General features: G+C 45.6%; 67 protein-coding genes (1 of these 67 only partly in view). 21 read left to right on the plus strand and 46 right to left on the minus strand.

Annotated features, from left to right (window positions below; translation table 11 throughout):
* Positions 1-310, plus strand: a 310-nt coding sequence (locus ACK8OT_RS14610; protein WP_410197265.1) for an integrase core domain-containing protein, incomplete at its 5' end; no start/stop codon positions are given.
* A 3-nt stretch (positions 311-313) separates the two neighbouring features.
* Here the strand turns inward: ACK8OT_RS14610 and ACK8OT_RS14615 are convergent.
* The 3 genes from ACK8OT_RS14615 to ACK8OT_RS14625 all read right to left on the minus strand — a co-directional run bounded on the left by ACK8OT_RS14615 (position 314) and on the right by ACK8OT_RS14625 (position 2,720).
* Positions 314-532 carry a hypothetical protein gene (locus ACK8OT_RS14615; protein ID WP_410197266.1) on the minus strand — a complete coding sequence of 73 codons (219 nt, stop codon included), beginning with the start codon at positions 530-532 and terminating at the stop codon, positions 314-316.
* 179 nt (positions 533-711) lie between these two features.
* A complete protein-coding gene (locus tag ACK8OT_RS14620; RefSeq protein ID WP_410197267.1) occupies positions 712-1,335 on the minus strand; it encodes a single-stranded DNA-binding protein in 624 nt (207 codons plus the stop codon).
* A 14-nt stretch (positions 1,336-1,349) separates the two neighbouring features.
* The gene (locus ACK8OT_RS14625) at positions 1,350-2,720 is read right to left on the minus strand and encodes an MFS transporter (protein ID WP_410197268.1); all 1,371 of its coding nucleotides are present in this window, start codon (positions 2,718-2,720) and stop codon (positions 1,350-1,352) included.
* Between the two features lie 311 nt (positions 2,721-3,031).
* On the opposite strand from ACK8OT_RS14625, the gene ACK8OT_RS14630 reads away from it, so the two are divergent.
* From ACK8OT_RS14630 to bfr (ACK8OT_RS14660), 7 genes are all read left to right on the plus strand, one after another.
* Positions 3,032-3,670 carry a LuxR C-terminal-related transcriptional regulator gene (locus ACK8OT_RS14630; RefSeq protein WP_410197269.1) on the plus strand — a complete coding sequence of 213 codons (639 nt, stop codon included), beginning with the start codon at positions 3,032-3,034 and terminating at the stop codon, positions 3,668-3,670.
* Positions 3,671-3,821: 151 nt separating this feature from the next.
* Positions 3,822-6,644, plus strand: a complete 2,823-nt coding sequence (gene uvrA, locus ACK8OT_RS14635) for an excinuclease ABC subunit UvrA (protein ID WP_410197270.1) — start codon at positions 3,822-3,824, stop codon at positions 6,642-6,644.
* 22 nt (positions 6,645-6,666) lie between these two features.
* Positions 6,667-8,406, plus strand: a complete 1,740-nt coding sequence (locus ACK8OT_RS14640) for a PglL family O-oligosaccharyltransferase (RefSeq protein WP_410197271.1) — start codon at positions 6,667-6,669, stop codon at positions 8,404-8,406.
* 85 nt (positions 8,407-8,491) lie between these two features.
* Positions 8,492-9,142 carry a lytic transglycosylase domain-containing protein gene (locus ACK8OT_RS14645; RefSeq protein WP_410197272.1) on the plus strand — a complete coding sequence of 217 codons (651 nt, stop codon included), beginning with the start codon at positions 8,492-8,494 and terminating at the stop codon, positions 9,140-9,142.
* A 238-nt stretch (positions 9,143-9,380) separates the two neighbouring features.
* Positions 9,381-10,412, plus strand: a complete 1,032-nt coding sequence (gene dapD, locus ACK8OT_RS14650) for a 2,3,4,5-tetrahydropyridine-2,6-dicarboxylate N-succinyltransferase (protein WP_410197273.1) — start codon at positions 9,381-9,383, stop codon at positions 10,410-10,412.
* 201 nt (positions 10,413-10,613) lie between these two features.
* Complete coding sequence (gene bfr / locus ACK8OT_RS14655; RefSeq protein WP_410197274.1) at positions 10,614-11,084, plus strand: bacterioferritin; 471 nt, start codon at positions 10,614-10,616, stop codon at positions 11,082-11,084.
* A gap of 1 nt (position 11,085) precedes the next feature.
* On the plus strand, positions 11,086-11,568 hold the full coding sequence (bfr, locus tag ACK8OT_RS14660; RefSeq protein WP_410197275.1) for a bacterioferritin: 483 nt from the start codon (positions 11,086-11,088) through the stop codon (positions 11,566-11,568).
* 67 nt (positions 11,569-11,635) lie between these two features.
* Here the strand turns inward: bfr (ACK8OT_RS14660) and rplQ are convergent, their stop codons facing one another.
* The 29 genes from rplQ to ACK8OT_RS14805 form a co-directional block, all read right to left on the minus strand.
* Entirely contained in the window at positions 11,636-12,028 is a 393-nt protein-coding gene (gene rplQ / locus ACK8OT_RS14665; protein WP_233072185.1) for a 50S ribosomal protein L17, read from the minus strand.
* A 42-nt stretch (positions 12,029-12,070) separates the two neighbouring features.
* Positions 12,071-13,057, minus strand: a complete 987-nt coding sequence (locus ACK8OT_RS14670) for a DNA-directed RNA polymerase subunit alpha (protein WP_410197276.1) — start codon at positions 13,055-13,057, stop codon at positions 12,071-12,073.
* Between the two features lie 24 nt (positions 13,058-13,081).
* Positions 13,082-13,702 (minus strand): 30S ribosomal protein S4, encoded by a 621-nt coding sequence (gene rpsD, locus ACK8OT_RS14675; protein WP_233072183.1) that lies wholly within the window; start codon positions 13,700-13,702, stop codon positions 13,082-13,084.
* A gap of 28 nt (positions 13,703-13,730) precedes the next feature.
* Complete coding sequence (gene rpsK / locus ACK8OT_RS14680) at positions 13,731-14,120, minus strand: 30S ribosomal protein S11 (RefSeq protein WP_232800687.1); 390 nt, start codon at positions 14,118-14,120, stop codon at positions 13,731-13,733.
* Positions 14,121-14,130: 10 nt separating this feature from the next.
* Positions 14,131-14,487: a 30S ribosomal protein S13 gene (gene rpsM, locus ACK8OT_RS14685; RefSeq protein ID WP_410197277.1), complete on the minus strand. Its 357-nt coding sequence runs from the start codon at positions 14,485-14,487 to the stop codon at positions 14,131-14,133.
* 139 nt (positions 14,488-14,626) lie between these two features.
* Positions 14,627-14,740 carry a 50S ribosomal protein L36 gene (gene rpmJ, locus ACK8OT_RS14690; protein ID WP_232800689.1) on the minus strand — a complete coding sequence of 38 codons (114 nt, stop codon included), beginning with the start codon at positions 14,738-14,740 and terminating at the stop codon, positions 14,627-14,629.
* A 43-nt stretch (positions 14,741-14,783) separates the two neighbouring features.
* Positions 14,784-16,109: a preprotein translocase subunit SecY gene (gene secY, locus ACK8OT_RS14695; RefSeq protein WP_233072181.1), complete on the minus strand. Its 1,326-nt coding sequence runs from the start codon at positions 16,107-16,109 to the stop codon at positions 14,784-14,786.
* Between the two features lie 6 nt (positions 16,110-16,115).
* Positions 16,116-16,550, minus strand: a complete 435-nt coding sequence (gene rplO / locus ACK8OT_RS14700) for a 50S ribosomal protein L15 (RefSeq protein ID WP_410197278.1) — start codon at positions 16,548-16,550, stop codon at positions 16,116-16,118.
* A 3-nt stretch (positions 16,551-16,553) separates the two neighbouring features.
* Positions 16,554-16,733, minus strand: a complete 180-nt coding sequence (gene rpmD / locus ACK8OT_RS14705; protein WP_410197279.1) for a 50S ribosomal protein L30 — start codon at positions 16,731-16,733, stop codon at positions 16,554-16,556.
* 6 nt (positions 16,734-16,739) lie between these two features.
* The gene (gene rpsE / locus ACK8OT_RS14710; RefSeq protein ID WP_410197280.1) at positions 16,740-17,240 is read right to left on the minus strand and encodes a 30S ribosomal protein S5; all 501 of its coding nucleotides are present in this window, start codon (positions 17,238-17,240) and stop codon (positions 16,740-16,742) included.
* Positions 17,241-17,250: 10 nt separating this feature from the next.
* Complete coding sequence (gene rplR / locus ACK8OT_RS14715) at positions 17,251-17,601, minus strand: 50S ribosomal protein L18 (RefSeq protein WP_233072178.1); 351 nt, start codon at positions 17,599-17,601, stop codon at positions 17,251-17,253.
* 9 nt (positions 17,602-17,610) lie between these two features.
* Positions 17,611-18,144 (minus strand): 50S ribosomal protein L6, encoded by a 534-nt coding sequence (gene rplF / locus ACK8OT_RS14720; RefSeq protein ID WP_410197281.1) that lies wholly within the window; start codon positions 18,142-18,144, stop codon positions 17,611-17,613.
* A 9-nt stretch (positions 18,145-18,153) separates the two neighbouring features.
* Positions 18,154-18,546, minus strand: coding sequence for a 30S ribosomal protein S8 (gene rpsH / locus ACK8OT_RS14725; protein WP_233072176.1), 393 nt, complete (start codon positions 18,544-18,546; stop codon positions 18,154-18,156).
* A gap of 25 nt (positions 18,547-18,571) precedes the next feature.
* The gene (gene rpsN, locus ACK8OT_RS14730; protein ID WP_410197282.1) at positions 18,572-18,877 is read right to left on the minus strand and encodes a 30S ribosomal protein S14; all 306 of its coding nucleotides are present in this window, start codon (positions 18,875-18,877) and stop codon (positions 18,572-18,574) included.
* 11 nt (positions 18,878-18,888) lie between these two features.
* Entirely contained in the window at positions 18,889-19,428 is a 540-nt protein-coding gene (gene rplE / locus ACK8OT_RS14735) for a 50S ribosomal protein L5 (protein ID WP_233072174.1), read from the minus strand.
* 12 nt (positions 19,429-19,440) lie between these two features.
* Positions 19,441-19,755: a 50S ribosomal protein L24 gene (gene rplX / locus ACK8OT_RS14740; protein ID WP_410197283.1), complete on the minus strand. Its 315-nt coding sequence runs from the start codon at positions 19,753-19,755 to the stop codon at positions 19,441-19,443.
* Between the two features lie 16 nt (positions 19,756-19,771).
* Positions 19,772-20,140: a 50S ribosomal protein L14 gene (gene rplN / locus ACK8OT_RS14745; RefSeq protein ID WP_232800700.1), complete on the minus strand. Its 369-nt coding sequence runs from the start codon at positions 20,138-20,140 to the stop codon at positions 19,772-19,774.
* Between the two features lie 166 nt (positions 20,141-20,306).
* The gene (rpsQ, locus tag ACK8OT_RS14750; protein WP_410197284.1) at positions 20,307-20,555 is read right to left on the minus strand and encodes a 30S ribosomal protein S17; all 249 of its coding nucleotides are present in this window, start codon (positions 20,553-20,555) and stop codon (positions 20,307-20,309) included.
* Positions 20,555-20,746 carry a 50S ribosomal protein L29 gene (gene rpmC / locus ACK8OT_RS14755; protein WP_233072171.1) on the minus strand — a complete coding sequence of 64 codons (192 nt, stop codon included), beginning with the start codon at positions 20,744-20,746 and terminating at the stop codon, positions 20,555-20,557. The genes rpsQ and rpmC overlap by 1 nt, the downstream gene beginning before the upstream one ends.
* Positions 20,746-21,156: a 50S ribosomal protein L16 gene (gene rplP / locus ACK8OT_RS14760; RefSeq protein WP_410197285.1), complete on the minus strand. Its 411-nt coding sequence runs from the start codon at positions 21,154-21,156 to the stop codon at positions 20,746-20,748. The genes rpmC and rplP overlap by 1 nt, the downstream gene beginning before the upstream one ends.
* A gap of 12 nt (positions 21,157-21,168) precedes the next feature.
* Complete coding sequence (gene rpsC / locus ACK8OT_RS14765) at positions 21,169-21,858, minus strand: 30S ribosomal protein S3 (protein ID WP_233072169.1); 690 nt, start codon at positions 21,856-21,858, stop codon at positions 21,169-21,171.
* A 3-nt stretch (positions 21,859-21,861) separates the two neighbouring features.
* On the minus strand, positions 21,862-22,197 hold the full coding sequence (gene rplV / locus ACK8OT_RS14770) for a 50S ribosomal protein L22 (RefSeq protein WP_233072224.1): 336 nt from the start codon (positions 22,195-22,197) through the stop codon (positions 21,862-21,864).
* 10 nt (positions 22,198-22,207) lie between these two features.
* Positions 22,208-22,486 carry a 30S ribosomal protein S19 gene (gene rpsS, locus ACK8OT_RS14775; protein WP_233072168.1) on the minus strand — a complete coding sequence of 93 codons (279 nt, stop codon included), beginning with the start codon at positions 22,484-22,486 and terminating at the stop codon, positions 22,208-22,210.
* 15 nt (positions 22,487-22,501) lie between these two features.
* A complete protein-coding gene (gene rplB, locus ACK8OT_RS14780) occupies positions 22,502-23,329 on the minus strand; it encodes a 50S ribosomal protein L2 (RefSeq protein WP_410197286.1) in 828 nt (275 codons plus the stop codon).
* A gap of 14 nt (positions 23,330-23,343) precedes the next feature.
* The gene (rplW, locus tag ACK8OT_RS14785; RefSeq protein WP_410197287.1) at positions 23,344-23,643 is read right to left on the minus strand and encodes a 50S ribosomal protein L23; all 300 of its coding nucleotides are present in this window, start codon (positions 23,641-23,643) and stop codon (positions 23,344-23,346) included.
* Positions 23,640-24,245, minus strand: a complete 606-nt coding sequence (gene rplD / locus ACK8OT_RS14790; RefSeq protein WP_410197288.1) for a 50S ribosomal protein L4 — start codon at positions 24,243-24,245, stop codon at positions 23,640-23,642. Before rplD ends, rplW begins: the two co-directional genes overlap by 4 nt.
* Positions 24,246-24,257: 12 nt before the next feature.
* A complete protein-coding gene (gene rplC, locus ACK8OT_RS14795) occupies positions 24,258-24,896 on the minus strand; it encodes a 50S ribosomal protein L3 (protein ID WP_410197289.1) in 639 nt (212 codons plus the stop codon).
* A gap of 23 nt (positions 24,897-24,919) precedes the next feature.
* Positions 24,920-25,231, minus strand: a complete 312-nt coding sequence (rpsJ, locus tag ACK8OT_RS14800) for a 30S ribosomal protein S10 (protein ID WP_119909477.1) — start codon at positions 25,229-25,231, stop codon at positions 24,920-24,922.
* 220 nt (positions 25,232-25,451) lie between these two features.
* Positions 25,452-27,038 (minus strand): GGDEF domain-containing protein, encoded by a 1,587-nt coding sequence (locus tag ACK8OT_RS14805; RefSeq protein WP_410197290.1) that lies wholly within the window; start codon positions 27,036-27,038, stop codon positions 25,452-25,454.
* A 338-nt stretch (positions 27,039-27,376) separates the two neighbouring features.
* Here ACK8OT_RS14805 and ACK8OT_RS14810 point away from each other — a divergent pair, with 338 nt between their 5' ends.
* Entirely contained in the window at positions 27,377-29,518 is a 2,142-nt protein-coding gene (locus ACK8OT_RS14810) for a tRNA(Met) cytidine acetyltransferase TmcA (RefSeq protein ID WP_410197291.1), read from the plus strand.
* Between the two features lie 15 nt (positions 29,519-29,533).
* Here the strand turns inward: ACK8OT_RS14810 and ACK8OT_RS14815 are convergent, their stop codons facing one another.
* From ACK8OT_RS14815 to aroE, 4 genes are all read right to left on the minus strand, one after another.
* The gene (locus ACK8OT_RS14815) at positions 29,534-30,781 is read right to left on the minus strand and encodes a succinylglutamate desuccinylase/aspartoacylase family protein (protein WP_410197292.1); all 1,248 of its coding nucleotides are present in this window, start codon (positions 30,779-30,781) and stop codon (positions 29,534-29,536) included.
* Between the two features lie 100 nt (positions 30,782-30,881).
* Positions 30,882-31,613 carry a 4-hydroxy-tetrahydrodipicolinate reductase gene (dapB, locus tag ACK8OT_RS14820; protein WP_410197293.1) on the minus strand — a complete coding sequence of 244 codons (732 nt, stop codon included), beginning with the start codon at positions 31,611-31,613 and terminating at the stop codon, positions 30,882-30,884.
* Positions 31,614-31,743: 130 nt separating this feature from the next.
* Positions 31,744-32,004 (minus strand): DUF1488 family protein, encoded by a 261-nt coding sequence (locus ACK8OT_RS14825; protein WP_410197294.1) that lies wholly within the window; start codon positions 32,002-32,004, stop codon positions 31,744-31,746.
* Positions 32,005-32,011: 7 nt separating this feature from the next.
* Entirely contained in the window at positions 32,012-32,830 is an 819-nt protein-coding gene (aroE, locus tag ACK8OT_RS14830) for a shikimate dehydrogenase (RefSeq protein WP_410197295.1), read from the minus strand.
* A gap of 105 nt (positions 32,831-32,935) precedes the next feature.
* Between aroE and ACK8OT_RS14835 the strand changes: the two genes are divergently transcribed.
* Entirely contained in the window at positions 32,936-33,364 is a 429-nt protein-coding gene (locus ACK8OT_RS14835) for a group II truncated hemoglobin (RefSeq protein ID WP_410197296.1), read from the plus strand.
* A 7-nt stretch (positions 33,365-33,371) separates the two neighbouring features.
* Here the strand turns inward: ACK8OT_RS14835 and hemF are convergent, their stop codons facing one another.
* The 5 genes from hemF to ACK8OT_RS14860 all read right to left on the minus strand — a co-directional run bounded on the left by hemF (position 33,372) and on the right by ACK8OT_RS14860 (position 37,716).
* On the minus strand, positions 33,372-34,277 hold the full coding sequence (gene hemF / locus ACK8OT_RS14840; RefSeq protein WP_410197297.1) for an oxygen-dependent coproporphyrinogen oxidase: 906 nt from the start codon (positions 34,275-34,277) through the stop codon (positions 33,372-33,374).
* A gap of 74 nt (positions 34,278-34,351) precedes the next feature.
* A complete protein-coding gene (locus tag ACK8OT_RS14845) occupies positions 34,352-34,906 on the minus strand; it encodes a DNA topoisomerase family protein (protein WP_410197298.1) in 555 nt (184 codons plus the stop codon).
* A gap of 149 nt (positions 34,907-35,055) precedes the next feature.
* The gene (locus ACK8OT_RS14850; RefSeq protein ID WP_410197299.1) at positions 35,056-35,529 is read right to left on the minus strand and encodes a DUF494 family protein; all 474 of its coding nucleotides are present in this window, start codon (positions 35,527-35,529) and stop codon (positions 35,056-35,058) included.
* 2 nt (positions 35,530-35,531) lie between these two features.
* On the minus strand, positions 35,532-36,662 hold the full coding sequence (gene dprA, locus ACK8OT_RS14855; protein ID WP_486348280.1) for a DNA-processing protein DprA: 1,131 nt from the start codon (positions 36,660-36,662) through the stop codon (positions 35,532-35,534).
* Positions 36,625-37,716: a LysM peptidoglycan-binding domain-containing protein gene (locus ACK8OT_RS14860; protein WP_410197301.1), complete on the minus strand. Its 1,092-nt coding sequence runs from the start codon at positions 37,714-37,716 to the stop codon at positions 36,625-36,627. Before ACK8OT_RS14860 ends, dprA begins: the two co-directional genes overlap by 38 nt.
* Positions 37,717-37,818: 102 nt before the next feature.
* On the opposite strand from ACK8OT_RS14860, the gene def reads away from it, so the two are divergent.
* The 7 genes from def (at position 37,819) to ACK8OT_RS14895 (ending at position 44,620) form a co-directional block, all read left to right on the plus strand.
* Complete coding sequence (def, locus tag ACK8OT_RS14865; RefSeq protein WP_410197302.1) at positions 37,819-38,319, plus strand: peptide deformylase; 501 nt, start codon at positions 37,819-37,821, stop codon at positions 38,317-38,319.
* A gap of 85 nt (positions 38,320-38,404) precedes the next feature.
* Complete coding sequence (fmt, locus tag ACK8OT_RS14870) at positions 38,405-39,352, plus strand: methionyl-tRNA formyltransferase (RefSeq protein WP_410197303.1); 948 nt, start codon at positions 38,405-38,407, stop codon at positions 39,350-39,352.
* A complete protein-coding gene (rsmB, locus tag ACK8OT_RS14875; RefSeq protein ID WP_410197304.1) occupies positions 39,342-40,643 on the plus strand; it encodes a 16S rRNA (cytosine(967)-C(5))-methyltransferase RsmB in 1,302 nt (433 codons plus the stop codon). Before fmt ends, rsmB begins: the two co-directional genes overlap by 11 nt.
* Positions 40,644-40,695: 52 nt before the next feature.
* Positions 40,696-42,072, plus strand: a complete 1,377-nt coding sequence (gene trkA / locus ACK8OT_RS14880) for a Trk system potassium transporter TrkA (protein ID WP_410197305.1) — start codon at positions 40,696-40,698, stop codon at positions 42,070-42,072.
* Positions 42,073-42,087: 15 nt separating this feature from the next.
* On the plus strand, positions 42,088-43,533 hold the full coding sequence (locus tag ACK8OT_RS14885; protein WP_410197306.1) for a TrkH family potassium uptake protein: 1,446 nt from the start codon (positions 42,088-42,090) through the stop codon (positions 43,531-43,533).
* A gap of 2 nt (positions 43,534-43,535) precedes the next feature.
* Complete coding sequence (locus ACK8OT_RS14890) at positions 43,536-44,261, plus strand: glycerophosphodiester phosphodiesterase family protein (RefSeq protein WP_410197307.1); 726 nt, start codon at positions 43,536-43,538, stop codon at positions 44,259-44,261.
* 137 nt (positions 44,262-44,398) lie between these two features.
* Positions 44,399-44,620: a hypothetical protein gene (locus tag ACK8OT_RS14895; RefSeq protein ID WP_410197308.1), complete on the plus strand. Its 222-nt coding sequence runs from the start codon at positions 44,399-44,401 to the stop codon at positions 44,618-44,620.
* On the opposite strand, the gene rmuC is transcribed toward ACK8OT_RS14895, so the two are convergent.
* The 3 genes from rmuC to ACK8OT_RS14910 are packed head-to-tail and all read right to left on the minus strand — an operon-like array spanning position 44,606 to position 46,594.
* Positions 44,606-45,976, minus strand: a complete 1,371-nt coding sequence (gene rmuC, locus ACK8OT_RS14900) for a DNA recombination protein RmuC (RefSeq protein ID WP_410197309.1) — start codon at positions 45,974-45,976, stop codon at positions 44,606-44,608. The genes ACK8OT_RS14895 and rmuC overlap by 15 nt on opposite strands.
* Complete coding sequence (locus tag ACK8OT_RS14905; protein ID WP_410197310.1) at positions 45,976-46,209, minus strand: hypothetical protein; 234 nt, start codon at positions 46,207-46,209, stop codon at positions 45,976-45,978. The genes rmuC and ACK8OT_RS14905 overlap by 1 nt, the downstream gene beginning before the upstream one ends.
* The gene (locus ACK8OT_RS14910; RefSeq protein ID WP_410197311.1) at positions 46,199-46,594 is read right to left on the minus strand and encodes a SirB2 family protein; all 396 of its coding nucleotides are present in this window, start codon (positions 46,592-46,594) and stop codon (positions 46,199-46,201) included. The genes ACK8OT_RS14905 and ACK8OT_RS14910 overlap by 11 nt, the downstream gene beginning before the upstream one ends.
* A gap of 166 nt (positions 46,595-46,760) precedes the next feature.
* Between ACK8OT_RS14910 and ACK8OT_RS14915 the strand changes: the two genes are divergently transcribed.
* The 3 genes from ACK8OT_RS14915 to ACK8OT_RS14925 all read left to right on the plus strand — a co-directional run bounded on the left by ACK8OT_RS14915 (position 46,761) and on the right by ACK8OT_RS14925 (position 49,238).
* On the plus strand, positions 46,761-46,970 hold the full coding sequence (locus ACK8OT_RS14915) for a hypothetical protein (protein WP_410197312.1): 210 nt from the start codon (positions 46,761-46,763) through the stop codon (positions 46,968-46,970).
* Between the two features lie 437 nt (positions 46,971-47,407).
* Positions 47,408-48,472, plus strand: a complete 1,065-nt coding sequence (locus ACK8OT_RS14920; protein WP_410197313.1) for a sensor histidine kinase — start codon at positions 47,408-47,410, stop codon at positions 48,470-48,472.
* The gene (locus tag ACK8OT_RS14925; RefSeq protein ID WP_410197314.1) at positions 48,462-49,238 is read left to right on the plus strand and encodes a LytR/AlgR family response regulator transcription factor; all 777 of its coding nucleotides are present in this window, start codon (positions 48,462-48,464) and stop codon (positions 49,236-49,238) included. Before ACK8OT_RS14920 ends, ACK8OT_RS14925 begins: the two co-directional genes overlap by 11 nt.
* Before the next feature lie 14 nt (positions 49,239-49,252).
* Here the strand turns inward: ACK8OT_RS14925 and ACK8OT_RS14930 are convergent, their stop codons facing one another.
* Positions 49,253-50,173, minus strand: a complete 921-nt coding sequence (locus tag ACK8OT_RS14930; protein ID WP_410197315.1) for a LysR family transcriptional regulator — start codon at positions 50,171-50,173, stop codon at positions 49,253-49,255.
* A 119-nt stretch (positions 50,174-50,292) separates the two neighbouring features.
* Between ACK8OT_RS14930 and ACK8OT_RS14935 the strand changes: the two genes are divergently transcribed.
* A complete protein-coding gene (locus ACK8OT_RS14935) occupies positions 50,293-54,858 on the plus strand; it encodes an ATP-binding protein (protein ID WP_410197316.1) in 4,566 nt (1,521 codons plus the stop codon).
* 96 nt (positions 54,859-54,954) lie between these two features.
* Here the strand turns inward: ACK8OT_RS14935 and ACK8OT_RS14940 are convergent, their stop codons facing one another.
* On the minus strand, positions 54,955-55,908 hold the 3' portion of the coding sequence (locus ACK8OT_RS14940; RefSeq protein ID WP_410197317.1) for an ABC1 kinase family protein. Its footprint extends 360 nt past the window's final position; 954 of the gene's 1,314 nt are visible here — the last part of the coding sequence; its start codon lies off the right edge, out of view; the stop codon is at positions 54,955-54,957.

Below are 55,908 nucleotides of genomic sequence, written 5' to 3' on the forward strand. Positions count from 1 at the left end.
TCAGGGCTGCCATTATACCAGTAAAACTTATCGTCAATTGCTTTGGCGGTTTGGTATAAAGCAAAGCTTAAGTCGCCGAGGTAATTGCCACGACAACGCCCCCACTGAACGTTTTTTCAGAAGTTTTAAAACCGAGTGGATGCCAAGGTCAGGTTATCAGTCATTTGCAGCAGGTGTTGAAGCGATTAACAGTTACATTAGCGGTTATTTCAATCGGTACAGGCCTCACCAGTTTAACAAGGGGCTATCGCCACAAAAGGCTGAAGCAGAATACTTCAAAACTTATAACGAGGTGGCCAGTTTTAGTTGACCACTACAACTCGGCATATAAATCCCGCCCCTCTTCCTCTTCCCATTTAAGAAACCACTTCAAATCTGAAAGACGATTTCTAATGGTATTAGCAACCATTGATGAACGTAACTTTGTCGTTACCCAAAGCGTCCCCAGAAAGTGTGGCATGCCATCACTACCCATGAGTATCGGGTAACGTTCACCATCCCCCAAAATCAAAATCTCAATTTTGTATTCCATATGAAACCCATTCCATTAACCTACCTATTCTTACGCTTTAATTATACATAAACCATAGAGCTTTGTGTGACATAAGCAACAAAAGTGACAGGAATAAAAAAACCCAGCAAAAATGCTGGGTTAATTAGTATTTCCCTAATTAAAAGTGCTTATTCTTACACTTTTAATTTATACGGGAGCTAGAACGGAATATCGTCATCAAAATCCATTGGTGGCTCATTATAAGTCGGCTGTGAGGCCGGTTTTTGTGGCGCGGCTTGCGGCGCAGGAGCTTGATTGTAGCCACCTTGCTGCGGTGCTTGCGACGCTGGCGCCATATTAGGCTGCTGAGGCTGACCCCAACTTTGCTGTCCACCTTGATTTGGTTGACCGCCGTAGCCGCCTTGTTGACTTGCTGCTGGCTGTCCACCTTGTTGGCCATAGCCACCTTGAGCACCTTGCTGACCACCTTGACGGCCGCCTAACATTTGCATCACGCCGCTGTAGCCTTGTACAACCACTTCCGTGGTGTAACGATCTTGACCTTGTTGGTCTTGCCACTTACGGGTTTGCAATTGGCCTTCAACATAAACCTGCGAGCCTTTACGTAGGTATTCGCCCGCTACTTCAGCTAGCTTGCCAAATAGAGACACACGATGCCATTCGGTTTTTTCACGCTGCTCACCGGTCGCCTTGTCGCGCCATGATTCAGATGTCGCGATAGTAATGTTAGCCACCGCACCACCATTAGGTAAGTAGCGAACTTCAGGATCTTGACCTAAGTTGCCAACCAAAATAACTTTGTTCACTCCACGAGTGGCCATAATCTCAACTCCCGTTAATTTCCACTATTAATCAGCGCGTGGGCCTGATTAAGTTCAAACTCTGTATGCTTTACTTTTAGATAGACTGCATGTTCATCGGCAACCACCACGGCTTCTAATACGCCTCGTAACTTTGCCAATTCTTGCGCCAACGTTTCGCCTCGTTGGCTATCGGTTAGATCAACCGAAATCACATGATTACGAATCTGGCTAGGGTTACTCATACCCAATGCAATAACCATCCAGCATACCATTAAACCTGCGATAAGGATAAACAAACCTTGATCGCCAAAATTATTATATGCATAACCACCTATCACACCGCCGATAAACGCACCTAAGAATTGGCTAGTTGAATAAATTCCCATTGCGGTGCCCTTGGCTCCGGCTGGCGCCAACATAGATATAAACGCAGGTAACGAGGCTTCTAAAAAGTTAAACGCGGTGAAGTATAAAAACACGGCGAGTAAGATCAACCACAGCGGACTTTGCTGTAAAGCTAACAATAAAAGGCTCACCGCCATTAACCCGATGGCAAAGATAAACAGCTGTTTATTTTTTTGCTTTCTAGCTCCAACAATCAGCATAGGCACGATAAAAACGAAAGAGAGAATCAGTGCGGGAAAATACAACATCCAATGTTGCTCAACCGCCATACCAGCCGCGACTAACTTGAGAGGCAAGACGACAAACATCGCGGTCAGAGTAAGGTGTAAAATGAAGATACCCGCATCTAAACGTAATAACTCCGGTTTAGCCAGCAAGCTTTTAAGCAGTCTTGGCATCGCAACAGTATCACCTGGTGGGGCTTTATGTACGACGTTGGGCACCATGAATTTCACGATGACGATACCAAGCAATGCCATAACAGCCGTAAAATAAAACAAACCAGACAAACCAATGAATTGCGTTACTATAGGCCCAACTACCATGGCCACAGCAAAGGCGAGCCCAATAGAAACGCCTATGGTAGCCATGACCTTAGAGCGCTGCTCTTCGCGACTAGAATCCGCAGCTAAAGCCAAAATAGCACTGGCAATGGCTCCTAATCCCTGAATAGCACGCCCCAACGCCACGCCATAGACCGAATCAGACCAAGCAGCAATCAAACTACCTAGCGCAAAAATGAATAAGCCGATAACGATAACAGGTTTACGGCCAATGCGATCAGAGAGCATACCCATGGGGATCTGAAATAAGGCTTGAGTTAAGCCATAAGCACCAATGGCTAAGCCAACCCACAAAGGAGAGTAACCATCAAGTGATTGGCCATAATATGCAAACACCGGCATGATCATAAATAGACCGAGCATTCTAAGTCCAAATACCATGGCTAGACTGATAGAAGCTCGCTTTTCAGTTGCATTTAATGCGGTCTGATTCATCAAAACGTTTTGGCTAAGTTAAAAGGAAGCGGGATGATAGCACGGGATGCTAACATGAGAAAAAACAAAATCGAACATCAGACACCAGTCAAAATAGTGAAACAAGTTGCACATTAACAATAAATATTCACCAAAAAATTGTTAAAAAAAATTATTTTATGTAATCTAATTGGTTACAAACAAGCCTAATGACAAAGCGCAGTTGGGTATTGACAGCTGATATGACAGGGCTAATACTTTTTTCATGCTTCACTTAATTTTGATAGATGTATTAGTCTAGTCGCGCTGAAAAGCTATCAGGGAAAGACGTTATGAACAAAAAACAGCATTTATATCTAATCTCAGAAGACTCAATTGAGTCTGCTGCCCTGGTTCATTTTCTAAAGTTAAAACTGGCTGTAGAGGTTGAATTGGTAAGCCGTCCTGAGCAATTAAGCATTGCTCAAGAGGTTGATACCCAATTCTTCCTACTTGCTAATTTGCACTACATTTCGGGCGCAAATGAGCAAGACTGGCACCATGAGATAAATCAATGGACCACTAACACCAGCATTATTCTTTTCAATACTGACCCAGAGTTAGAAACACAACTACTTCAGGCATGGCCGTTGTGCGTGGGCATTTTCCACAAATCAGCAGATCAAGAACAGCTTATCAAAGGCATTAAATGCGTCTTTGCTGGCGAATATTGGTTTAGCCGATCTACCATGACATCACAGCTCGCGACGTTACGTACCCGACTTCACCGTCAGTACCAACCCTACGCAAAACTGACTAGCCGAGAAGTAGAAATTTTGAAACAGGTGATGACGGGAGCATCTAATATGCAGATCGCCGATAACTTGTTTCTTAGCGAGCACACGGTTAAGTCTCATTTGTACAATGTGTTCAAAAAATTGAAAGTTAAGAATCGACTACAAGCAGTGAGCTGGGCTAGAGAGTATATTTAACCGCCAATTCAAATCATAATTTAAAAGCCAGCAAGGATGCTGGCTTTTTTAATTATTACTGCCCACCAAGTAAAATGCACCAACAACTGTCTATTCATACAGTTAACACTGTGCGATACTTAGGGTTTGATTTTGTTTACAGAGTGGCAACATGGAAAACATCGAAGTCAGAGGCGCACGTACTCATAACCTAAAAGACATCAACCTGACAATACCGAGAGATAAGTTAGTGGTCATCACCGGACTCTCTGGCTCGGGTAAGTCTTCCTTAGCATTTGACACCTTATATGCCGAAGGCCAACGCCGTTATGTCGAGTCTTTATCAGCCTATGCGCGCCAGTTTTTATCTTTAATGGAAAAACCGGATGTTGACCATATTGAAGGCTTGTCTCCCGCTATCTCGATTGAACAAAAATCAACATCACACAACCCGCGCTCTACCGTTGGCACCATTACCGAAATCTACGACTACTTACGCTTATTATTTGCCCGAGTGGGTGAGCCTCGCTGTCCAACCCATGGCATCGCGCTGAATGCACAAACCATTAGCCAAATGGTCGACAAGGTGCTCGAATTACCCGAAGGTAGCAAGCTTATGCTACTTGCCCCCGTAGTCAAGGAGCGCAAGGGCGAGCACGTTAAAACCTTACAAGGGTTAGCGGCGCAGGGCTTTATTCGAGCGCGAATTGATGGTGAAGTCTGCGATTTATCGGATCCCCCTACCCTAGATTTACACAAAAAGCACACCATAGAAGTCGTCATTGACCGCTTTAAGGTGCGTGATGATATGCAGCTGCGTTTAGCTGAGTCGTTTGAAACGGCACTGGGGTTATCTGAAGGCACCGCCATTATCGGTTGGATGGACGAAGCAGAGCGTGAAGAGATGGTCTTCTCCGCTAATTTTGCCTGCCCGCAATGTGGCTATAGTATGCAAGAGCTAGAGCCGAGGATCTTTTCTTTCAATAATCCTGCAGGCGCTTGTGGTACTTGTGATGGCTTAGGGGTGGAGCAGTTTTTTGATAGTGAGCGTATACTAACCGAACCCAAAAAAAGTCTAGCCAATGGTGCTATCAAGGGCTGGGATAAAAAAAACTTCTACTATTTTCAAATGCTCACCTCCCTTGCCGAGCATTATAATTTCGATGTAAACACTCCTTTTTGCGAACTCGCCCCAGCGGCGCAACAAGCTGTACTCAACGGCAGCGGCAACCAAAATATAGAATTTAAATACATGAACGATCGCGGCGATGTGGTAGTGCGTAAGCACCCATTTGAAGGCGTGATCCCCAACATGCAACGCCGCTACAAAGACACCGAATCCAACGCAGTTAGAGAAGAACTGGCCAAGTATCTCAATAGCCAGCCTTGTCCTAGCTGCCATGGCAGTCGGCTACGCGAAGAAGCGCGCAATGTGTTTGTTAAAGATACTAACCTACCGCAAGTTGCAAGTATGTCGATTGGCGATGCTGCCAGCTTCTTTAGCCAACTTAACTTTAGCGGTCAACGCGGCCAAATTGCCGATAAGATCCTAAAAGAAATCATTGAGCGCTTAAGTTTTCTGGTTAATGTCGGCCTGAATTACCTCAGTCTTGAGCGCAGCGCCGAAACATTATCGGGTGGTGAAGCGCAGCGGATCCGCCTAGCCAGTCAAATTGGTGCAGGCTTGGTTGGCGTAATGTATGTGCTAGACGAGCCCTCCATCGGCCTCCATCAACGAGATAACGAACGACTGCTAGCGACATTAAATCACTTACGCGATCTAGGTAACACGGTGATCGTCGTCGAGCACGATGAGGATGCTATTCGCACCGCCGACTACATTATCGATATTGGCCCAGGGGCAGGTGTGCACGGCGGCCAAATTGTGGCTCAAGGAAGCTATCAACAAATTTTAGCAAGTGAAGGCTCACTTACCGCTGATTACCTTAGCGGCCGTAAATCTATCCCCGTACCCGTGACAAGAACGCCTTTAACTAAGAAATGGGTCAAGCTTAAAGGGGCCAGTGGCAATAATTTAAAAAACGTCGACCTAGCTATCCCCGTTGGCGTAATGACTTGTGTGACCGGTGTGTCGGGCTCGGGTAAATCAACCTTGATCAACGATACCTTTTACCGTATCGCGCAAAAAGAACTGAACAATGCCAGTTTGGCCACCCCTGCCCCTTACAAAAGCATCAGTGGTCTACAGCATTTGGATAAGGTGGTCGATATCGACCAAAGCCCAATTGGCCGCACCCCGCGCTCAAACCCTGCCACCTATACCGGTATTTTCACCGGCATTCGCGATTTGTTTGCAGGCACCCAAGAAGCACGCAGCCGAGGCTATAAACCGGGACGTTTTAGTTTCAATGTCAAAGGCGGCCGCTGTGAAGCGTGTCAAGGTGACGGGGTGATCAAGGTAGAAATGCACTTCTTGCCCGATGTCTACGTACCATGTGATGTTTGCGCAGGTAAACGCTATAACCGCGAAACCTTAGAAGTGAAGTATAAAGGTAAAAACATCAATGAAGTATTGGACATGACGGTCGAAGACGCCTTAGCCTTTTTTGCAGCGGTACCTGCAATACAGCGTAAATTGCAAACCTTACTGGATGTTGGCCTTAGTTATATATGCCTTGGTCAAGCAGCAACTACGCTATCAGGTGGTGAAGCACAAAGGGTGAAGCTAGCCAAAGAGCTATCAAAACGCAGCACGGGCAAAACCTTGTATATCCTAGATGAGCCCACCACTGGGCTACACTTCCACGACATCAAACATCTGCTGGAGGTTTTAAATAAACTTAGGGATCAAGGTAATACCATCGTTATTATAGAACATAACCTAGATGTGATTAAAACTGCTGACTGGATCGTAGATTTAGGCCCTGAAGGTGGCAGCGGCGGCGGCGAAATATTAGTCTGCGGCAGACCTGAAGATATCAGCCAAGAACAACGCAGCCACACGGCGCGCTTTTTAGCCCCGTTACTAAACTAATATTTGGATAAACGAACCCACAATGGAACCAAGCAACACAAAGTTAAACCTCATCTTTACTTGGGTATTTGCGCTGTTTTGCCTTGTGGGAATGCACTATTTCCAGCATAACCAAGGCGGAGCTGGGCTTGATTTACCCATTAACCCAGTGGGATGGTCTTTCATCTCCATTTTAATCGGCATTGGCTTATGGCAAATAACCCTAACCCAACAGATCCGCTATAACTCGCTAACGATTGCAGGTTTAATTGCCTTTGCCTTGTTATTAGCGCCCATCTTTTATCCCAATGCAGAGTTTGCTGAGGCAAGCTACCCAAGATTGCTCGGATTTCTTGGCGGGATCCTCTTACTGTTTGCAATGCAACAACTCAAGCTACGCGATAAGCAATGGTACAAACTGTTATTGTTTGTAGTAATCGCGGGCTTTATCCAGTGCATTTACAGTCTAGTGCAAATGTATGTTTTAAAGGCCGGTAACCCGTTTGGTTATAATGTTAATTATGGCCGCCCCTACGGCATTTTCCAGCAGCCTAATGTACTGGCAAGCTTTACTGCAACAACCTTAGTTCTCGCGGCTTACTTGTTTGCCGCTTGGCGGCCGAAGCAGCATGCTACGTTGCTTAGCGGCTTTCTCACTTTACATTGCTTTTTAGCTGCTTGGGTGATTTATATCAGTGTATCTCGCACTGGTTACCTAGGCGGAGCCATTGCCTTGGCATTAATTTCCCCCTGGCTTTGGCAACAATCTAAAAAGCGCTGCGCCATTATCTTTGCCATTATTGGCTTAGGCATTAGCATGCATTTTATCGTCGCTGATGGCGCCGTTTCTCGAGATCAAGCCCAGCTAACCGATGCTGGATACAGATCCCTCCAATACGAACAAAGCTGGCATATGATGCAAGATAAGCCGCTATTAGGCTGGGGATACGGTAGCTTTGAGACCAGTTTTTTAACTGATCGCGCCGAGCGAATTGTTAACGAAGGGGTGCCCTTTGTCCTAGAAAACCTCACTCATCCTCATAACGAAATTATGTATTGGGGGGTCGAGGGCGGCATTGTACCAGTATTAGGTTTAATCCTCTTAGCCGTCGCCTTTATTGCCTTGTTGACAAGGTTTAACTGGCGCAGCGCCCTGGCATTACTGGCTTTAGTGTTGCCACTGACCTTGCATAGCCAAACCGAATACCCTTTCTATCATGCGGTGGCGACTTGGTTTAGCTATATAGTTTTGATCGCTTTTATTAGTCACTTAGCTAATAACGACAAAATCCTCCAATTTAGACCCACATTGTTAGTCAAGACGAATGCGGTGTTGATACCCGTGTTCACCTGTACCTTTATGATCACCGCGGTACACACTAATTATTTGGTGACCAAATTTGAGCGTACTGGCCGCACGGATATCGACCTATTGATGCAGGTCGTCAATCCATTGGCACTGAACACACGCTTTGAGTTTAATATATTCACCTTGCGCATGTTTGTCGGCGAACGATTGGATAAACCCGAAGAGCTTAAAGCCTATGTTGATTGGGCAACAGAATTTGTAAAGCATACTCCGCGAGCTAACATTTACTATAATCTAGCTCTTGCCAACAAGTTATTAGGCCACGACGACCAAGCCGAGCAAATATTAGCTCATGCTCAGTGGTTGTACCCCAGCAATGAGTTACTGAAAAATGATCTTCAAGAAGTCGTGCGGGATGTTGAAAAAGCCCCATCAGAACTCACCGAGACACTGAATGAACTAGCTGAACAATAGATTGGAATGTATTATGCAGGGAAATTATTCAATAGTTACGATAATAGCTAATCGTATTTAGCGACGAAGAACATGGACTAGTGATATGAAGCAATTAACAACCATACAACATAGCTTAACCCGCTTTTGGTTATTAATGGCTTTGCTTTGGTCTTCATCTAGCTATTGTGATGTCTATATGTGGGTAGACAGCAACGGCACTACCCACTTTGCTCAGAAAAAACTCAATAGTAATTACAAATTGCTGATGCGTACTCCAAAGCAAACCAAACCGGCTAGCTTTGGTAATTGGACCGACGCCCCCGCGAAAAGGGTAAAAATATACCGAGTAAACCAAAAGCTGCGACAGCATTACCACCCGACCATCGTTGATATTGCAACGCGCTATCAACTTGAACCTGCACTATTGCATGCGGTAATTAGCGCCGAGTCTGGTTATAACCCCCAAGCTGTATCTCGTGCGGGTGCCATAGGTATCATGCAGCTGATGCCTGGTACGGCAAAGATGCTTGGTGTTAGTAACAGTTATGATGTGCTACAAAACATGGAAGCCGGCGCCAAATACCTACGCATGATGCTAGATACCTTTAATAACAAAAAGCTCGCCTTAGCCGCTTATAATGCAGGACCTGGCGCGGTGAAAAAATATAACAACGCCATACCGCCTTATAAAGAAACCCAAAACTACGTCAAGAAAGTGATGGGATACTATGAACGTTATCGTCGAGAGATGTAGTTCAGCTCTTTCTTTTTAAGGCTGCCTAAGCTCAATAACTTGCTGTAACAGACAGCAATCTCGTATATAGCATCAAAACCTCAGCTTTAGCGCTAGACTTCTAGGCATTAGTTAAAGCTAAATAGCTAAAACACTTCAATTGTGGCTATGAGATCATTATTATGTAGCCATCTAAATAAACCCCTCTTGTTTTGCAGCCCAGCTTTGCAATCCCTAACACTACGGAGAAGTATTGAACATGGCGAGTTTTTCATTAGCGTTTGGCAGCGCAACCAAAAATAACAGCGGTAAAATCATTGAAGCATTTTTCCCAAACCCGATCTTAAGCCCTTCAAATGAACTTGTTGAAGCACTTGGCAGCATTGTTAACTACCAAGGTGGTAATGAAGTATTTGAAATTAGCAGCGAGCAATGTGCTACGCTTGCTGTAGCCTTTGGCAATGCCGCTGATGCAAAAAATGAAAAATTTGCTCAGTTAGCAGCATCTAGTCAGCAACCTCTGGTTCTAGTGATCTTAGCGACGGATGAAAAGCCAACCTCAGTAGCTGAAGGCTTCTTGAAATTACAATTGCTATCACATCGTCTAGTAAAACCACACGGCTTGGTGTTAGATGGTATTTTTGGTTTATTACACAACATTGCGTGGACCAATGAAGGGCCGATTGACCTACCTGAGTTGGCTGAACGTCAAATTGAAGCTCGCCTTGCGGGTCGTACGTTAAGTGTTAACTGTGTGGATAAGTTCCCGAAAATGACTGACTACGTCGTACCAACCGGCGTTCGCATTGCTCACACCGCTCGTGTACGCCTTGGAGCCCATATCGGCGAAGGCACGACAGTAATGCATGAAGGCTTTGTAAACTTTAATGCCGGTACCGAAGCTGTCAGCATGGTAGAAGGCCGTATATCTGCAGGTGTCGTTGTAGGCAACGGCAGCGACGTGGGCGGCGGAGCATCAATTATGGGTACATTAAGTGGCGGCGGTAATGTGGTTGTCTCCATGGGTGAGAACTGCTTGTTAGGTGCCAATGCTGGCTTAGGTTTCCCACTTGGCGATCGCTGTACCCTAGAGTCAGGCCTATATGTCACCGCAGGTACTAAAGTCACCATGCTTGATGCCGACGGCAAAGAAGTTGAAGTGGTTAAAGCGCGTGACCTAAGTGGCAAGAGTGACTTACTGTTCCGCCGTAACTCGGTCAGCGGTAGAATTGAATGCCTGACTAACAAATCTGCAGTTGAGCTAAACTCAGAATTACACAGCAATAACTAAGCACTGGCCTGATCTAGACGCTAGTCACAGTACATAGCCTGTTTCTGCAGGCTGTGTACAATAGCCAAAAGAAATAAAAAACACTCTCATTATCAATACCATCCATTTGTTTTTTAAAGCATTTTCTCCTCGATTAATTGCAAATCAGGATTTTTGTACCAAACTTAATTGATCTAAATCAATTGTTGATTGGAGAAAAATATGAAAGGCAATGATCGCGTGCTCGGGGAATTGAATAAAATCCTAACCTTAGAGCTGACATCCATTAACCAGTATTTCTTACACGCTCGAATGTTTAAAAATTGGGGCCTAGAGGAGCTGGATGAGAAAGACTACAAAAAATCCATCAAGGATATGAAACAAGCAGATGATTTAATCGAACGTATCCTTTTTTTAGAAGGCCTGCCAAACCTACAACAGCTAGGTAAATTACGCATAGGTGAGCACACCGAAGAAATGCTTGAATGCGATATGTCATTCCAACATGAACAGGTAAACGCGTTACGAACTGCCATAGAAATCTGTGAATTAGAGCAAGACTATATTAGCCGCGAACTGCTTGAAGATATTCTGGAGTATGAAGAAGAGCATATCGACTGGATTGAGTCGCAACAATTCCTGATCAAAGCCACTGGCATCGCAAACTATCAACAATCTATGATGGAGGATTAAGATGTTAGGTAAGCAAATCGTTATCGATCACTTAAATAGACAGCTGACCTTAGAATTAACATCTATGGATCAGTACTTAGCACACTCTAAGATGTATGAAGACTGGGGCATCAAAAAGTTACATGAAAAACTGGCCCACGAATATGAAGAAGAGCTAGAACACGCGCAAAAGATAATTGAAAGGATCTTATTTTTAGAAGGAACACCCGATACAGCATCACGGCATCCGATCCATGTGGGTGATAATGTTGAAGCTATGTTGAAAAACGACTTAGCAGCCGAGTATACGGTAGCGAAGAGTTTACGTGAAATTATTGGGGTCTGCGAGAAAGAGCAAGACTATGTGACTCGAGACATGTTAACCGAGTTACTTGATGACACCGAAATGGATCATATCTACTGGCTTGAACAGCATCTTGGCCTAATCAACAAGATCGGCATTCAAAATTATATTCAATCGCAAATGTCGGGCGAGCCAAGTTGATAACTGTATTGAGGTTTTCAAATATTTGACAGGGATAAAAAAAAGGCCGGGAGAACCCGGCCTTTTTTTATTCTTCTACTGCGTCTTCTGCAGCTTCAACAACTGGGCGTTCTACTAGCTCGATGTATGCCATAGGAGCATTATCACCAGCACGGAAACCACATTTTAGGATACGAGTGTAACCGCCAGGGCGTGACTCGTAACGTGGACCCAATTCATTGAATAATTTACCTACAACGCTGTTATCGCGTGTGCGGGCAAATGCTAAACGGCGATTAGCTACGCTATCTTGTTTAGCTAGTGTAATTAAAGGTTCAATTACACGACGAAGTTCTTTAGCTTTAGGCAAAGTTGTTTTGATAACTTCGTGAGTTACCAATGAACTTGCCATGTTACGAAACATAGCCTGACGATGACTGCTGTTTCGGTTAAGTTGACGTCCACTCTTACGATGGCGCATAACCTAATCCTTATAACTAATACGTTAACTCAGTTAACCTGATTATTCGTCAGCAATACTTGCTGGCGGCCAATTTTCCAAACGCATACCTAGTGACAAACCACGAGATGCCAATACGTCCTTGATTTCAGTCAGCGACTTCTTACCAAGGTTTGGTGTCTTAAGTAGTTCTACTTCAGTGCGTTGGACCAGATCACCGATGTAATGGATCGATTCTGCTTTCAAACAGTTAGCAGAACGGACCGTTAGTTCTAGATCATCTACAGGACGAAGCAGGATTGGATCGAACTCTGGCTTCTCTTCTTTCTCTTCCGGCTCAGTTACATCACGAAGATCTACAAATGCATCTAGCTGTTCAGCAAGAATAGTAGCAGAGCGACGGATCGCTTCTTCAGGATCTAAAGTACCGTTAGTTTCCATATCGATGACAAGTTTGTCCAAGTCGGTACGCTGTTCTACACGAGCTGCTTCAACGCTGTAAGCAATACGCTCAACAGGGCTGTACGCAGCATCAACAAGTAGACGACCGATTGGACGTTCTTCATCTTCAGAATGGACGCGAGTTGAAGCTGGAACGTAACCACGACCACGTTGTACTCGAATGCGCATGCTGATATCAGCATTGCTAGTCAAAGTACAGATAACATGTTCTGGGTTAACAATCTCTACATCACCATCATGGGTGATGTCTCCCGCTAGTACAGGGCCTTCACCAGACTTTGTAAGCGTTAGCAGTGCTTCATCTTTGCCTTCCAGTTTAACTGCAAGACCTTTAAGATTAAGTAGGATCTCAAGAACATCTTCTTGAACGCCTTCCTTAGTACTGTATTCATGCATTACACCGTCGATCTCAACTTCAGTCACAGCACAACCAGGCATAGATGAAAGTAGAATGCGACGTAGAGCGTTACCTAAAGTATGGCCGAAACCACGCTCTAAAGGCTCGAGTGTAACTCGTGCACGATTAGAGGTAACCTGCTCGATGTCAACTAGTCTAGGTTTAAGAAATTCAGTTACAGAACCCTGCATTATGTCCTCTCTTAGCAGTTAACTTTACTTAGAGTAAAGTTCGACGATCAGCTGTTCATTAATGTCCGCAGACAAATCAGAACGTTCTGGGTAGCGCTTAAAAGTGCCTTCCATCTTGTTAGCGTCAACTTCTACCCAAGTAGGTAGTTCACGCTGTTGAGCGATTTCTAGAGCAGCTTTAATACGAGCTTGGCTCTTAGCTTTTTCGCGAACGCTGATAACGTCGTTTGGTTTAACGTTGTATGATGGAATGTTTACCACTTTACCGTTAACTAGGATAGCTTTGTGGCTAACTAGCTGACGAGACTCGGCGCGAGTAGCACCTAGACCGAAACGGTAAACAACGTTATCTAGACGACTTTCAAGAAGTTGTAACAGGTTTGAACCTGTAGCACCTTTAAGACGTGCTGCTTCTTTGTAGTAGTTACGGAATTGCTTTTCTAGAACACCGTACATACGACGAACTTTTTGCTTTTCACGTAATTGTAAACCGTAGTCAGATAGACGAGGTTTACGTGCACCATGTACACCAGGTGCGTTATCAATTTTACACTTAGAGTCGATTGCTCGAACACCAGACTTTAAAAATAGGTCGGTGCCTTCACGACGGCTAAGCTTGAGCTTAGGCCCAATATATCTTGCCATTTTCTTTCTCCAACAGGTCTAAAAAACGTTATACGCGACGTTTCTTAGGTGGACGACAACCGTTGTGTGGAATCGGAGTTACATCAGTAATGTTAGTGATGCGGAAACCCGCAGCATTTAACGCACGGATTGAAGACTCACGACCCGGACCGGGACCTTTTACAAAAACTTCAACGTTTTTAAGTCCATACTCTTTAGCAGCTTCAGCAGCGCGCTCAGAAGCGACCTGCGCAGCAAATGGAGTTGACTTACGTGAACCACGGAAGCCAGAACCACCTGCAGTAGCCCAAGAAAGAGCATTACCTTGACGATCGGTGATGGTAACGATTGTGTTGTTGAAAGATGCATGGATGTGAGCCATGCCGTCAGCAACCTGCTTTTTGACGCGCTTACGTGCGCGAGTTGGAGCTTTAGCCATTACTTAACCCCTACTTCTTAATCGGTTTACGTGGGCCTTTACGAGTACGAGCATTCGTTTTAGAACGCTGTCCACGTACAGGCAAGCTGCGACGGTGGCGAAGACCACGGTAACATCCAAGGTCCATTAGACGCTTGATGCTCATGGAAATTTCACGGCGTAAGTCACCCTCAACGGTGAACTTAGCTACTTCAGTACGAAGAGACTCAATTTGAGCTTCGTCTAATTCCTTGATCTTAACACTTTCAGCAATACCCGCGCCTGCACAGATTTGTTGTGCACGAGTTTTACCGATGCCGTAGATTGCAGTTAAGGCAATTACAGCATGTTTTTGATCAGGAATGTTAATGCCAGCGATACGGGCCACTATGCACTCCTAGTAATATTAAAGGCCATCTGCGAAAAGCCCGGTAGGATACTCAACAGATGACGAAATTGCAAGCAAAAAACAGCTCTGATGGTCATTTAACCATCAGGCTGCAATTCATCTCGATGAAATCTCTGACTTAGCCTTGGCGTTGTTTGTGCTTAGGCTCACTGCAGATTACTCGAACAACGCCGTGGCGTTTAATAACCTTACAGTTACGACAGATTTTCTTAACGGATGCACGAACTTTCATTGCATAACTCCGTAAACAGATAGCTTACCCTAAAAGTTCGGTCTTAGCGACCATAACCTTTAAGATTTGCCTTTTTCAGGACGGATTCATATTGATGAGACATCAAATGAGTCTGAACCTGAGCCATAAAATCCATGATTACTACAACAATAATTAACAACGATGTACCACCGAAGTAAAATTGTGTGTTCATTGTAATCATCATGAACTCGGGAACCAAACAGACGAAGGTTATATATAAAGCGCCAGCTAATGTCAAGCGCGTCATAACTTTGTCTATATAGCGCGAAGTTTGTTCTCCGGGACGTATACCTGGAATAAAGGCACCGCTCTTCTTCAAATTATCAGCTGTCTCGCGTGGGTTAAACACAAGTGCAGTGTAGAAGAAGCAGAAGAAGATAATAGCTGCGGCATACAACATAGCATGCAGCGGTTGACCGGGTTGTAACGCTAGCGATACCTCACCTAACCAACTAAAACCTTCAGTTTGTCCAAACCATTGTGCAATGGTACCTGGGAACAAGATTACACTTGAAGCGAAAATAGCAGGAATTACACCGGCCATGTTTAACTTCAGTGGTAAGTGCGTGCTTTGAGCAGCAAATACCTTTCTTCCCTGTTGGCGCTTAGCGTAGTTAACAACGATACGACGTTGACCACGTTCAACAAACACAACAAAGTAGGTTACTGCAAATACAATTGCGGCTAGCAAGAATAGCAGTAACAAGTGTAATTCACCTTGACGGGCTTGCTCTGCCGTCTGGCCAATGGCTGACGGAAGACCTGCAACGATACCTACAAAAATAAGAATTGAGATACCATTACCAATACCACGCTCAGTGATTTGTTCACCTAGCCACATTAGGAACATGGTTCCTGTAACTAAGCTAATAACAGCTGTCAAATAGAAGCTCATGCCTGGATTGACTACCAAGCCAGGGATCATATTTGGCAGACCTGTTGCAATACCAATTGCTTGGAACGTACCGAGTACCAATGTACCGTAACGGGTATATTGGCTAATCTTGCGTCGACCCGACTCACCTTCTTTTTTCAATTCAGCGAGCGGTGGGTGTACAACTGTTAATAGCTGAACAATGATCGATGCCGAAATGTACGGCATGATACCTAACGCAAGAATAGATGCGCGTTCAAGTGCACCACCAGAGAACATGTTAAACATTTCAATGATGGTGCCTTTTTGTTGCTGCATCAACTCAGCGAGGACAGCGGCGTCAATACCAGGAATTGGAATAAAGGAACCTGCACGAAACACCAATATGGCACCTAGTACAAATAACAAGCGCGTTTTAAGCTCACTTAATCCGCCTTGAGAGCCCTTTCCTTCTAACCCTGGTTTCTTAGCCATTTAATCTTATTCCTCGATTTTTCCGCCGGCAGCTTCGATTGCAGCACGCGCGCCTTTAGTTGCCTTAAGGCCTTGTACTGTTACTTGGCGAGAAACCTCACCAGAAAGTACAATTTTCGCGAACTGAATGTTGTCTGCAATAATACCGGCTTTTTTCAGAGTTTCTAGAGAAACTACGTCACCTTCAACTTTCGCCAATTCACTTAGGCGAATTTCAGCACTTACTAGACCCTTACGAGAAGTAAAGCCGAATTTTGGAAGACGTTGTTTCAAAGGCATTTGACCGCCTTCAAAACCTGGACGAACAGAACCGCCAGAACGAGACTTCTGACCTTTATGTCCGCGGCCACAGGTTTTACCTAGACCAGAACCGATACCACGACCTACACGTTTTGCAGTTGGCTTAGCGCCTGCTGCTGGAGATAGAGTATTAAGTTTCATCAATTAATCCTCCACTTTAACCATGTAGTAAACTGTATTAACCATACCGCGAACAGAAGGAGTATCTTCTAGCTCAACAGTGTGACCAATGCGGCGTAGACCTAGACCCGTTAGCGTAGCTTTATGCTTCGGTAAACGGCCGATCGCGCTTTTAGTTTGTGTTACTTTAATCGTCTTAGCCATGGTCAATTACCCTAAAATCTGGTCAACAGTCAGACCACGCTTAGCAGCAACTTGCTCAGGAGCACTCATGCTCTCAAGCGCGTCGATAGTAGCGCGAACGATGTTGATTGGGTTAGTAGAACCGTAAGCTTTAGCAAGTACGTTTTGTACACCTACTACTTCTAGTACTGCACGCATCGCACCACCGGCGATGATACCTGTACCTTCAGACGCTGGCTGCATGTAAACTTTTGAGCCAGAGTGACGACCCTTAATAGGGTGCTGAAGTGTAGAGCCATTAAGCTGTACAGTCGTTAGATTACGGCGCGCTTTTTCCATTGCTTTTTGGATAGCTGCTGGCACTTCACGTGCTTTACCATAACCAAAACCTACACGACCATTACCATCACCAACTACGGTTAGTGCGGTAAAGCTAAAGATGCGACCACCTTTAACTACTTTAGAAACACGGTTAACTGCAATAAGTTTTTCATTCAGTTCACCGGCTTGAGATTGTTCTTTTGCCATGATCCGCCCCTTAGAACTGAAGACCAGCTTCACGTGCCGCTTCAGCTAATGCTGCAATGCGACCGTGATATTGAAAACCGCTACGATCGAAAGATACTTTAGAAACACCTTTCTCTGTAGCACGCTCAGCAACCAACTTACCGATTAGCTTAGCAGCTTCAACATTACCGCCGTGTTTAACTTGACTAGCAACGTCTTTTTCAACTGTTGATGCAGTTGCAATAACTTTTGCTTCTGGCGAAATCACCTGCGCGTATGTGTGGCGCGGAGTACGGTGGATCACCAGGCGAGTTGCTCCCAACTCTTGCAATTTCTTACGCGTGCGAGTTGCACGACGTAGACGAGATGCTTTCTTATCCATAGTGTTACCTTACTTCTTCTTAGCCTCTTTACGACGCACGTTTTCGTCAGCATAACGAACACCTTTACCTTTGTAAGGCTCTGGTGGACGGTAACCACGAATATCGGCGGCAACTTGTCCAATCAACTGCTTATCGATACCTTTCAGTACGATTTCAGTATTTGTTGGACACTCAGCAGTGATACCTTCAGGTAGAATGTGCTCAACTGGGTGAGAGAAACCTAAAGTAAGGTTTACTGATTTACCCTGAACAGCAGCACGGTAACCAACACCGTTTAGTAGAAGTTTACGCTCGAAACCTTTCGAAACACCTTCTACCATGCTGTTAACAAGAGCACGTGCTGTACCAGCTTGAGCGCTAGCACCCACTACGCCGTCAGTCCAAGTAAAAACTAGCTGACCTTCTTCTTGTTTAACAACTACAGCATTGTTGATAACACGGCTTAGTGAACCGTTGTTACCTTTAACTGTGATTTCCTGGCCGTCAATCTTCACTTCTACACCAGCAGGAATAGCAACAGGCGATTTAGCAACGCGAGACATATCTACTCCTTAAGCTACGTAACAGATGATTTCACCGCCGATACCCGCTTTACGCGCTGCACGGTCAGTCATCACACCTTGTGAAGTTGAAACAACTGCGATACCGAGGCCGTCAAGAACTTTAGGAAGTTCTGAAGAGCTCTTATAGATACGCAGACCTGGACGACTAACACGTTTAATGCTGTCGATAACTTTTTTACCTTGGAAGTACTTAAGAGTCACTTCCAATTCTGGTTTAGCTTCACCAACTACAGCAAAATCAGCGATGTAACCTTCTTCTTTAAGCACTTTGGCAATCGCCACTTTTTGCTTAGAAGACGGCATTTTCACTGCAACTTTGTTGGCCGCTTGACCGTTGCGAATGCGTGTTAGCATATCAGCAATAGGATCTTGCATGCTCATATTTGCTTACTCCGTGATATGTGGATTACCAACTAGCCTTTTTAAGGCCAGGAACTTCACCGCGCATCATGTGTTCACGCAGCTTAATACGGCTTAGACCGAATTTACGCAGGTAACCATGTGGGCGACCAGTAACGTTACAGCGGTTACGCTGACGACTCTTACTGGAATCACGAGGTAGCGTTTGTAGCTTAAGCACAGCTGCCCAACGGTCTTCGTCAGATGTATTCACATCAGCGATAGCCGCTTTTAGTGCAGCACGTTTTTCAGCGTACTTGCTAACCAGTTTTTCACGCTTTACTTCACGTGCTTTCATGGATTGTTTAGCCATAACCCTACACCTTATTTACGGAATGGGAAGTTGAATGCAGCTAACAGTGCACGACCTTCTTCATCTGAAGCAGCAGTAGTAGTGATAGTAATATCAAGACCACGTACTTTATCGACTTTATCGTAATCGATTTCAGGGAAGATGATTTGCTCACGTACACCCATGCTGTAGTTACCACGGCCGTCGAATGACTTAGGATTCAAGCCGCGGAAGTCACGTACACGTGGTAGCGAAATGCTAACCAAGCGTTCGAAAAATTCCCACATCCGTTCTCCGCGTAAGGTCACTTTACAACCAATAGGGTAGCCCTCACGGATCTTGAAGCCCGCAACAGATTTGCGTGCTTTGGTGATAAGTGGCTTTTGACCAGAAATTGCAGCCATATCAGCAGCTGCGTTCTCTAGTGCTTTTTTGTCAGCCAGAGCTTCACCAACACCCATATTCAGGGTGATCTTTTCAATCCGAGGGACTTGCATGACAGATTTGTAACCGAACTTCTTCTGAAGATCAGACGCTACTGTCTCTTTGTAAAAATCATGCAGTTTCGCCATCGTAAACTCCAATTACTTCACAGTTTCATTATTAGATTTGAAGAAACGCACTTTTTTGCCATCTTCAATTCTAAAACCAACACGGTCAGCTTTACCCGTAGTAGGGTTAAGTACCGCAACATTTGAAGCATCAATTGCTGCTTCTTTCTCAACGATGCCACCGGCTACGCCCAATTGTGGGTTTGGCTTGGTGTGCTTCTTGATAATATTTACGCCTTCAACGAACACTTTGCCGTTAGGTAGAACTTTGGTAACTTTACCAGTTTTACCTTTATCTTTACCGGCTAGTACGATTACTTCGTCGTCACGAATAATTTTTGCTGCCATTATTGACTCCGCCTTTTTACAGTACTTCAGGTGCCAGAGACACAATTTTCATAAATTGCTCTGAACGAAGTTCACGAGTCACAGGCCCAAAGATACGTGTACCAATTGGTTGTTTGTTTGCGTTTAGGATTACCGCAGCATTGCGGTCAAAACGAATCAAAGAACCATCAGGACGACGTACACCTTTTCTGGTACGCACTACCACAGCATTGTAAACATCACCTTTTTTAACTTTACCGCGAGGAATTGCTTCCTTAACAGTAACTTTAATGATGTCGCCAATCGCTGCATAACGGCGGTGCGAGCCACCAAGGACCTTAATACACATTACGCTACGTGCGCCTGAGTTATCAGCCACGTCAAGCATACTTTGCATCTGGATCATTTCAGTGCTCCGCTATTATTACAACAAGATTCCAGCCTAATCTGAAATCATGGGCTACCTTCCCTTCTAGAGGGCGGCGCATTATAACACCACATTCTGGAAAAAGGTAGTATAAATAAAAAACGGCTCCAATTAAGGAGCCGCTTCCTTTGAAAAGGCTTAAAAATTAAGCTTTTCCAATTACTTCAACCAATGTCCAAGACTTAGTCTTAGATAGTGGACGACATTCGCGAATAGACACGTAATCGCCAACAACACATTGATTGTTTTCATCATGTACGTGTAGCTTAGTAGTACGCTTGATGAACTTACCGTAGATCGGATGTTTCACTTTACGCTCAATCGCTACTGTGATGGACTTGTCCATCTTGTCACTGATGACTTTACCTTGCAAAGTACGGATATTTTCGCTCATTACGCATCTGCCTTCTGAGTTAGCACAGTTTTCACGCGCGCGATATTACGGCGTACTTCTTTTTGCAAGTGAGTTTGAGCCAATTGGCCAGTGCTCGCTTGCATGCGTAGGTTGAACTGCTCGCGTAATAGGCTTAACAGCTCAGCATTCAGCTCTTCAACGCTCTTATCTTTAAGTTCGCTTGCTTTCATTACATCACCGTTCTAGTTACGAAAGTAGTACTGATTGGTAGCTTAGCAGCTGCTAGTGCAAATGCTTCGCGTGCAATCTCTTCTGAAACACCTTCCATTTCGTAAAGGACTTTACCAGGTTGAATTTGAGCAACCCAATATTCTACGTTACCTTTACCTTTACCCATACGAACCTCAAGAGGTTTTTCTGTAATAGGCTTATCAGGGAATACGCGGATCCAGATTTTACCTTGACGCTTAACCGCACGAGTCATCGCACGACGTGCCGCTTCGATCTGACGCGCAGTCAAACGACCACGGCCAGTTGCTTTAAGACCAAATTGGCCGAAGCTAACGTCTTGTCCTTTAGCTAGACCACGGTTACGACCCGTGTGCTGCTTACGGAATTTAGTACGTTTTGGTTGCAACATTTCTGAATCTCCTTACTTACCACGGCCTTTGCGTTTAGGCTTGGCAGGTGCTTCTGGTTCATTACCTAATGGTAGTGCACCTAGAACTTCACCTTTAAAGATCCAAACCTTAACACCAATGATACCGTAAGTAGTTAAAGCTTCAGACGTCGAGTAATCGATGTCTGCACGTAGTGTATGTAGAGGTACACGACCTTCACGATACCACTCAGTACGTGCGATTTCTGCACCACCAAGACGACCACTTACTTCAACTTTGATACCTTTAGCACCAAGACGCATTGCATTTTGAACTGCACGCTTCATAGCGCGACGGAACATAACACGACGCTCTAGCTGAGAAGAGATGCTGTCAGCAACTAGCTTGGCATCTAATTCAGGCTTACGAACTTCTGAAATGTTGATTTGCGCAGGAACGCCAGCCATTTTAGCTACGCGGTTACGCAATTTTTCTACGTCTTCGCCTTTCTTACCGATTACAACGCCTGGACGAGCAGTGTGAATAGTCACACGGATGCTCTTAGCTGGACGCTCAATAGTAATTTTAGAAACAGACGCGTTTTTCAGTTCTTTAGTAAGGAACTGACGCACTTCGAAATCGCCGTATAGGTTAGCAGCGAAATCTTTTTCGGCATACCAGGTAGAGCTAAAAGGCTTAGTGATACCTAGGCGAATACCGTTAGGATGTACTTTCTGACCCATTACTTATCCCCTGTCCGATACCACAATGGTGATGTGGCTTGAACGCTTAAGAATGCGATCAGCACGGCCTTTAGCACGAGGCATAATACGCTTCATGGTCGGACCTTCATCAACAAAAATTTTGGCAACTTTTAGTTCATCAATATCAGCGCCTTCATTGTGCTCAGCGTTAGCAATAGCAGAATCAAGTACTTTCTTAACTAAATCAGCAGCTTTTTTGTCGCTGAAAGTTAGAATGTTAAGCGCTGTTTCAACTGGTAGACCACGGATCTGGTCAGCAACTAGACGTGCTTTTTGCGCCGAAGTACGAGCAAATTTATGTTTAGCGATAGCTTCCATCATCTACTCCTTACTTCTTCTTCGCTTTCTTATCAGCGATATGACCGCGATAAGTACGAGTTGGTGCAAACTCACCCAATTTTTGGCCGATCATTTCATCGGTTACGAAAACTGGTACGTGCTGACGACCATTATGGACAGCGATGGTCAAACCAATCATATCTGGAATGATCATTGAACGACGGGACCAAGTCTTAACAGGCTTTTTGTCACCGCTTTCCAACGCTTTCTCTACCTTCTTCAACAAGTGTAGGTCGATAAATGGACCTTTCTTGAGAGAACGTGGCATGGCGTATTCCTCTAATTATTTCTTATTACGACGACGAACAATGTACTTATCAGTACGTTTATTCGAACGAGTCTTGTAGCCCTTGGTTGGTACACCCCATGGAGACACAGGATGACGACCACCAGAAGTACGACCTTCACCACCACCGTGTGGGTGATCAACTGGGTTCATTACCACACCACGTACTGTTGGGCGAATACCGCGCCAGCGGCTTGCACCAGCTTTACCTAGACGGCGTAGCATGTGCTCTGCGTTACCTACTTCACCAATTGTTGCGCGACAATCAGATGGAACTTTACGCATTTCGCCAGAGCGAAGACGTAGCGTTACATAATCACCGTCACGTGCAACGATTTGTACGTATGCACCAGCTGAACGAGCTAATTGAGCACCTTTACCAGGCTTCATTTCCACAGCGTGAACGGTAGAGCCCACTGGGATATTACGCATTGGTAATGCGTTACCTGCTTTGATTGGTGCTTCGATACCAGATAGTAGTGCATCGCCAGCTTGAACACCTTTAGGTGCAAGGATGTAGCGACGCTCACCGTCTGCATAAAGTACTAATGCGATATTCGCAGTACGGTTTGGATCATATTCCAAACGCTCAACTTTTGCAGGGATGCCATCTTTATTACGTTTAAAGTCGATTACACGATAGTGTTGCTTATGACCACCACCGATGTGACGAACTGTAATACGACCGCCGTTGTTACGACCACCAGACTTAGACTTAGTCTCAACTAGTGGCGCGTATGGCTTGCCTTTGTACAGGTCGGCGTTAACCACTTTAACAACGTGGCGACGACCTGGAGATGTAGGCTTACATTTTACAATAGCCATTGATAAAGTTCCTCTTACTCAGCGCCAGCGAAATCGATTTCAGCACCGTCTGCCAGAGTCACGTAAGCCTTCTTCCAGTCAGAACGACGGCCTACACGTTGACCATGACGCTTGGTTTTACCCTTAACAACAAGAGTGCTAACGCCAGTCACTTCAACTTCAAACAGTTTTTCAACTGCTGCTTTGATTTCTGCTTTAGTTGCATCTTTTGCAACTTTAAATACAACAGTGTTGTCAAGTTCAGCAGAACGAGTGCTCTTTTCAGAGATGTGTGGAGCACTCAGAACTTTCAGTAAACGCTCTTCACTGATCATGCTAAAGTCTCCTCAATCTTCTTAACTGCAGCAGCAGTAACAAGCACTTTGTCAAAGCCGATTAGGCTAACAGGGTCGATACCAGCAGCATCACGTACGTCAACTTTGTATAAGTTGCGTGCAGCTAGGAACAAGTTCTCATCAACTTCTTCAGTTACGATTAGAACGTCGTTTAGCTCAAGCTCTTTCAGCTTAGCTACTAGCTCTTTAGTCTTAGGTGTTTCAACACCGAAGTTCTCTACTACCACTAGACGATCTTGGCGAACAAGTTCAGACAGGATGCTTTGTACAGCACCACGGTACATCTTCTTGTTAACTTTTTGGCTGTGGTCCTGTGGACGAGCAGCAAAAGTTACACCACCAGAACGCCAGATTGGGCTCGCTTGGCTACCAGAACGTGCGCGACCAGTACCCTTTTGACGCCAAGGTTTTTTACCCGTACCAACGATCTCTGCACGAGATTTTTGTTTACGCGAACCTTGACGAGCACCTGCAGCGTATGCAACGACAACTTGATGAATCAAAGCTTCGTTGAACTCACGTCCGAAGGTAGTTTCGGAAACTTCAAGAGCGCTTTGAGCGTCTTTCAATACCAATTCCATTACTATCTCCTGTTACGCTTTTACGGCAGGTTTGATGATGACGTCAGCGTTGATTGCACCAGGTACCGCACCTTTTACAAGGATAAGGTTACGCTCAGCGTCAACACGAACAACTTCTAGGTTTTGAGTCGTTACACGAACAGCACCCATGTGACCAGCCATTTTCTTGCCTTTGAATACACGACCAGGAGTTTGACATTGGCCAATAGAACCTGGTGCACGATGGGCAAGAGAGTTACCGTGAGTCGCATCTTGAGTACGGAAGTTCCAACGCTTGATAGCGCCTTGGAAACCTTTACCTTTAGATTGACCAGTAACGTCTACTTTATTTACTTCGTTGAATCTCTCAACGTTTAGCTCAGCACCCACTTGGATGTCTGCGCCTTCATTGTTTGCAAGACGGAATTCCCACAAACCGCGACCCGCTTCAACACCAGCTTTTGCGAAAATGCCTGCTTGAGGCTTGTTTACGCGACTTGCTTTTTTGGTGCCGGTGGTCACTTGAATTGCGCTGTAACCGTCAGTCTCTAGGCCTTTAACCTGAGTCACGCGGTTAGCAGTACATTCGATTACCGTAACTGGAATAGAAACGCCATCTTCAGTGAAGATGCGAGTCATACCAACTTTACGACCAACTAGACCGATTGTCATTGTTATAACCTCTTTCTCTTCCGTTAGCCTAGGCTGATTTGAACGTCAACACCAGCGGCTAGGTCTAGCCTCATTAGTGCGTCAACAGTCTTATCAGTTGGCTCTACGATATCAATCAAGCGCTTGTGCGTACGAATCTCGTACTGATCACGCGCATCTTTGTTTACGTGCGGAGAAACCAGTACAGTAAAGCGCTCTTTACGAGTAGGCAGTGGAATCGGACCACGAACCTGAGCACCCGTGCGCTTTGCAGTTTCAACGATTTCCGCTGTAGAGTTATCGATCAGTCTGTGATCAAACGCTTTCAGGCGGATACGGATTCTTTGGTTCTGCATGGACCAAGGCTCCAATAGTTAAAAACATAAAAAAAACACCACCAATCGACTTTTATAGAAAGTGACTAGTGAAGCTTAAACCATTAGCCACCCAAATCGGGGGCTCTGTGTGGCCAGTCATGCTGGCAGGGAGCAGTTGCTCCACTTACTCTATTAGCAAGTGGAGCGCATTATACAGGTATTGGTAGTAGATGCAAATGTTCTGTTCGATTTTTACGGCTTAATTTAGTTTGGCGTTGACACTGTAATCCGCTTCCACAGATACGTTACGGCCGGTTTGCTTGGCTTGGTATAGTGCTTGGTCGGCAATACAGATCAAATTCTTAAATGGCATGCCATTGACGGGTTTAATACAAACATGCCCAAGACTGATGGTTACTCTGTCATTAATACCGCTTGCGGGATGGACAATGTTTAATTGCTCAACCTTCTTACGGCACAATTCAGCCAATACCCGAGTTTGCTCTGGTGTGATCCCTGGACATAACAGCACTAATTCTTCACCACCATAGCGTGCTACCAAATCTTTGTTGCGATTAACGCAGCCACGTAACGATTCAGAAATTCGCTGCAAACAAACATCGCCTTCTGGATGACCAAAGCGGTCGTTATATTGCTTGAAAAAGTCGACGTCGATTAGAATTAAGGAAATCGTAGTCTGTTCACGAAGCCCATTAATCCACTCCGTTTCTAAACGTTCATCAAAGGCGCGTCGATTTGCCAATCCCGTTAACGAATCAATGGCAGAAACTAACTGTAGTGCACTGTTCGCATCGGCTAAGGCGCGATAAGCTTGAGCCAGTTCATTAGTACGCTCACGCACCCGCACTTCTAACTCTTTATTAAGTAACATAACCTGCTCTTCAGCCTGCTTACGCATGATCATCTGAGCTAAGGTTGCCGCCAGCAAAATCAACACTTCTTTTTGATAGTCAGGTAACGATTGATGACGAATAAAATTGTCACAGGCGATCCAGCCGATGGTTTCATCACCATGCCACAATGCAATCATGGCATTCCAACCCACCCCTATTTCTTTCGTATCATGCAAGATCGGGGTGTCATACCACACACTCAAATAATCTTTGCGGGTTAAGGCTTCTTGCACAAATGGTACATTCGGGATGTTATTTTGAAAGTAGCTTTCATCAACGACTTGGCCTTTTTCATTGGTACCGTAAGTACCAAAATACATGTCGCGCTCTTTGTCCATGATGAACACCGCCATGCGATCTATGCCTAGGCGAGTAATGCCCGCTTCAACCGTGTAACGATACAACTCATCTAATGAATACAGTTTTGATAACTCTATTGTTACCTCATGCAGCTCTTTTAAGCGCTGTGAAAAGGCAGCCGCCTGCTCCCGTGCCCGCAGCAAAGCTAATTCTCGGCGTTTTAATTCCTGTTGCAGGGCTAAATTCGCCTGACCCAGCCGATAATTATCTAGCCCTAGGCTTAAGGCATCCAGTAATTGTTTACTGACTTGCCCCTGTTGCGGCTTAGTCGCTTCAACCAGCAAAATCCCAACCGGGCCTGCTTCATTGAAAAGCGGATAAAAACCTTCAACACAAACACCGTCGTTTAACACGGAATAACAAGTGCGAAGTGGAATATCATGCTCTTTAAAAAGTGACACCGGAGTAGCATGAAAAGTTATGTTATCTTTACCCTCGCCGCGGCCAACTAAATACAAGCTTTGGTCGTCAACCAACACCAAGCTGCAACGCTGGTAAAAAGCCAGCAGCTGCTTAAAGCTAGCATGACAAAATGCTTCAAACCCAGCGGTTTGTAGCTCCGGTTGCGTCATCAAGTGTTCCATAAGGCTAGAAATAACATCCCAATAAAATAGTGAAGCCGCTGTAAATCAGCGATTTAAGCTATATTATCAAAACCGACTGATTGACGTAATTAATCAAAACTGAAATGAGATACACATCAATAAATAGACATCAAAACATCATCAGGTGATAGATTTGCTTGCTGTATTGGCAATGTTCGGGCGTATTCCCGTGACTCGCTAGCTACCGTCGTACCTTCACTTCATGGTATAACTTGGCAACTTTGCGCCTTAGTCTTCACCATAGACACGCCAATACACCCAAATAAAATAGACGCTAGGTTGCTTGCTCAACCTCTGGATTTGATGTGACCCTAAAGCCCATTTATCAACAACTCAAACAATTCGCTAGCACCAGTCAACATCGTTATCTGTTGGTCCTGAGTGGCGAACAAGCTTGGGCTTGGCAGCAGGTTATTGACTTACTAGAGCCCAACGCCCTCATCGTTGGTCAACTGCAACCGGATCACAGCGCTAGCCTAGCTCAAACCAAGCTTGATTATACTCTTTGCCAAGCTAAGCAAGCTTCCCATTATTTGGGCCAAACTCGCCAGCAAGTGATTTACGATGCTTTTCAAGGATTCTCTGCTGATGCCGTTGGTGCCGTCAGTGGCACCTTAATTGGTGGGGGTATCATGGTGCTGATCGTCCCGCCGATACAAGATTGGCCGACTTTTAATGATCCGGATTATTTGCGCTTTTTATCGGCAGATGCACCCATACCAACTGAAAGCCTTTTTCTTCGTCGTTGGCGTGACCTGCTAAAACAACATCCCGCGGTTACCGTCATCGAGCAACATCAGCCATTACCTAAGCTGAAGCTAACTCAGCCAATGGCGATTAGCCATACGCCCTGTATTGCCCCATGTTTAAGTCACGATCAAGCGCAAGCCGTTAATGCCATTATGCGTGTAAAGCAAGGCCGCAGCCATCGACCTCTCATTATCAGTGCCGATCGCGGCCGCGGTAAATCAGCCTCATTAGGTATCGCTGCCGCGCAGCTAATGGCGCCGACCAACAAAATAAGCATCATAGTAACAGCGCCCACCCTGCCCCACACTCGCACTACTTTTGAACTGCTAAAGCAATTACAGCCTGAGGCCAAACATAGCAGCAATCAAGTCTTGCTTGGCGAGAGCCACTTCAGCTTCTATGCGCCCGATCAACTGCTGAATCAATTACCCCAAGCGGATCTACTGTTGGTTGATGAAGCTGCCGCCTTGCCTTTACCTCTATTGAAACAACTCGACCAGCACTATCCCCGAGTGGTGTATGCCACGACGTTACATGGTTACGAAGGCTCCGGCAGAGGATTTAGCTTAAAATTCCTGCCTTATTTGCAGCAACACAATGCCAGTGTGCATCAGCAGCACCTCAGTCAGCCGATTCGTTGGGCCAGCCAAGACCCACTAGAAGCCTTTATCTTTGACGCCTTGCTGTTAGATGCTCAGTTACCCGTGGCAGATGGTCAATTACCATCTGCCGACAAGGCAACCATGGAAATCGTATCGGCGGCAGAGCTGTGCCTAAATGAAACCCAACTGCGAGAAGTGTTTGCTTTATTAGTCTCTGCTCACTACCAAACCAAACCTTCAGATCTCAGAGCGATATTAGATAACCCTGAGCTAACCATTGCATTACTTAAACAAAATGAAACCCTACTCGGGGCGGCGCTGATTAGTCGTGAGGGGCAATTGAGCCAACCATTAGCAGAGCAAGTTTACCTAGGTCAACGCCGACCTCAAGGCCACTTGTTACCCCAAGTGCTGCTTTATCAGGCAGGCTTTAGCCACATCCACGGTGATAAGTTTGCTCGAGTCATGCGCATTGCTATTCACCCCCAATGGCAACAATTGGGCTTGGGAACGGTATTTTATCAATATTTGAAACAGTGGGCACAACAGCAACATTTTGATTGGCTAGGCACCAGCTTTGGCCTCACCACGGAATTAGGTCGTTTCTGGCATCGCCAAGGCATGCATTTTGTACATTTAGGGCTAAGTCAAGACAGTGCCAGTGGCTGCTTCAGTGCCGTGATGTTGCAACCGTTAACTAGTCATAAAGAGCTTGAACTAAATCATTTTCGTTCATTATTTTGCCTACAACTTGAATGCCATTTAACAGGCCGATTACAGCACTTAAGTGCTGATATTGCTGGCTTTCTAATTGCAACTCTACCCAAGAAACCCGCTCCACCCCACCTGCTACAGCAAATTACAGATTTTGCTCAGCACCCTCGCCCATTTGAAGCCTGCTTACCTAGCCTCAAGCTATGGTTGCTGCAACACACTGACAGCTCAAGGTTACCTGCATTGCATCAAGCCATATTAGTTGAGAGCATTCTGCAACAGCAGCTGTGGCCACAGGTAATTAAAAACAACGGGCTGACGGGCAAGAAAAGCGCCGAACAACTGCTTAAGCAAAGTATTAATCAATTGCTGCAACGCTGATTCAGTTTGGCCAATTTAACCGTCAGATTCCTCAGCATCATCCGTCACTAGGTTATCCAAACTGGGCTCTGCTTGGTCGATAGCCTCAGGCTCATCCAATTGTTCAACCTGCTGCTTTTCAGCTTCTTTTTGTTCTACCTTTTCCGGTGTGGTCGCAATTGCCAAATGGAATACCGCAAAGCCTGGATAAACGAATTGATTCAAAGCTTTGCCAATGACGGTCGCCTCGACTTCCGAGCGTAAGCGAAAGGTCGCGTTGGTCACAGGATCGGTTACCCGCCCCAGTACATCCCCCGGTTTGATTTTCGCACCTAACAGCACATCACTGACAAATATGCCGCTGTGATCCGCTCGCTGCCAAAACGATTCAACGTAGATAGGCTGTACACTACCGCCGCGATAAGGCTCGGGCACCATCTCCATACTACGCATTAGCCGCTTTATCGCTGCCACGCCAACGTCGACACTCTCTAAATCTAAGCTCATGGGCGCGCCTAGCTCCATGGTCACGGCAGGGATCCCTTTGGCCACCGCAGCACCACGTAAAGTACCTTGGCTAGCTTGACTTTGAACTATGGTGATATTGCCAAAACCACGGCTAAAATCGGCCAAAGGCGGGTGGCGTAAATCGGCCCTAATCTGCGGTAAGTTAGTGCGATAAAAGGAGCCAGTATGTAAATCAACTAGAGCGTCGCAGTGACTAATAACCTGAGTAAAAAACGAATGAGCAATGCGCGAAGCAGCCGCGCCTTCGGTTGAGCCGGGAAAGTATCGGTTCAAATCCCTGCGATCTTTAAGGTAGCGTGACGCATTATGAAAACCATCTAGATTAACAATCGGAACCCCGATAACCGCACCTTTTAAGGTATTGGTATCTAAGGTATGCAATACCTGACGCGTGATTTCAATACCATTTAGCTCATCACCATGGACCGCCGCCGTTAAACATAAGGTTGGCCCATTATGCTTACCATTGGCAACCAACACCGGGGTGCCCAGATCAATGCCAGTAAATGATTGCTCACTTGACCACGACAAGGTGCGAAAGCTGTTCGGCTGCACCGTTTTGCCCAGTAGCGTTAATGGAAGGTGTTGCTGCTGTTGCTTTTCTGTGGTTTGTGATTCGCTTGCTGGTGCAGATTTAAGTGTCTCTAAAGTGGTTACTGCTTTAGGGTTGATGGTATTTTTGGGCGGATTATCAACAATTTCGGTCGCCATCGCCGACAGCGGCAATAACATAGTCAGACAAATCTTTTTCATCATAATGTTTTCCTATCAACCAGAAACAAAATCAAACGAGTACAAAAAAGGACTGTAATAACAGTCCTTGTTATGAACATTCGCGTTATAGCTTGGTGCCGCGTTAGTCCATTAAATGCTCTAAGCCATACACCAATTGCTCACGGGTCATGACTTGTTTACAAGCAAGGCAAATACCCGGCATAAACGATTCACGATGCTGTGAGTTATGCTCAATCTTTAGGGTTTCGCTCAAGCCACCGAAAAAGACGGTTTGCTGCGCGACTACACCCGGCAAGCGCACCGAATGTAACGGTACATCATGTAATTTTGCACCGCGTGCACCTTCAATCAGCTCTTTATCTGAAGTTGGCGTTGCTGCTTTTGTACGCGCCTGCGCAATCAGCTCAACCGTGCGCACCCCAGTGCCCGAAGGGCTTTCTTCTTTTTGCGGGCTGTGCGCTTCAATCACTTCCACATCGGGTAAAAACTTGGCGGCTTCCGCTGCGAATTTCATCATCAACACGGCACCAACTGAAAAGTTAGGCGCAATCAAACCACCTAATTTTTTCTCAATTGATAATTGTTGTAGCTCATCAACTTGATGCTGCTGAAAACCACTGGTGCCAATAACAGGGCGAGCGCCGGCATTTAAAATGGTTTGGGTATTGTTGTAACCCGCTGATGCTGCGGTTAAATCAACTACTACATCGGCTTGGGTTTCAGCAATTTTTGCAGCCAAATCATCACCTACATCCGCTTCACCAACTAATGTTAGCTCGGGATCGTTATTGATAGCTTTAACCGCTTCACTGCCCATACGTCCTTTAGCGCCATTCACCAATACTCTAACCACTTCTTTCTCCTCAGATGCTTTGTTGCGTCACTGCATTACTGTTATTGCTTGAATTTATGTCAGGTTAATAGCCTGACCCTAACTTGTCTATAACTAAAAAAGTTAGCTGTGATGGGGTATTCCTAGATACCTAAAGCCGAATAACGCCATCTTGATCGATGTCTTCGTCTTCGATCACCGCCTCAATTTGCTCTTCAATATCAAATCTTAATTGCTCAAATAACGCGAGAATACTTGCCTCGGTTTGCTCTTCAAGCTCACCCTGTTGCATCAGCCAAGTTAAACTCGCTTGGCAACGAATCAATTGCCCGTTGTTTAACGCCGGGAATTCAACCACTTGATCTTCGCTGTTCCAATGCTGTTGGTCGGGGAATTGAATACTTTGATTCATCGCCTGTTCACACCGCTAAATTACGGCGCAATTCAGACATCACTTGTTTGCTGCCGGGTTTAATGCCACGCCAAACCGCAAAACTTTCAGCAGCTTGCCCCACTAACATGCCCAAACCATCAAGCACAATTCGGGCACCCGCTTGTTTTGCCCAGCTCATAAATACCGTATCCCCTGAGCCATACATCATGTCATAGACAGCGGTTTCTGGTCTGATCAGAGTTTGGCTGATCGGGGGTAATTCACCACTTAAACTGGCCGAGGTTGAGTTAATGATCAGATCAAACTCTCCCGTTAAGTCGGAAAAAGCCAGGGCAGTGATCGCGCCATGCTGGTTAAACAGATCGGCTAACAACTGTGCTTTAGCGTGTGTGCGATTAGCGATAACCAAAGATTGCGGCTGCTCATCTAACAAAGGACCGCAAACACCCCGCGCTGCGCCGCCCGCCCCTAGCAATAAAATACGCGCACCTTTAAGCTCAACATGATGATTTTTTAGATCTTGCACTAAACCCGCACCATCTGTGTTATCACCAATAATTTGTCCGTCATCGGTCAATTTTAAGGTATTCACCGCCCCAGCTAACTGAGCACGAGGGGTCAATCGGTCTGCTGCAGAATAGGCTTGCTCCTTAAAAGGTAAGGTCACATTACAGCCTTTGCCACCCGATGCAAAAAAACGCGTTAACTCACCGGCAAAGTCATCCACTGGCGCCTCAATAGCTTGGTAGCTGATATCCTCATGAGTTTGGCGGGCAAACAGGGTGTGAATAAATGGGGATTTACTGTGACTGATGGGATGGCCAAAAACTGCGTACTTATCCATGTGATACCTTTATAATATTGCGTAATTCGTTGCTTTCATCGCCTGCTTAATTTTGCTATTAAGCAACTGATTGCTAATTATCCCATTTACCGCAAATTGTTAACAATGAAAATAATAAAAAAACTCTTCTCTAAGACATCGCCGGCAGCGCCTGTTGAGCCTCTTACCCCGTATCAACTCCTGGGCGGAGAAATGGGCGTGCGTGCATTGGCTAATGATTTTTACGACATCATGGAAACGGCTCCCGAAGCCGCAGACTTGTATGCTATTCATCCTAAGCCACTTGATGCAATCAGAGAAAAGTTCTTTGAATTTCTCTCGGGTTGGACCGGCGGGCCGCCGCTGTTTGAGCAAAAATACGGCCACCCTCGCCTTCGCGCCAGACATTTACCGTTTAAGGTCGACTGTAAAATGCGCGATCAATGGATGTTTTGCATGAACCAAGCCCTAGACCGACAAGTGGGCAATATTGAGCTTAGAGAGCAAATGCGAGCCTCATTGGATCAGCTCGCTAGCCATATGCGCAATCAATAAGTCGTTGCTATATCCAAGTGCGTGGCACTAAGTATTCAGCCAGCTTAGCTTCTAAGCTGCCTGCTTCGGGCTGAAATGCGTATTCCCAACGCGCCAGAGGTGGCATCGACATCAAGATAGATTCGGTTCTGCCACCACTTTGTAAACCAAACAAGGTACCGCGATCCCAAACTAAGTTAAATTCGACATAACGACCACGGCGATAAAGCTGAAAGTCTCTTTGCTGCTCGGTAAATGGCGTGGCTTTACGGCGCTCAATAATAGGTAAATAAGCCTCGCAATAGCCATTGCCGACCGCCTGCATAAAGGCAAAACAATCCTCAAAAGGCCATTGGTTTAAGTCATCAAAGAACAAACCACCGACGCCACGAGTTTCATTGCGATGTTTTAAAAAGAAATACTCATCACACCACTTTTTGTAGTCAGGGTAAACCTGCTCGCCAAAGGGCTGACACAAATCATGGGCCACCTGATGCCAATGCTGGCAATCTTCGTCGACCGGATAAAACGGTGTTAAATCAAAACCGCCGCCAAACCACCAAACCGGATCTTCCCCTTCTTTTTCCGCGATAAAAAATCGCACATTGGCGTGGGATGTCGGCACGTGTGGGTTATGCGGATGGATAACTAAGGATACCCCCATGGCTTCAAAACGACGACCGGCTAATTCCGGGCGATGAGCTGTGGCCGATGCCGGCATCTTGTCTCCCGAAATATGCGAAAAATTCACTCCACCTTGCTCGATAACCGTACCATTGCGCAATACACGGGTACGGCCACCGCCACCTTCTTCACGCTGCCAGTTATCTTCGACAAACACACCACTGCCGTCCGCTTGCATCAAGGCATTGCAAATTTGATCTTGTAGTTGCAGCAAATAGGCTTTTACTTGGGCTTTATCAGGCAGAGCCATGGCATTTAAATCCTTCTTTTTATTCGTTTATAAATCGCTACGGGAAGCAGCCTTCTTTGACCAAGCAAAACCGACTAGAGCGGGTCGCTTTTATATTGGCATTTTTTTTGTGGGCAAACTAAGCGTAACCCAGCCGCTGTTTTTTTCTCGGTTAATATGCCCCACCCGCAATCTGGACAAGTCTGGGGTACCGGCTTTTCATTCACTGCATATTTACATTTTGGATAGCTATCACACGCGTAAAATAGTTTGCCATAGCGAGACTTGCGTTCAACCAAATTACCTTTACTGCAATTCGGACAAGGTATGTTGGTGTTGTCTTTATGGGATAAGGATTCAATGTGATGGCAATCTGGAAAGCCGGTGCAACCAATAAACATTCCATAGCGGCCTTGTTTGATTGCTAACTCACGGTGACATTCGGGACAGTCGCTGCCGCTGAGCACCTTAGTGATATCGCCATGATGATGCAACGGACGCATATATTCACAGCTTGGGTAGGCACTGCAACCCAAGAAGGGGCCATGCTTACTATTTTTGATTTGTAAAAGACTGCCACATTGCGGGCATGCTTCTTTTTCTAATGCGTGCTCGTGAACAGAAAACAGAGAATGATCGATTTTCGACACAACCGCCTCACTTATGAATATCAACAAGCCGATTCTAACAGACTCAAAATGACTCTGGCAGTCAATTTTAACTAGGTAAATGAATAAGACTAAGGCTTGGGGGGACGGGTAAGGGAAAGGACTACCTTTCCTCTACACCCGGAAGTTGATTAATGTAAAGGACCGTCATTAACATCGAATAACAAATCTTCCATTTGTTGGTAGGCGTTTTCACTGCCAGGTACGTTGAATAGCACCATCAGCACAACCCACTTAAGATCTTCTAGATCAAATTCGTTGTTGTCTAACTCCATCACTCTATCGATAACCATCTCTCTGGTTTCAGAGTTCAGCAGTTTTATCTGTTCCAAATATAATAAGAATCCTCGGCACTCGGTATCGAGGCGATTCATCTCTTCCTGAGTGTAAATACGAATCGAGTTTTGCACATCGCGACAAAGATATGGATTCTCGTCATTGTTTTGCAAATCAGCCAATTTTTCTAGCCAATCCAATGCCTTGTATATCTCTTCTTGATGAAAACCCGCACGAGTTAGTTCTTCTGTTAGCTCCTCCTGATCAACGAGTAATTCCGAATCACTGTGTATATATGTTTCAAACAGGTACATGAGGATGTCGAACATAACTAATCCCTCCTCAGTCTGACGTATCCATCGGGCACTTGTGCAATCCAACCGTCGAGTTCAAGTTCCAGCAGTTGAGTTTGTACTAGTTGCACAGGTTCTCCGCTACGTTCAACCACCAAGTCAATCGAGGTGGTTTCAAAACCTACACTATCCAACAAAGTTGGAAATGGCAACGTATTTCCGGTGTTTTTCTCCTCTGTTAGGGCCAACTGTTGTGGCCGCGGCCTCATTATTAATTGTAGCTCATCTATTATATCGGCGGTTTCTGTCACTAGTTTAGCCCCTTGCTTAATGAGCCAGTGACAGCCGCAAGCCTGAGCATTATCAATCGAGCCGGGCAAGGCAAACACCTCACGATTTTGCTCTAACGCATACTTGGCGGTGATCAAAGAGCCACTCTTCAAAGAAGCCTCTATCACTAAGGTGCCCAAGCTCAATCCTGAAATAATACGATTGCGCCGTGGAAAATGTTTAGCCAAAGGTGGCGAATTTGGCCAAAATTCAGAAATAATAAGGCCCTTTTCTCGAATTTCCGCTGCCAGTCCAAGATTGCGCTTAGGATACACATTGGCTAACCCCGAACCTAATACCGCAATGGTGCCACCCTGAGCCTGCAATGCCCCGCGATGGGCATGAGCATCGATACCTAAGGCTAAACCACTGGTGATCACTAAACCTTGTTGACTTAATTGCTGAGCAAATAACTGTGCTTTATCACGGCCATAATGCGTTGCATTACGGCTACCGATAACGGCGAGCTGTGGCTGCTGTAATAAGCTGACATTACCTTGGGCAAACAAAACCAGAGGCGGACTGGCAATTTCTTTTAATGGCAGGGGATAGACCGGACTATCATAACAAATTACTTGGGCATCATTGGCTTGCACCCAGGCTAAAATGCTCTCAAACCAAGGCCAATCGGGGTTTTGTATCGCAGTAATTTGCTCGGGTGTTAACCCTAATGAATGAAGTGTCGCAGCAGCTTGCTGGAAAAGTTGGGCAATGCCAAATCGCGCCACAAGCGCAACAGCTCGGCGAGCGCTCAGCCCTGGTATAGCCTGTAATGCTAACCAGAGCTGAGCGTCTTGATAGTTAGAACTCGACCCCTTGAATGTCAAAGTTTCGACCAACTAAATCTTTACCGCGAACAATAATGGCAATACTGGATTTTTCATAGGTCTTAAATACCATCAGGATGCCAATGGTTTCTTCAGGCAGAGTCAGGCTCTTATCACCTGTCGAGAATACCTGCTCAAACTTATTAGCATCTTCTTCATAAACCACTTTCTCGCCACGTTTGATAACGGTAGCGCCCGGTTGCTTAATACTAAAGATAGCACCTGGTGCGATTTGATCACGCTGACCTAAATTAATCACCACGATATCGCCACGTCCTAAAGCCGTTTTTTCTGTCAACGCATCAACAATATAGCCGCGCATTTCGGTCGGTGTAGAGGTCGGAATAAAAAATGCGGGTAATACATCGTACTCAGGGATTGGCAAAATAATATCGCCCAATTTTGCTTCTACCGCACTTTGCGTCATCACTAAAGGCGACACTTCCGAAGTAGCATTAACCCCTTTGTCTTGATTAACCTGAGCTGAGCCGATATAGGCCAATTTAGCACCTAACACTTTTTTCGTGGTTTTATCGGTATAGGTCGGACCTACACGGTACACACCATAATGCACATTTGGCTCGTATTGGCCTTCGCCATAGAAGGTATGTCCCTTGGTAATGCGGGTGCTGCGATTATTTTGTCCCATTACCCTTGGCGAGCCCTTTAGCAAGCTCTCATCGATAATGTGATCTTTGGTTAAGAAAGGCTCAATAATGTTAAGCGGGATGGTTGGCACTGCAGAGCGCTTTTCCTCTATGCGCGGTTTAGGCGACATTTTCTTTAGGCGCTTACGGCCTAACTGTGGCTGGCCATCAACCCAAGTTAAATATAATTTATCGCCAGGATAGATTAAATGTGGGTTTTTAACCTGTGGGTTAGTTTGCCAAAGACGCGGCCATAACCATGGGGAATCAAGGAAGTAGGCTGAGATGTCCCATAAGGTATCGCCCTTCTTAACGATATAACTATCGGGATGGCCTTCTTTTAATTTCAAAGTGTCCGCGGTTACGGAGAACGACAGCAACGCCCCAAATAAGACTGTCGCAGCTTGTTTAAATTTCATAACTCTCCCTGTGTAGGCATTTAGTCTGTCAATTCACCGCAGAAGTGGCTAGAATTGAAACAATCCATATAATCACATTTATAGTTGTATCAAGATAATAACATGGCTTTGCTCGAAGTATTACATTTTCCAGACGAACGTCTAAGAACAGTTGCGAAACCTGTTGCACAGGTCACACCTCAAATAAAACAAATTGTTGAGGATATGTTTGACACTATGTATGAGGAAGAAGGCATCGGCCTTGCAGCAACACAAGTTAATATACATCAACGAATTGTAGTTATTGATGTATCAGAACAACGGGATCAACGCTTAGTCCTGATCAACCCTGAAATCATCGAAACATCAGGGATTGAAACCATGGAAGAAGGTTGTTTGTCTGTGCCAGATACCCGCGCCGAAGTGCAACGTGCCGATAAAATTAAAGTGCGTTCACTTAACCTTGATGGTGAAACTATCGAGTTTGAGGCAGATGAATTACTGGCCGTGTGCATTCAGCATGAAATTGATCACCTCGATGGCAAACTATTTATTGATTACTTGTCGCCACTCAAGCGCCAGAGAATCAAGACAAAATTAGAAAAAGCCAAACGTCGAGGTTAATCGCACCGTTTCCTTGCCCAGCTAATCACTCTGTGATGTTTCTTGCTGGGCAGCTACCTCTGCTCAACAACGATATGGAAGCCTCTTGAAATCACTTAATATTGTCTTTGCCGGAACCCCCGACTTCGCAGCACGTCACTTGAGTGCTTTAATTGCTGCTGGCTGCAACATAGTAGGTGTTTATACCCAACCGGATCGCCCGGCTGGACGCGGAAAAAAACTCACGCCGAGCGCAGTAAAAAGCTTAGCCCTTGAGCATCAACTGCCGGTTTTTCAACCTGAAAACTTTAAATCTGAACAAGCTAAAGCCGAGCTAGCCACATTAAACGCTGATTTAATGATAGTGGTCGCTTATGGCCTGCTCTTACCACTCGAGGTGCTAAACACGCCAAGGCTGGGCTGCATTAACGTGCATGGTTCCTTATTACCTCGTTGGCGCGGTGCGGCTCCCATTCAGCGTGCAATCTGGGCGGGCGATGCCACCACGGGTGTCACCATAATGCAAATGGATGTCGGCTTAGATACAGGTGATATGCTCAGTAAAAGCGAATTGCCTATCTTAGCGACCGATACCAGTGCCACCTTATATGAAAAACTTGCCGAGCTAGGGCCGAGCGCCTTGCTTGAAACGGTTGACGCATTAGCCAATGGCAGCGCGGTCGCTACCAAACAAGATGATGCCCAAGCCAACTACGCGAAAAAACTATCAAAAGAGGAAGCCTTGATTGACTGGCAACAAGGTGCTGCCTTTATTGAACGCTGCATCCGTGCTTTCAATCCTTGGCCTTGTTCCTATTTTCAGCATCAAGATCAAAGCATTAAAGTGTGGCAAGCTGAGGTACTGGCACAACAAACTAACGCCAGTCCAGGCACTGTTTTGGCTGCCGACAAAAGTGGTATTCAAGTTGCCACGGGTGATGGTGTGTTGAATCTATTACAAATTCAAATTCCGGGTAAAAAAGCCATGCCAGTACAAGATGTACTTAATGCCAAACAAGATTGGTTTATCGTAGGACAACAACTTGGCCAATAACAATGTGCGAGCGGCTGCGGCTCAAGTTCTCAATGCAGTGGTTGAACAAGGCGAATCATTAAGTACCGCTTTACCTCGTGCACAGCAAACTGTCGCCCCTCGCGATAGAGCGCTACTGCAAGAATTAAGTTACGGCGTTTTACGTTGGTTACCTAGGCTAGAGTTTTTTTGCAACAGCCTGATGGATAAGCCACTGACGAAAAAGAAACGGCCGCTACACTTTTTGGTTTTAGTGGGTTTTTACCAATTACTTTACACTCGGATCCCTCCTCATGCGGCTGTTGCCGATACGGTTAACGGGGTAAAAGACCTTAAAGCACCAGCCTTAAAAGGCTTAATTAATGCCGTGCTACGCAATTTTCAGCGCCAACAAGACAGCTTACTGGCCAAGGTAGACAATAATCTAACCTTGCAATATTGCTACCCCAGCTGGTTAGTTAAGCGCCTACAAGCAAGCTACCCCGAGCAATTTGGCGCCATACTGGAAGCCGGTAATGAGCGCGCGCCGATGTGGCTTAGGGTGAATCGCCAGCATCACAGCCTCGCACAATACCAAGCCTTACTAGAACAAGCCGAGCTAGCGTGCAGTGGTAGCGACATTTCGCCGCAAGCGCTGCGCTTACATCTGCCTGTGGATGTGACTTTGTTGCCGGATTTCGCCTCGGGCGCTTGTTCGGTACAAGACGCGGCGGCGCAAATGGCGGCGAAATTACTGGATGCTCAACCTAACGAGCATATTCTCGATGCTTGTGCTGCGCCGGGAGGAAAGACCGCCCATATCCTAGAAAATCAGCCGCAACTAGCCAGTATGACAGCGATTGATTTTGATCCTAAGCGTTTACAACGGGTGCAAGAAAACCTAGATCGCATCGGCCTGAAGGCCAAGTTAATCAATGGCGATGCAAGTCAACCCGACACTTGGTGGGATGGCCAGCACTATGACCGCATCTTATTAGATGCACCTTGCAGTGCCACCGGTGTGATCAGACGCCATCCCGATATCAAATGGTTGCGCCGCGATTCTGATATCGCTGAGCTAGCGCAACTACAGCGCGCCATTCTTAAAGCCAACTGGGCATTACTTAAATCCGGCGGCACCTTGTTATATGCGACTTGTTCCATTTTATCTGATGAAAATGAGCAGCAAATCAAAGACTTTTTAGCAGAAAACAAGGACGCTATACTACAGCCACTCCATCAAGACGACACCCCAGAAAAGCCAGGATGGCAAATTCTACCGGGTCAGCAAGATATGGACGGTTTTTACTACGCAAAATTAAAAAAAGCATAACGTCAGCTAACATTGGCCGAAGGCATATGCCAAAGCGGATTAAGGGTAACTAATGAAAATCATCATTCTGGGTGCTGGACAAGTTGGCGGGACGCTAGCTGAAAACCTCGTTGGCGAAAACAACGACATCACCATCGTTGACCAAAATGAAGATAACCTAAGAGAGCTACAAGACAAATTCGACTTGCGTGTAGTCCAAGGTCACGCCGCTCATCCCCATGTGTTACGTGAAGCGGGGGCAGAAGATGCCGACATGCTGGTCGCCGTCACCAACAGCGATGAAACCAATATGGTGGCCTGCCAAGTTGCTTACTCCTTATTTAATACACCAAACAAGGTAGCCCGAATTCGCTCTTCGGCCATCTTGCGCGAAAAAGATCGCTTATTTAACAACGACAACGTGCCTATCGACCACCTGATCGCGCCTGAGCAGCTGGTGACCGACTACATTAAGCGCTTAATTGATTACCCCGGAGCCTTGCAAGTTGTTGACTTTGCAGAAGGTAAAGTTGGCCTAGTGGCAGTCAAAGCCTACTATGGCGGGCCTTTGGTTGGTAATGCCCTCGCCGCATTAAAAGAGCACATGCCCAATATCGAGACACGGGTTGCCGCTATCTTTCGCCAAGGCAATGCCATTCGTCCGCAGGGCACCACCATCATCGAAGCCGATGACGAGGTGTTTTTCGTTGCCGCCAGCGCCCATATTCGCGCAGTCATGAGTGAATTACAAAAGCTTGAGCGTCCGTACTTGCGCATCATGATAGTGGGTGGTGGTAATATCGGTGCGGGCTTAGCCAAGGCGTTAGAGAAAAACTACAGTGTTAAGTTGATCGAGCGGGATTACAAACGCGCCGAGCGCTTGTCTGAACTACTCGATAACACCATAGTGTTTTCTGGCGACGCGTCGGATCATGAACTATTGACCGAAGAGCACATAGATCAAACCGACGTCTTTATTGCCGTAACCAATGATGATGAAGCCAATATCATGTCAGCCATGTTGGCCAAACAGCTTGGCGCTAAAAAAGTGATGGTGCTCATTCAACGTGGTGCTTATGTTGACTTAGTGCAAGGTGGCCCTATCGACATCGCCATCTCACCCCAGCAAGCCACCATTTCGGCCCTGCTTACTCATGTGCGTAAGGCCGATTTGGCCAACGTATATTCACTGCGACGTGGCGCCGCTGAAGCCATCGAAGCCATTGCTCATGGCGATAAAATCACCTCTAAAGTGGTTGGACGTAAATTAAGTGAATTAAAACTGCCGCCGGGAACCACCATAGGCGCAATTGTGCGCGGGGAAGAAGTGCTCATCGCTCACGACCATACGGTTATCGAGCAAGACGATCATGTGGTGATGTTCTTGGTGAATAAACGCTTTATCCCTGAGGTTGAACGCTTATTCCAACCAAGCCCCTTCTTCTTGTAGCCGCGGGCCAATTCAATGTTAAACTACAAACCGCTCTTGTTTATCACTGGATTAATCTTATCTAAACTGGCGCTGTTTATGTACATCCCCATGCTACTGGCATTATTTACCGGCGGCGTGGGCAGTAAAGAGTTTTTTGCTTCAATCCTCCTCAGCCATATCGTTGCTTTCTTGTTGTTACATTTTGGTCGGGTACAAACGTTTCGCCTGGGTGTGCGCGAGATGTTTTTGCTCACCACTGCCGTGTGGGTCGTGGGCAGTGCCTTTGCGGCCTTACCCTTAATGCTCATTGAACACATCAGCTACACGGACGCCTATTTTGAAACCATGTCTGGTATCACCACCACAGGCAGTACGGTGCTGAGTGGCTTAGATACCATGCCCCATAGCGTATTAATGTGGCGCTCAATTTTGCAATGGCTCGGCGGTATTGGCTTTATTGTGATGGGGGTGGCCATTTTGCCGTTTTTAAACGTCGGTGGTATGCGATTATTCCAAACCGAATCATCGGAATGGTCTGATAAAAGCACCCCTAAAACGCAGCAACTAGCCGGGCAAATTCTGCAAGTTTATGTGATTTTAACTGTGCTCTGTTATTTTGGTTATTTGGCATCGGGTATGACTCACTTTGAAGCCGTGAACCATGCCATGACCACATTATCCACTGGCGGCTATTCAACATCAGACAGCTCGATGTCGCACTTTAGCCCCGCCGCTCATTGGAATGCGTGCTTATTTATGTTCCTTGGCGGGTTACCTTTTTTATTACTTATCCACGCCGTTAAACGGCGTAATTCAAAGCATATTTATCGCGATGCGCAAGTCATTGGATTTGTGAAACTAGTGCTATTAAGTAGCATTATAATCACTCTATATTTATGGCTTCGTGGCACCTTTGGGCTGCTCGATGCCATTCGGATCAGCCTGTTTAATGTCATTTCTGTGGTCACCACCACCGGATTTGGCCTGTCTGATTTTAGTGCTTGGGGCCCACTCACCACTATATTGTTCTTCTTTTTATTGTTCGCGGGGGCTTGTTCTGGTTCAACTTCCGGTGGCATTAAGGTATTCCGCTTTCAAATAGCAGCCACCATGCTCAAAAAGCAAACCTTACAGCTATTGCACCCACGCGGGGTGTTTCCGCAAAATTATAATAAACGCCGCGTCAGCGATGCCATTATCCGCTCATTAGTGGCCTTTATCTTGGCTTATTTTGCGACCATACTGGTTACAGCTGCTTTCCTTGCGGCATTCGGCTCTGACGTGATTGTATCCCTTACCGCCGCCATCACAGCTGTTTCAAATGTGGGTCCAGGTCTGGGTGAGTTGATTGGCCCTTCAGGTAACTTTGCCAGCTTACCCGATGCCTCTAAATGGGCCTTAAGTGTCGCCATGTTAATGGGCCGGCTCGAAATTTTAACTGTGACGGTACTCTTTTTCCCTGCATTTTGGCGAAGTTAACTATGACTAATAGATTTCATTTTCCAGCTATCATTGGCCATCGCGGGGTGAAAGCCCATGCACCGGAGAACACCTTAGCTAGCTTTAGCTTAGCGGCAGAAGCTGGATTGCAATGGGTTGAAATAGATACCACCTTGTGTGGCTCGGGCGAATGTGTGGTGATCCACGATGACACCCTAACCCGTTGCTCAAACGGTCAGGGCAATGTTTATCAGCAAACGTTAGCAGACTTGAGCCAACTTGATGCTGGCAGCTGGTTTAGCAACCGGTTTCAAGGTGAGCGGATCCCTAGTCTGCAACAAGGTTTAAAACACATAGATAATTTAGGCTTAGCGTTAAATCTTGAAATAAAAACCTACCATCATGCACCGCAAGTGATGGCACAAGCTGTGTATAAAGAACTGCAACAAGCTCACTTTTCGCGTCCTCTTTTGATCAGTAGCTTTTGTCATCAAACACTTGCCGCTCTGCGCGCCTTAAGTTCAGAGCTAGCCATAGGGATTTTATTTGAAGACTTACCTGCCGATTGGTTAACCATCGCTCAGCAGCTTAATGCGGTCAGTATTCACTGTGATGCTCAGTTGCTGACGCAAGCCCAAGCTGATGAGGTGACGGCCAAGCAATACCCATTGTTATGCTATACCGTTAACCAAGCTGGGCAAGCCAAGGAACTCTGGGCATGGGGCGTCACCAGCGTGTTTAGCGACGATCCACAAGCCTTGTTGTAAACAGCCCAGCAAGGTGATCGTCATGTGATCTTGCTAGAAATCATTGGCATGAATCAAGCATACTTTTCGGTTATGTGTTATAACCAGCTTGCTCTCACTTATTTTGCAGTGCGTAAAGCTAAAAAAAAGAAAATATTATGAAACAAATAATCATTGTTGCGGCCTGTGTTGCTCTCTTCAATCCCGCTAGCCTGTTGTATGCACAGTGTTATCTGGTGGCAAGCTTGCTAAACAGCAATCAATCACCATTAGAAATAGTGCGCCAACAGCCCGCTAAAACACCATTGCAAGCTAATTTGCAAAATGCAGATGCACTCAATTATGTTGAGATAATGGATACAAAACTAGAGCTTAAATAACCGCTCTGGTGCGTCATGATGATCCAACTCGGCTTCATCGAGCAAAATGCTAGGTAAGGACTTATTAACCTCAGCGCCTAAGTTTTTCAGTTGCTCCGCTTGCTGTACTACATTGCCCCGCCCCTGTGAAAATCGTTTCAAAGAGCGTTGATAACTTGATTGTGCTTTATCTATTGAAGCGCCCACCTCTAATAAATCTTCACTGAATAAACGTAACTTTTCATATAGGTTACCGGCTTTTTTTGCGATGAGCTGGGCATTTTCTTCTTGTCTTTGATAGCGCCATAAATTTTCAATGGTGCGAAGGGCGATCATCAAGTTAGAAGGACTCGCCAGTAAAATATTGTGCTCTAAGGCCAACTTAACCAAGCTAGGATCTTCTTGTACGGCCAATAGGAAAGCGGGCTCTACCGCAATAAATAACAGCACATAGTCTAAGGTCCTAACCCCTTCAAGCTTGTGGTAATCCTTATTACCAAGCCCCTTGATGTGATTACGTACTGATAAAACATGCTCTGTTAGTGCTTGTTTCTTAAGACTTTCTGACTCAGCATTAAAGAAGCGCTCATAAGCGGTGAGGGAGACTTTAGAATCAACAATAATGTCCTTGCCCTTGGGTAAATGCACGATGACATCAGGTTGATAACGTCTGCCGTGTTCATTTTTAAGGCTTTGCTGAATTTCATATTCATGGCCTAAACGTAATCCTGAATCTTCTAAAATCCGTTGCAGTATCACTTCACCCCAATTGCCTTGCTGCTTATTATCGCCTTTTAAGGCCTGAGTTAAGTTCGCCGCTTCTTCCACCATTTTCTGATTCAAGCTAGCCAATTTCTCTACTTCTACCTTTAAGCTATAACGCTCTTTGGCTTCATTATTGTAAACATCGGCAACTTGGCTTTTAAAGCCTGCCAGCTGCTGCTGCAAAGGATTAAGTAGTAACTCCAAACTATCACGGTTAAGCGACTTAAACTTGGCGGTTTCTTCGGCGTAAATACGCTGAGACAAGCGTTCAAACTGCTCAACAAGCTTTTGCTCTGAGGCCGTTTGCTGCGCCAGTCGCTCTTCGCCTCGTTGGCGCTCATGATGCAATTGCACTTGCACCTCACGATAACGACTGGTTAATTTAGTGATGTGGTCTTGCTGCATTTCAAGCTTAATTTGCTGCTGTTGCTGCTGCTCCTGCAAGCTTATATTTTGTTGTTGGGCATCACTTAAACGCTGTGCTAGTAAGGCATTTTCGGTTACTAATGCCAAGCTCTTGCGCTGCTTTTGTAATAACAAGACGAGCAAAGCCAGTGAGCCTAATCCAGTGCAAGCTAACAACAAGTATAAATAATTTGGCTCAAGTGGCATTAACGCTGCCCTCGCAATAATCTCTGTACCTTGGGATTTAACCACCACCAAATCATAATCAGCACAAAGTAGAGGCCAAAAATAGTGACCTTATGTCTATTCATGCCTTCATCTAATTCCGCAAAACTAACCGACATCACTTGTAAATAGCCCCAAACCAGCAACGGAAAAGCTGCTAAGATTAGCAGCTTCCACAATACGCCAAGCACAGGTAAACGATATTCAATATCCATAAAGCTCCCACCAAGACAAGCCTGATTTCGCCATAGCCACTCCTATCATATAGCAATACACCAACGTTGCCGCGACCGCAAAGCCAAGCATTCCCTGATGGCTGCGACTCAACTTTAGACTTGCGCTACCCAACAAAATATATACCAATAATGCACTTAGCTTGATCATCAGCCAATCTAATTGCCATGGCCAAACCGATAAAAGATAGCAAAGCCATCCCCCCATGAGCACGATCCCTGTATCAATACCATGAGGTAGTATTTTAAACCATGCTGAATGACGCCAAGGATGCCGTTTTAACCGCAATACGACTCGCCACCAAAACAACACTAAACTCAACGCCACCAACCACTGATGGCTTTGTTTAATTAAGAGATAATCCATGGTTACCAAGAGTACACCGATAAAGAGTCACGCCCAACAGTTTGCCGTCATTAATCCGACTCCCAAGCCATAACATTGAAAAAAAGTTATTCCTGCACTGTTTTTAACTAACTGCTCAGGTAGAATGCTCAAGTCATTTTTACTTAGTTTTCAAGGAAGAAATCAGATGTTCAAGGTCTTGTTTGTTTATCCTATTGTGGCATTCATTTTGCTGTGGATATGCAGTGATACCAAAGTAAACGCCTCACTCTATAAGTTTGAAGATAACTATATTGAAATTCACTTTCCCCGTGCAGCTTGGTCAGACGAGTATTTATTTGAATGGGTTTGGAATGCGCAAGAAATCCATGAAGATGTTAAGGAACTCAACAAATAGGCGGCTACGGCTCGTTAACTTCATCTAGGCCTTTGCTGCATCGCTGTTGCGCCCCGGCCAAGCGGCTAGCAGCGCTAAAGCACACATAGGCCCCTCGATATATAGCTAATTTGTTAACAATTAAAACAATAAACCTTACGCTATCCACTTATCTGCTGTTGTTACCACTTATCTGAACAGACTACCTTTCTGTCGCATCGGCGTAGGCAAGGAAATTAAATGATTTATAGTAACTGCAGTTTTATGAAAACTGTCTAAAACAACTTTGTGTGCCTACACACTCTTATATCGAAGCTCCCTGCATGCGTTGAGTGATATTCTAGGCTAATGCCATCACTAGTTAAGGCCCATACTAGTGGTGGCTTTTTTTTAAACAGCTTCATAACAACCAATAAAATAATAAAGTAGCCAACGAGCAGCCAACTTTAGGGCAAACTATGTCACAGCTTTCACAACCTCCAGAATTAAGCTTAAAGCTATTCCTACAGAGAACCGGATTAATGATACTGGTGTGTTCGCTGATTGGGCTTTCGGGCTCTTGGCTTGAGCTAATATCGACACCGATCTGGACAAGTATTCTTATCTCAAATGGGGTTGGCCTAGTCTTATTTATTCCCTTAATGTTGATCCACCTGCGTCATCCTCAAGCGTTAACCCATAAAAAAGGCTTACTACCTTGGTTACTTGCTTTTCCCTTAGGCATGCTCGCGGGTTTTTGGATACATCATCTAGCCCATAGTGATAGTCTGAACCTAGCAACCTTTGCTAGCATTAAAGTGTTTATCGCAGCGACGCTATTTAGCTTGGTCATCGGTTGGTACTTTTACTCTCGCGAATCATCTTTCAAAATTAAAGAGCAATTAAAACAAGCTCAATTAGATAAATCGCAACAAGAAAAAGAACTGATCCTAAGCCAGCTGCAACTATTACAGAGTCAGGTTGAACCGCATTTTCTTTTTAATACCTTGGCCAATTTACAAGCCGTGATCCCATCGGATCCGGACCGCGCCCTTGAGTTACTTAATTTACTGACCCGTTTACTACGTCAAAGCCTCAATGGCTCAAGGCAAAAACTGGTTACGCTAAAAGATGAAGTCAATTTTATTAGCGCCTACTTATCAATTCATAAAATCCGTCTTGGTGAACGACTTACGTTTCATATTAAGATAGATCCCGAATTAGATATGGAGCTACAACTGCCGCCCCTGTTACTGCAACCTTGGATTGAAAATGCCATTATCTTTGGTATTGAACCCGCTCTTGAAGGTGGCACTATCAATATCGAAATCAAAGGGGTATGTGAAAATTCTCAGCTACACAAACTGTATATAGTGATCGCCGACGACGGCGCCGCTGGACGTTGCGAGCGCTTATCAGGCTTAAGTATTCACAATACCAAGCAACGTTTACTCAGTTTATTTGATGGCCACAGCTCACTGAATTTTCAGGAGCCGACTCAAGGTGGGTTTAAATTAGAAATGGAAATACCGTATGCAACATGAAATCACCGCATTAATCGTTGATGATGAACCCCTACTGCGACTTTACCTAGACAAATTACTGGGAGACAACTGGCCTGAGCTCAACATTGTTGGCACAGCTGGGGATGGCAACAAGGCGTTAGAGCTCACCGCTGAGTTCAACCCCGATGTCATGTTTCTTGATATTCGCATGCCAGGCATTGATGGCATAGAAGTGGCGAGACGATTAGCCAGTCAACCTAATGCACCTTTAATTGTATTCACTACAGCGTATGATCAATATGCAGTAGAGGCATTTGAACACGAAGCGGTTGATTACCTATTAAAGCCGATAGCGGAAGATCGCCTGATCCGAGCCCTCGATAAAGTAAAACTTAGACTACAAGCCAAGGCCGACAATCCTGAGCCGGAGCAACAAAGTCTCTCTAAGTTAATTGAAAAGCTCAGTAATCCTAAAGGTAACTACTTAGAATGGCTCAAGGCGAGTCGCAAGGATAACATTCACATTATTCCGATTACCGACGTTTTATGCTTTCATGCCGAAGACAAGTACACCACCGCCATTACTCATGAAGGTGAATTTGTTATCCGCACCCCGATCAAAGACTTAGTACAACAGCTCGATCCACAAAACTTTTGGCAAGTGCACCGCTCTAGCATAGTAAATGTATCGGCAATTAAACATGTGAATAAAGACATCACCGGAAAAATGGTGGTTCACCTTAACAATGTTAAGCGCCCTGTTGCCGTAAGTCGTAGCTTCCAAACCTTATTCAAGCAAATGTAACCCAACGCTAAGCCTTAGCGAACGCCACGCATTAGAGGTTGTAGCGATTCATGGTTGCTAAAGTGCTGGCAGAAAAAGTCTAAAAAGCTGGTGATTTTATTCGCCAGCTGACGACGACTTGAATACACCCCATACACCTTAATCGGCTCCAGCGGATAATCAGCCAACACGCGCCTTAACTCACCCGACTGCAACTCTTGCTGACAAACCGATTCTGTTAGCATGGCAATGCCCACTCCCGCCTTGGTCATTTGCTTAAGTACGGTATTACTGTTAACCCGCACCTTACGCTCAAACTGCACCATGGTTTTCTTTGCGCCAATTCCTATTGGCCAAATGGCCGATGAGCGAGGTGTGCCAAGGAGTAATCCTTGATGATTTGCTAAGTCTTGTGGCGTTGCAGGAGAGCCATGGGCATTCAAGTATTTGGCACTGGCGACCAACACAGGCTGGCGCTCCACCAATAACCGAGCAATTAAGTCTGAAGCGTCAAGTGGGCCATATTTGATAGCGATATCATAGCCTTCACCGATGAGGCTTACTTCGGCATCGATAAACTGAATATCCAAATCTACCTTGGGATACTTGCGTAAAAAACCACTGCACAAGGTAGCAATGGCATCTTGATGAAAGGAAACGGGCAACGCAATGCGCAACAAGCCGGTAATATCCTGATGGGTATTTTCTATGGTCGCTAACGCTTCTTCCATTTCTTGGACTATGTTAGCGCAGTGTTGATAATACAAAGCCCCGACATGAGTTAAACTCAATCCACGGGTATTGCGTTGCAATAATCTCACCCCCAAGTGATCTTCCAATTGGGATATTTTTCGGCTAATCGTTGACTTGGGCAAGCCAGTCAAACGGGAAGCTTGAGAGTAGCCTTTTGCTTCAACAACTTTGGCAAAAATCGCCATACCATTCAGATCTGTCACATTTTTTCCTGCTGTTCCATATTTGGAACGTGCTGTTTACCTGCAAAGCATAGTATCACAATTCAGTTTGTTGTAGATTATGCCACCTATATACGTGTATGAAATAATAAGGATACTGTATGGCTGGTAAACCAACATCCTCGTTTCTGGAAATGAGCAAGGGCGCAGACCCTCTATTTATCCAGGCCGAACATCTCGCGAAAGATTTTTCTCTGTTTCCTGACAACAGTCTGCCTTCTGTCGTAGCCCAATTAGATGGCTTGATCGCCGATGACAAAATTCAATCTAATTTAAAAGCCATCAAAAAACTGGATGTTGATGCCTATATCGCACGCACCGTGCAACCAGCTGAAGACAACAAACGTCCTAGTGCCAAAGATGTCATCTCTGGATTTAACGGCAAAGTTATCAGTGAAACCAGCCAAGGCCCATTTTACTGTGCTGAAATGGATCTAGACTTTGGTGGTTACACTCGCCGTGTTGGTATCATCGCCCAAGAGCGCAGCACCAATAATGGTGCTTGGATGCCAGAACATCACAAAGCAGCCAGTAAAGCCATTCGTAAGTATTCAGAAATGGCATTGCCTATTGTTTACCTTATCGATACCCCAGGAGCCGATGCGGGTGAAGTGGCTAACGCCGGTAACCAAGCTCACAGCATCTCACAAATGATTTCCGAAAGTGCCAATGTTGACGTACCAACCGTGGGTATCATTATCGGTGTGGGTTACTCAGGTGGTGCTATTCCACTGGCAACGGCTAACATTTTATTATCGGTACGTGATGGTATTTTCAATACTATCCAACCAAAAGGCCTACAAAGCATCGCACGTAAGTACAACTTATCTTGGCAAGAATGTGCTAAGTTTGTTGGCGTATCGCCAGAAGAGCTTTACACCAACGGCTGTATCGATGGCATCATTGACTTCTCACCGGTTGATCAAGACGAACGCCAGCGCAACTTACAAAAAGCCATCGTGTCGTCAATTAACTCGATTGAAAGTGCATCAATTGAATTTGTACGCAAATATCCAGATATCCTTGAGCACTACCACCGCAGCTTAACGCGCTATTTAGCGCCTTCTAAGCATCTACAAGCGGTAGAAGGAGCATCTGCATTCCATCTAGCGAAAAACCCAACCGTACACAACAATGCCTTCGGTTTGGCTTATCGTTATATGCGTTATCTCACGCTGCGCTCGCGTATTCACTCTATTCCTGAAGACCAATACGGCCGTCTATCTAAACTTGAAGTGCCAGAGGGCGACCTAAAAGCGCGTATTAAGGAAGATCAACGCCGTGTATTTGAATCTTGGTTAGAAGCACCAGACAACATCAAGTACGATGATCAACTGGCTAAAGACTGGAAAAACTTCATCGCCAAGCGCGACGAAATTGGCACCGAGCGTAACGTGCTAACCAAGCTTATCTTAGGTGAGCCAAAAGAGAACTTTGAAAAAGCCAAACAAGCGCTCCTTTTCAATTTAAGCCTTTCGCTTTACAACCGCTGGAAGTCAAGCGCAACCAATAACTTCCGCGCGCTAATCCGTTACCTTCAAGATGAAGAAACCAACCCAGTCACCAAAGGTTGGCCGGATCTAAACGAGCTAACAGTTGTTGACGTTATCGTGCACAAAGAGCTGCGCGAAGACTTCATCCAAGAATGTCGTAACATTCTTATTTTCAACCAGTTATACGATATCGCTATCGGTAACCTAGCCAGCATCGCAAAAGAAGCGATGGACAAACAAGCGCTATCTCGTACTTCAGTATCAAAACTGATGAACGAATCCCTCGAAGCAGCGCTAGAAAAAGTCGGCAAAGGCGATCCTGCTGAGCAAAAAGCGGCATTTAACCACTGGTTGAAGTTCTTCCTTGCACAATCACACCGCGGCGATTTGCTGTCGAAAGTTGAGCAGTGGAAGAGTATCGGTTTCCCACAACTGAACGACAGCCTATTCGTTATCTTAACATACTTCTTTGAGCGTCTATTGCCGGAATACTATGAAACCGAGCAAGACAAAGGCAGCTACAAAGGCGCGATTAACCCAATGCGTATCGGTCGTCGTAAAGACTTCTGGAACCGTTTGACCATGGGTTACCAAGACTTGTTAATTCAAGGCTTGCTTCGTGAAGAAAAACGCAAAGGCAACAAGGAATACCAAGACATCATTGCCAAATTCTTTAATAACTTTAAAGAAATCAATGGCCATATGATCACTGCAAACCTACTTGATTTCCCAGGTTTCCGTTTATCGGTTGAAGATGCCCTAGATAAAGGCATCAAACCTTGTGGTTTAGTCACCGGTTTTGCTGATTTCCAACTAAGCGAAGGTAAAAACCAACGCGTTGGTATCGCCGTATCTAATACCGCATTCCAAGCGGGTGCATTTGACATGGCCAGTGCCGAGAAATTCTGTGCCTTATTGGTAGAATGTGCGAAACAACACCTACCTGTTATCGCCTTTATTAGCTCTGGCGGCATGCAAACTAAAGAAGGTGCAGCGGCACTATTCTCAATGGCGGTGGTGAACGACCGTATTACGCGCTTTGTACGTGATAATGAGCTGCCTATCGTGATGTTTGGCTACGGTGACTGTACCGGTGGTGCACAAGCGAGCTTCGTGACCCACCCACTCGCGCAAACTTACTATTTGTCGGGCACCAACATGCCATTTGCTGGACAAATGGTGGTACCTGCTTACCTGCCATCAACGTCAACCTTGTCTAACTACCTATCGGTTACTCCAGGTTCAATGGCGGGTCTAGTTAAAAACCCATTCTCAGACGACCTAGATCAAAAACTGCGTGATATTGATGTGGCGATGCCAATGCCAACCAATACCATCGAAGAAGTGATCAACCGTGCCCTATCTGGTTTTGTGCCACAGCCCGATGCCGAGCTAAATGAAGTGAAATCAGTTGACCCAGTTGAACTGATGAAACCCGTTAAGCGCACCTTGATCCACGCGCGTGGCTGTACCGCAGTGAAGCTGATCCGTAAGGCACAAGAAAACAACATCGACGTGGTATTAGTGGCTTCCGATCCAGATATGACTTCTGTACCTGCTGACATGCTACGCCCTACAGACCGTCTAGTTTGTCTAGGTGGTAATACCTCGGATGAAAGTTACCTAAACGGTTACTCGGTACTACGTGTTGCCGAGCACGAGCAAGTTGACTCTCTCCACCCAGGTATCGGCTTCTTATCGGAAAGCCCACAATTTGCCAGCATGTGTGTGAATCACGGTATTAACTTTATCGGTCCAAGCACACAAAGCATGTCGACCATGGGTAACAAGTCTAACGCAATCAAAACCGCGCAAGACAACAATGTACCTGTCGTACCCGGCTCACATGGTATTCTGAGCAGCGCTGAACAAGCCGAAGATATCGCCGAGAAGATTGGCTACCCTGTGCTACTAAAAGCCGTAAACGGCGGTGGTGGTAAAGGTATTCAAGTGGTTGAAAAAGCCGAAGACATGTACGAGCTTTACCAGCAAATCAGTGCTGAAGCGCGTGCCGCCTTTGGTAATGGCGACCTATACCTAGAGAAATACGTCACCTCACTACGTCACATCGAAGTGCAGCTATTACGTGACAAGTTCGGTAACACGCGCGTACTAGGTTTACGTGACTGTTCGGTGCAGCGCAACAACCAAAAAGTAGTCGAAGAATCTGCTTCAACTATGCTGCCAAAAGATCTGGAAGAGCGCGTGTACAAGTACACCGCAGCCATTGCTGATGCAGTGAACTACTTTGGTGCGGGTACGGTTGAATTTATTTACGACCTCGATGCCAACGACGTGTACTTCATGGAAATGAACACCCGTCTGCAGGTAGAGCATCCTGTAACCGAAGCGACTTCTGGTATTGATATTGTTTCTGCACAATACAAAATCGCCTCGGGTGAAAGCATCGAAAGCATGCAGCCAGTCCAAGACGGTTATGCGATTGAAGTACGTGTCACGGCCGAAAAAGCCGCAATGGACTCAAAAGGCATCATGCAGCTAGTGCCAAACCCTGGCCTAGTAACTGAATGCGTGCTACCTGAGCGTGATGACGTTGAAATCATGGCGATGATCGCAGAAGGCAAAGAAGTATCACCTTACTACGACAGCTTGATTGCTCAAATCATCATCAAGGGTAAAGATCGTGAAGACACGGTTGAGAAGCTATACGCTTACCTTGATTCTGTGGTCATCAAAGGTATCGCAACCAACATTCCGTTGTTGAAGCGTATCTTGAAAGACGAAACCTTCCGCGCAGGCGTTTACGACACCAACTACCTACCTAAGTTGATGGCAGAGCTAGACCAAGATGCGTTAATCGCAGAAATGGAAGCGGCAGCAACGGTAGCGGGCGCATCAAATGCTGACTCTATCAAGGTTGAAGGATCTGACGAGCTGAAAGTTATTGCGCAAAGCGCAGGTATCTTCTACACCGCATCGTCACCAAGTGAACCTGACTTTGTGAAAGAAGGTGACATAGTGACCATTAACCAAACCTTAGGCTTAATGGAAGCGATGAAGATGTTCTCGAAAGTGACGCTAGGCGGCTTTAACCGCAAAGGCGCTGTGATTTACCCTGATGATCAGAAATACCGCATAGAGCGTATTATGAACACCAGTGGTCAGCAGGTATCAAGCGGTGATCTACTCTACATAGTTAAACCTATGAAGTAACATATCCGCAAACCAATAAAGCACAGCTAAGGCTCGCCTAGCTGTGCTTTTTTTTGCCTATTGAAAATGGCTACTAGATAGCTAGAGCTAGGCTTTCTAACCAAGCCGGTAAGCCGCAAACAGCTCCCGCACATCTACTTTGGCATCTAACTTGGCTGCTAACAGATATAGCCCCGCTAACTTACGATGAATAAATAACGCATCCACTGGCGGCGTGTGCCACTGAGATTTATCTCGATTCACCGCCATTCCCGCGGCTTTAATGCGCTGCGCTAGTTGACTCTGACCAAAATGATAAGGCCCATCGTGGCGCAATGGCTCACAAGCTAAGGCAAAAATGGTCAGCACTTGTTCGAGATAATGCGGATCTATGTCTTGTTTAAAAAAGCCAATGGCTCTGGCCGCATCTAACATGGCTGATTGATCTTGCTGCGCCCCTGCATTGATCAGCGCTAAGTAACCTTGGCTAATGTGTTCGGGGATGGCTCGGGTTGCACCAAAATCCAGTAAGCCGATTTTATTGGTATCAGGCTGATATAAATAATTGGCAAAGTTTGGATCGGTTTGCATTAACTTAAAACCAAACAATTCTTGAAAAAACAAGCCAATTAAACGACTGGCTAGACTATCGCATACAGCCTGACTTTGATTGGTGCAAGTATCGATGGCGACGCCCTCCAGATAAGACATCACCAAGATATCGTCGTTGCTCAAATCCGTGTCCACAACCGGTAAAACAAACTCAGATGATTTAAGCTGGGCCTGATAAGCGCTAATGTAGCGCCCCTCGGTTAAGTAACTCGCTTCGGCCAACAGTTGCTGTTTTGCCTCTTGATACAAGGGAGCTAAGTTGAGATGACTAGGCAATAATCCGGATAACTTCAACAAGCTAGCCACATTATCCACATCGCTGCTGATGGAGTCTTTTATCCCCGGATATTGCACCTTCACCGCACACTTTTTCACCGTTTCATCATAAGCCAAATGCACCTGACCAATAGACGCTGACGCAAACGGGCGCAATTCAAAATGGCTAAACTTATCAATCCA

Source organism: Motilimonas thetidivivens, assembly GCF_046452435.1.
Classification (GTDB): Bacteria; Pseudomonadota; Gammaproteobacteria; order Enterobacterales; family CBDFNC01; genus Motilimonas.

Excerpts from the sequence above, each read along its gene's own strand:
- rplB (WP_410197286.1), bottom strand. The coding sequence starts at position 23,329 with ATGGCTATTGTAAAATGTAAGCCTACATCTCCAGGTCGTCGCCACGTT.
- bfr (WP_410197274.1), top strand. The coding sequence starts at position 10,614 with ATGAAAGGCAATGATCGCGTGCTCGGGGAATTGAATAAAATCCTAACC.
- ACK8OT_RS14835 (WP_410197296.1), top strand. The coding sequence starts at position 32,936 with ATGAAAATAATAAAAAAACTCTTCTCTAAGACATCGCCGGCAGCGCCT.
- rplN (WP_232800700.1), bottom strand. The coding sequence starts at position 20,140 with ATGATCCAGATGCAAAGTATGCTTGACGTGGCTGATAACTCAGGCGCA.
- ACK8OT_RS14815 (WP_410197292.1), bottom strand. The coding sequence starts at position 30,781 with ATGATGAAAAAGATTTGTCTGACTATGTTATTGCCGCTGTCGGCGATG.
- uvrA (WP_410197270.1), top strand. The coding sequence starts at position 3,822 with ATGGAAAACATCGAAGTCAGAGGCGCACGTACTCATAACCTAAAAGAC.
- trkA (WP_410197305.1), top strand. The coding sequence starts at position 40,696 with ATGAAAATCATCATTCTGGGTGCTGGACAAGTTGGCGGGACGCTAGCT.
- aroE (WP_410197295.1), bottom strand. The coding sequence starts at position 32,830 with ATGGATAAGTACGCAGTTTTTGGCCATCCCATCAGTCACAGTAAATCC.
- rplO (WP_410197278.1), bottom strand. The coding sequence starts at position 16,550 with ATGAAACTTAATACTCTATCTCCAGCAGCAGGCGCTAAGCCAACTGCA.
- ACK8OT_RS14925 (WP_410197314.1), top strand. The coding sequence starts at position 48,462 with ATGCAACATGAAATCACCGCATTAATCGTTGATGATGAACCCCTACTG.
- ACK8OT_RS14920 (WP_410197313.1), top strand. The coding sequence starts at position 47,408 with ATGTCACAGCTTTCACAACCTCCAGAATTAAGCTTAAAGCTATTCCTA.
- rplV (WP_233072224.1), bottom strand. The coding sequence starts at position 22,197 with ATGGAAGCTATCGCTAAACATAAATTTGCTCGTACTTCGGCGCAAAAA.
- rpsC (WP_233072169.1), bottom strand. The coding sequence starts at position 21,858 with ATGGGTCAGAAAGTACATCCTAACGGTATTCGCCTAGGTATCACTAAG.
- ACK8OT_RS14630 (WP_410197269.1), top strand. The coding sequence starts at position 3,032 with ATGAACAAAAAACAGCATTTATATCTAATCTCAGAAGACTCAATTGAG.
- rpsK (WP_232800687.1), bottom strand. The coding sequence starts at position 14,120 with ATGGCTAAAGCTCCAACTCGCGCACGTAAGCGCGTCAAAAAGCAGGTT.
- ACK8OT_RS14645 (WP_410197272.1), top strand. The coding sequence starts at position 8,492 with ATGAAGCAATTAACAACCATACAACATAGCTTAACCCGCTTTTGGTTA.
- ACK8OT_RS14805 (WP_410197290.1), bottom strand. The coding sequence starts at position 27,038 with ATGACGCAACCGGAGCTACAAACCGCTGGGTTTGAAGCATTTTGTCAT.
- rpsS (WP_233072168.1), bottom strand. The coding sequence starts at position 22,486 with ATGCCACGTTCTCTCAAGAAAGGTCCATTTATCGACCTACACTTGTTG.
- ACK8OT_RS14860 (WP_410197301.1), bottom strand. The coding sequence starts at position 37,716 with ATGAAATTTAAACAAGCTGCGACAGTCTTATTTGGGGCGTTGCTGTCG.
- rplQ (WP_233072185.1), bottom strand. The coding sequence starts at position 12,028 with ATGCGCCATCGTAAGAGTGGACGTCAACTTAACCGAAACAGCAGTCAT.
- ACK8OT_RS14615 (WP_410197266.1), bottom strand. The coding sequence starts at position 532 with ATGGAATACAAAATTGAGATTTTGATTTTGGGGGATGGTGAACGTTAC.
- rplD (WP_410197288.1), bottom strand. The coding sequence starts at position 24,245 with ATGGAATTGGTATTGAAAGACGCTCAAAGCGCTCTTGAAGTTTCCGAA.
- rplP (WP_410197285.1), bottom strand. The coding sequence starts at position 21,156 with ATGTTGCAACCAAAACGTACTAAATTCCGTAAGCAGCACACGGGTCGT.
- ACK8OT_RS14910 (WP_410197311.1), bottom strand. The coding sequence starts at position 46,594 with ATGGATTATCTCTTAATTAAACAAAGCCATCAGTGGTTGGTGGCGTTG.
- ACK8OT_RS14620 (WP_410197267.1), bottom strand. The coding sequence starts at position 1,335 with ATGGCCACTCGTGGAGTGAACAAAGTTATTTTGGTTGGCAACTTAGGT.
- rplE (WP_233072174.1), bottom strand. The coding sequence starts at position 19,428 with ATGGCGAAACTGCATGATTTTTACAAAGAGACAGTAGCGTCTGATCTT.
- hemF (WP_410197297.1), bottom strand. The coding sequence starts at position 34,277 with ATGGCTCTGCCTGATAAAGCCCAAGTAAAAGCCTATTTGCTGCAACTA.
- rpsQ (WP_410197284.1), bottom strand. The coding sequence starts at position 20,555 with ATGAGCGAAAATATCCGTACTTTGCAAGGTAAAGTCATCAGTGACAAG.
- dapD (WP_410197273.1), top strand. The coding sequence starts at position 9,381 with ATGGCGAGTTTTTCATTAGCGTTTGGCAGCGCAACCAAAAATAACAGC.
- rpsE (WP_410197280.1), bottom strand. The coding sequence starts at position 17,240 with ATGGCAAAAGAACAATCTCAAGCCGGTGAACTGAATGAAAAACTTATT.
- rpsN (WP_410197282.1), bottom strand. The coding sequence starts at position 18,877 with ATGGCTAAACAATCCATGAAAGCACGTGAAGTAAAGCGTGAAAAACTG.
- rplW (WP_410197287.1), bottom strand. The coding sequence starts at position 23,643 with ATGATCAGTGAAGAGCGTTTACTGAAAGTTCTGAGTGCTCCACACATC.
- rplX (WP_410197283.1), bottom strand. The coding sequence starts at position 19,755 with ATGGCAGCAAAAATTATTCGTGACGACGAAGTAATCGTACTAGCCGGT.
- ACK8OT_RS14670 (WP_410197276.1), bottom strand. The coding sequence starts at position 13,057 with ATGCAGGGTTCTGTAACTGAATTTCTTAAACCTAGACTAGTTGACATC.
- rpsH (WP_233072176.1), bottom strand. The coding sequence starts at position 18,546 with ATGAGCATGCAAGATCCTATTGCTGATATGCTAACACGCATTCGCAAC.
- ACK8OT_RS14905 (WP_410197310.1), bottom strand. The coding sequence starts at position 46,209 with ATGGATATTGAATATCGTTTACCTGTGCTTGGCGTATTGTGGAAGCTG.
- ACK8OT_RS14640 (WP_410197271.1), top strand. The coding sequence starts at position 6,667 with ATGGAACCAAGCAACACAAAGTTAAACCTCATCTTTACTTGGGTATTT.
- ACK8OT_RS14935 (WP_410197316.1), top strand. The coding sequence starts at position 50,293 with ATGGCTGGTAAACCAACATCCTCGTTTCTGGAAATGAGCAAGGGCGCA.
- rplF (WP_410197281.1), bottom strand. The coding sequence starts at position 18,144 with ATGTCTCGCGTTGCTAAATCGCCTGTTGCTATTCCTGCTGGTGTAGAA.
- rplC (WP_410197289.1), bottom strand. The coding sequence starts at position 24,896 with ATGACAATCGGTCTAGTTGGTCGTAAAGTTGGTATGACTCGCATCTTC.
- rplR (WP_233072178.1), bottom strand. The coding sequence starts at position 17,601 with ATGGATAAGAAAGCATCTCGTCTACGTCGTGCAACTCGCACGCGTAAG.
- ACK8OT_RS14625 (WP_410197268.1), bottom strand. The coding sequence starts at position 2,720 with ATGAATCAGACCGCATTAAATGCAACTGAAAAGCGAGCTTCTATCAGT.
- ACK8OT_RS14825 (WP_410197294.1), bottom strand. The coding sequence starts at position 32,004 with ATGAATCAAAGTATTCAATTCCCCGACCAACAGCATTGGAACAGCGAA.
- ACK8OT_RS14850 (WP_410197299.1), bottom strand. The coding sequence starts at position 35,529 with ATGTTCGACATCCTCATGTACCTGTTTGAAACATATATACACAGTGAT.
- rpsJ (WP_119909477.1), bottom strand. The coding sequence starts at position 25,231 with ATGCAGAACCAAAGAATCCGTATCCGCCTGAAAGCGTTTGATCACAGA.
- rpmJ (WP_232800689.1), bottom strand. The coding sequence starts at position 14,740 with ATGAAAGTTCGTGCATCCGTTAAGAAAATCTGTCGTAACTGTAAGGTT.
- def (WP_410197302.1), top strand. The coding sequence starts at position 37,819 with ATGGCTTTGCTCGAAGTATTACATTTTCCAGACGAACGTCTAAGAACA.
- ACK8OT_RS14885 (WP_410197306.1), top strand. The coding sequence starts at position 42,088 with ATGTTAAACTACAAACCGCTCTTGTTTATCACTGGATTAATCTTATCT.
- rpsD (WP_233072183.1), bottom strand. The coding sequence starts at position 13,702 with ATGGCAAGATATATTGGGCCTAAGCTCAAGCTTAGCCGTCGTGAAGGC.
- ACK8OT_RS14890 (WP_410197307.1), top strand. The coding sequence starts at position 43,536 with ATGACTAATAGATTTCATTTTCCAGCTATCATTGGCCATCGCGGGGTG.
- ACK8OT_RS14895 (WP_410197308.1), top strand. The coding sequence starts at position 44,399 with ATGAAACAAATAATCATTGTTGCGGCCTGTGTTGCTCTCTTCAATCCC.
- rpmC (WP_233072171.1), bottom strand. The coding sequence starts at position 20,746 with ATGAAAGCAAGCGAACTTAAAGATAAGAGCGTTGAAGAGCTGAATGCT.
- rmuC (WP_410197309.1), bottom strand. The coding sequence starts at position 45,976 with ATGCCACTTGAGCCAAATTATTTATACTTGTTGTTAGCTTGCACTGGA.
- rpmD (WP_410197279.1), bottom strand. The coding sequence starts at position 16,733 with ATGGCTAAGACGATTAAAGTAACACAAACTAAAAGCGCGATCGGCCGT.
- ACK8OT_RS14915 (WP_410197312.1), top strand. The coding sequence starts at position 46,761 with ATGTTCAAGGTCTTGTTTGTTTATCCTATTGTGGCATTCATTTTGCTG.
- bfr (WP_410197275.1), top strand. The coding sequence starts at position 11,086 with ATGTTAGGTAAGCAAATCGTTATCGATCACTTAAATAGACAGCTGACC.
- secY (WP_233072181.1), bottom strand. The coding sequence starts at position 16,109 with ATGGCTAAGAAACCAGGGTTAGAAGGAAAGGGCTCTCAAGGCGGATTA.